Annotated in this window: 54 protein-coding genes; 19 read left to right on the forward strand and 35 right to left on the reverse strand. The window is 62.5% G+C overall.

Annotation, left to right across the window (positions count from 1 at the left end; all coding sequences use genetic code 11):
* Nucleotides 1–155: 155 nt before the first annotated feature.
* The 6 genes from AAC071_RS14870 to AAC071_RS14895 form a co-directional block, all read right to left on the reverse strand.
* Nucleotides 156–623, reverse strand: coding sequence for a MerR family transcriptional regulator (locus AAC071_RS14870; protein ID WP_339833990.1), 468 nt, complete (start codon nucleotides 621–623; stop codon nucleotides 156–158).
* 73 nt (nucleotides 624–696) lie between these two features.
* A complete protein-coding gene (locus tag AAC071_RS14875; protein WP_339833993.1) occupies nucleotides 697–1014 on the reverse strand; it encodes an integration host factor subunit alpha in 318 nt (105 codons plus the stop codon).
* A 125-nt stretch (nucleotides 1015–1139) separates the two neighbouring features.
* Nucleotides 1140–2117 (reverse strand): beta-ketoacyl-ACP synthase III, encoded by a 978-nt coding sequence (locus AAC071_RS14880; protein WP_339833996.1) that lies wholly within the window; start codon nucleotides 2115–2117, stop codon nucleotides 1140–1142.
* Nucleotides 2114–3199: a phosphate acyltransferase PlsX gene (gene plsX / locus AAC071_RS14885; protein WP_339833999.1), complete on the reverse strand. Its 1086-nt coding sequence runs from the start codon at nucleotides 3197–3199 to the stop codon at nucleotides 2114–2116. Before plsX ends, AAC071_RS14880 begins: the two co-directional genes overlap by 4 nt.
* A gap of 110 nt (nucleotides 3200–3309) precedes the next feature.
* The gene (locus AAC071_RS14890; protein WP_339834002.1) at nucleotides 3310–3876 is read right to left on the reverse strand and encodes a YceD family protein; all 567 of its coding nucleotides are present in this window, start codon (nucleotides 3874–3876) and stop codon (nucleotides 3310–3312) included.
* Between the two features lie 3 nt (nucleotides 3877–3879).
* Nucleotides 3880–4452, reverse strand: coding sequence for a ubiquinol-cytochrome C chaperone family protein (locus tag AAC071_RS14895; RefSeq protein ID WP_339834006.1), 573 nt, complete (start codon nucleotides 4450–4452; stop codon nucleotides 3880–3882).
* A 115-nt stretch (nucleotides 4453–4567) separates the two neighbouring features.
* Between AAC071_RS14895 and bamE the strand changes: the two genes are divergently transcribed.
* On the forward strand, nucleotides 4568–5077 hold the full coding sequence (gene bamE, locus AAC071_RS14900) for an outer membrane protein assembly factor BamE (RefSeq protein WP_339834009.1): 510 nt from the start codon (nucleotides 4568–4570) through the stop codon (nucleotides 5075–5077).
* A gap of 19 nt (nucleotides 5078–5096) precedes the next feature.
* Here the strand turns inward: bamE and AAC071_RS14905 are convergent, their stop codons facing one another.
* The 10 genes from AAC071_RS14905 to glyA all read right to left on the reverse strand — a co-directional run bounded on the left by AAC071_RS14905 (nucleotide 5097) and on the right by glyA (nucleotide 15941).
* Complete coding sequence (locus AAC071_RS14905) at nucleotides 5097–6770, reverse strand: cation:proton antiporter (RefSeq protein WP_339834012.1); 1674 nt, start codon at nucleotides 6768–6770, stop codon at nucleotides 5097–5099.
* A 119-nt stretch (nucleotides 6771–6889) separates the two neighbouring features.
* A complete protein-coding gene (locus tag AAC071_RS14910; RefSeq protein WP_339834015.1) occupies nucleotides 6890–9004 on the reverse strand; it encodes a sodium-translocating pyrophosphatase in 2115 nt (704 codons plus the stop codon).
* A gap of 165 nt (nucleotides 9005–9169) precedes the next feature.
* Nucleotides 9170–10225, reverse strand: a complete 1056-nt coding sequence (gene thiL / locus AAC071_RS14915; protein WP_339834017.1) for a thiamine-phosphate kinase — start codon at nucleotides 10223–10225, stop codon at nucleotides 9170–9172.
* Nucleotides 10149–10568, reverse strand: a complete 420-nt coding sequence (nusB, locus tag AAC071_RS14920) for a transcription antitermination factor NusB (RefSeq protein ID WP_339834019.1) — start codon at nucleotides 10566–10568, stop codon at nucleotides 10149–10151. Before nusB ends, thiL begins: the two co-directional genes overlap by 77 nt.
* Nucleotides 10569–10682: 114 nt before the next feature.
* Nucleotides 10683–11138: a 6,7-dimethyl-8-ribityllumazine synthase gene (ribH, locus tag AAC071_RS14925; protein ID WP_339834021.1), complete on the reverse strand. Its 456-nt coding sequence runs from the start codon at nucleotides 11136–11138 to the stop codon at nucleotides 10683–10685.
* Nucleotides 11138–12292: a 3,4-dihydroxy-2-butanone-4-phosphate synthase gene (gene ribB / locus AAC071_RS14930; RefSeq protein ID WP_339834023.1), complete on the reverse strand. Its 1155-nt coding sequence runs from the start codon at nucleotides 12290–12292 to the stop codon at nucleotides 11138–11140. Before ribB ends, ribH begins: the two co-directional genes overlap by 1 nt.
* Before the next feature lie 5 nt (nucleotides 12293–12297).
* Nucleotides 12298–12936 carry a riboflavin synthase gene (locus AAC071_RS14935; protein ID WP_339834025.1) on the reverse strand — a complete coding sequence of 213 codons (639 nt, stop codon included), beginning with the start codon at nucleotides 12934–12936 and terminating at the stop codon, nucleotides 12298–12300.
* Nucleotides 12937–12942: 6 nt separating this feature from the next.
* Entirely contained in the window at nucleotides 12943–14061 is a 1119-nt protein-coding gene (gene ribD, locus AAC071_RS14940) for a bifunctional diaminohydroxyphosphoribosylaminopyrimidine deaminase/5-amino-6-(5-phosphoribosylamino)uracil reductase RibD (RefSeq protein WP_339834028.1), read from the reverse strand.
* A 36-nt stretch (nucleotides 14062–14097) separates the two neighbouring features.
* The gene (gene nrdR / locus AAC071_RS14945; protein ID WP_339834031.1) at nucleotides 14098–14577 is read right to left on the reverse strand and encodes a transcriptional regulator NrdR; all 480 of its coding nucleotides are present in this window, start codon (nucleotides 14575–14577) and stop codon (nucleotides 14098–14100) included.
* 47 nt (nucleotides 14578–14624) lie between these two features.
* The gene (gene glyA / locus AAC071_RS14950) at nucleotides 14625–15941 is read right to left on the reverse strand and encodes a serine hydroxymethyltransferase (protein WP_339834034.1); all 1317 of its coding nucleotides are present in this window, start codon (nucleotides 15939–15941) and stop codon (nucleotides 14625–14627) included.
* A gap of 434 nt (nucleotides 15942–16375) precedes the next feature.
* On the opposite strand from glyA, the gene AAC071_RS14955 reads away from it, so the two are divergent.
* Complete coding sequence (locus tag AAC071_RS14955) at nucleotides 16376–16837, forward strand: MucR family transcriptional regulator (protein WP_339834037.1); 462 nt, start codon at nucleotides 16376–16378, stop codon at nucleotides 16835–16837.
* 6 nt (nucleotides 16838–16843) lie between these two features.
* Here AAC071_RS14955 and AAC071_RS14960 read toward each other — a convergent pair whose 3' ends face one another.
* The 4 genes from AAC071_RS14960 to AAC071_RS14975 form a co-directional block, all read right to left on the reverse strand.
* Entirely contained in the window at nucleotides 16844–17086 is a 243-nt protein-coding gene (locus AAC071_RS14960; protein WP_339834039.1) for a serine hydroxymethyltransferase, read from the reverse strand.
* A gap of 46 nt (nucleotides 17087–17132) precedes the next feature.
* Nucleotides 17133–18344 carry a 5-aminolevulinate synthase gene (gene hemA, locus AAC071_RS14965; RefSeq protein ID WP_339834125.1) on the reverse strand — a complete coding sequence of 404 codons (1212 nt, stop codon included), beginning with the start codon at nucleotides 18342–18344 and terminating at the stop codon, nucleotides 17133–17135.
* Nucleotides 18345–18489: 145 nt separating this feature from the next.
* Entirely contained in the window at nucleotides 18490–19266 is a 777-nt protein-coding gene (locus AAC071_RS14970; RefSeq protein WP_339834041.1) for a glycerophosphodiester phosphodiesterase, read from the reverse strand.
* A gap of 23 nt (nucleotides 19267–19289) precedes the next feature.
* Nucleotides 19290–20594: a L,D-transpeptidase family protein gene (locus tag AAC071_RS14975; RefSeq protein ID WP_339834042.1), complete on the reverse strand. Its 1305-nt coding sequence runs from the start codon at nucleotides 20592–20594 to the stop codon at nucleotides 19290–19292.
* Between the two features lie 157 nt (nucleotides 20595–20751).
* On the opposite strand from AAC071_RS14975, the gene AAC071_RS14980 reads away from it, so the two are divergent.
* A complete protein-coding gene (locus tag AAC071_RS14980) occupies nucleotides 20752–21561 on the forward strand; it encodes a DUF1295 domain-containing protein (RefSeq protein WP_339834044.1) in 810 nt (269 codons plus the stop codon).
* Nucleotides 21562–21582: 21 nt separating this feature from the next.
* On the opposite strand, the gene AAC071_RS14985 is transcribed toward AAC071_RS14980, so the two are convergent.
* The 4 genes from AAC071_RS14985 to AAC071_RS15000 all read right to left on the reverse strand — a co-directional run bounded on the left by AAC071_RS14985 (nucleotide 21583) and on the right by AAC071_RS15000 (nucleotide 25331).
* Complete coding sequence (locus AAC071_RS14985; protein WP_339834046.1) at nucleotides 21583–22095, reverse strand: MarR family winged helix-turn-helix transcriptional regulator; 513 nt, start codon at nucleotides 22093–22095, stop codon at nucleotides 21583–21585.
* Between the two features lie 140 nt (nucleotides 22096–22235).
* Nucleotides 22236–23126 carry a 3-hydroxyisobutyrate dehydrogenase gene (gene mmsB, locus AAC071_RS14990; RefSeq protein WP_339834048.1) on the reverse strand — a complete coding sequence of 297 codons (891 nt, stop codon included), beginning with the start codon at nucleotides 23124–23126 and terminating at the stop codon, nucleotides 22236–22238.
* 21 nt (nucleotides 23127–23147) lie between these two features.
* Complete coding sequence (locus AAC071_RS14995; protein ID WP_339834050.1) at nucleotides 23148–24188, reverse strand: enoyl-CoA hydratase/isomerase family protein; 1041 nt, start codon at nucleotides 24186–24188, stop codon at nucleotides 23148–23150.
* A gap of 3 nt (nucleotides 24189–24191) precedes the next feature.
* The gene (locus AAC071_RS15000) at nucleotides 24192–25331 is read right to left on the reverse strand and encodes an isobutyryl-CoA dehydrogenase (RefSeq protein WP_339834053.1); all 1140 of its coding nucleotides are present in this window, start codon (nucleotides 25329–25331) and stop codon (nucleotides 24192–24194) included.
* A gap of 136 nt (nucleotides 25332–25467) precedes the next feature.
* Between AAC071_RS15000 and hemB the strand changes: the two genes are divergently transcribed.
* Nucleotides 25468–26478 (forward strand): porphobilinogen synthase, encoded by a 1011-nt coding sequence (hemB, locus tag AAC071_RS15005; protein ID WP_339834055.1) that lies wholly within the window; start codon nucleotides 25468–25470, stop codon nucleotides 26476–26478.
* Here hemB and AAC071_RS15010 read toward each other — a convergent pair.
* From AAC071_RS15010 to AAC071_RS15040, 7 genes are all read right to left on the reverse strand, one after another.
* Nucleotides 26475–26930, reverse strand: coding sequence for a helix-turn-helix domain-containing protein (locus AAC071_RS15010; RefSeq protein ID WP_339834058.1), 456 nt, complete (start codon nucleotides 26928–26930; stop codon nucleotides 26475–26477). The two genes, hemB and AAC071_RS15010, sit on opposite strands and share 4 nt — an antisense overlap.
* A gap of 116 nt (nucleotides 26931–27046) precedes the next feature.
* Entirely contained in the window at nucleotides 27047–28195 is a 1149-nt protein-coding gene (locus AAC071_RS15015) for a type III PLP-dependent enzyme (protein WP_339834061.1), read from the reverse strand.
* On the reverse strand, nucleotides 28192–29061 hold the full coding sequence (locus AAC071_RS15020) for an NAD(P)-dependent oxidoreductase (RefSeq protein ID WP_339834063.1): 870 nt from the start codon (nucleotides 29059–29061) through the stop codon (nucleotides 28192–28194). Before AAC071_RS15020 ends, AAC071_RS15015 begins: the two co-directional genes overlap by 4 nt.
* Nucleotides 29062–29162: 101 nt before the next feature.
* Nucleotides 29163–29981, reverse strand: coding sequence for a hypothetical protein (locus AAC071_RS15025; RefSeq protein ID WP_339834066.1), 819 nt, complete (start codon nucleotides 29979–29981; stop codon nucleotides 29163–29165).
* Between the two features lie 26 nt (nucleotides 29982–30007).
* Entirely contained in the window at nucleotides 30008–30412 is a 405-nt protein-coding gene (locus tag AAC071_RS15030) for a biopolymer transporter ExbD (RefSeq protein WP_339834069.1), read from the reverse strand.
* Nucleotides 30409–30816 (reverse strand): biopolymer transporter ExbD, encoded by a 408-nt coding sequence (locus tag AAC071_RS15035; protein ID WP_339834072.1) that lies wholly within the window; start codon nucleotides 30814–30816, stop codon nucleotides 30409–30411. Before AAC071_RS15035 ends, AAC071_RS15030 begins: the two co-directional genes overlap by 4 nt.
* A 22-nt stretch (nucleotides 30817–30838) precedes the next feature.
* Complete coding sequence (locus tag AAC071_RS15040) at nucleotides 30839–31591, reverse strand: MotA/TolQ/ExbB proton channel family protein (protein ID WP_339834075.1); 753 nt, start codon at nucleotides 31589–31591, stop codon at nucleotides 30839–30841.
* A 260-nt stretch (nucleotides 31592–31851) separates the two neighbouring features.
* Between AAC071_RS15040 and AAC071_RS15045 the strand changes: the two genes are divergently transcribed.
* The gene (locus AAC071_RS15045) at nucleotides 31852–32352 is read left to right on the forward strand and encodes a MarR family transcriptional regulator (protein ID WP_339834078.1); all 501 of its coding nucleotides are present in this window, start codon (nucleotides 31852–31854) and stop codon (nucleotides 32350–32352) included.
* Between the two features lie 12 nt (nucleotides 32353–32364).
* Here the strand turns inward: AAC071_RS15045 and AAC071_RS15050 are convergent, their stop codons facing one another.
* Nucleotides 32365–32880 (reverse strand): flavin reductase family protein, encoded by a 516-nt coding sequence (locus AAC071_RS15050; protein WP_339834081.1) that lies wholly within the window; start codon nucleotides 32878–32880, stop codon nucleotides 32365–32367.
* 257 nt (nucleotides 32881–33137) lie between these two features.
* On the opposite strand from AAC071_RS15050, the gene motA reads away from it, so the two are divergent.
* The 9 genes from motA (at nucleotide 33138) to AAC071_RS15095 (ending at nucleotide 42031) form a co-directional block, all read left to right on the forward strand.
* Nucleotides 33138–34007, forward strand: a complete 870-nt coding sequence (gene motA / locus AAC071_RS15055; RefSeq protein ID WP_339834084.1) for a flagellar motor stator protein MotA — start codon at nucleotides 33138–33140, stop codon at nucleotides 34005–34007.
* A 20-nt stretch (nucleotides 34008–34027) separates the two neighbouring features.
* On the forward strand, nucleotides 34028–34924 hold the full coding sequence (locus AAC071_RS15060) for a flagellar motor protein MotB (RefSeq protein WP_339834087.1): 897 nt from the start codon (nucleotides 34028–34030) through the stop codon (nucleotides 34922–34924).
* Nucleotides 34925–35017: 93 nt separating this feature from the next.
* Nucleotides 35018–35497 carry an RDD family protein gene (locus AAC071_RS15065; protein WP_339834090.1) on the forward strand — a complete coding sequence of 160 codons (480 nt, stop codon included), beginning with the start codon at nucleotides 35018–35020 and terminating at the stop codon, nucleotides 35495–35497.
* Between the two features lie 40 nt (nucleotides 35498–35537).
* Nucleotides 35538–37406, forward strand: a complete 1869-nt coding sequence (locus tag AAC071_RS15070; RefSeq protein WP_339834093.1) for an SLC13 family permease — start codon at nucleotides 35538–35540, stop codon at nucleotides 37404–37406.
* A 37-nt stretch (nucleotides 37407–37443) separates the two neighbouring features.
* On the forward strand, nucleotides 37444–38211 hold the full coding sequence (locus AAC071_RS15075) for an arginyltransferase (protein ID WP_339834095.1): 768 nt from the start codon (nucleotides 37444–37446) through the stop codon (nucleotides 38209–38211).
* Nucleotides 38212–38309: 98 nt separating this feature from the next.
* Nucleotides 38310–39383 (forward strand): TRAP transporter substrate-binding protein, encoded by a 1074-nt coding sequence (locus tag AAC071_RS15080; protein WP_339834096.1) that lies wholly within the window; start codon nucleotides 38310–38312, stop codon nucleotides 39381–39383.
* A gap of 17 nt (nucleotides 39384–39400) precedes the next feature.
* Nucleotides 39401–39940 (forward strand): TRAP transporter small permease subunit, encoded by a 540-nt coding sequence (locus AAC071_RS15085; protein WP_339834098.1) that lies wholly within the window; start codon nucleotides 39401–39403, stop codon nucleotides 39938–39940.
* A 9-nt stretch (nucleotides 39941–39949) separates the two neighbouring features.
* Nucleotides 39950–41524 (forward strand): TRAP transporter large permease subunit, encoded by a 1575-nt coding sequence (locus AAC071_RS15090; protein ID WP_339834100.1) that lies wholly within the window; start codon nucleotides 39950–39952, stop codon nucleotides 41522–41524.
* Between the two features lie 6 nt (nucleotides 41525–41530).
* Nucleotides 41531–42031: a hypothetical protein gene (locus AAC071_RS15095; RefSeq protein WP_339834103.1), complete on the forward strand. Its 501-nt coding sequence runs from the start codon at nucleotides 41531–41533 to the stop codon at nucleotides 42029–42031.
* 66 nt (nucleotides 42032–42097) lie between these two features.
* Here AAC071_RS15095 and parC read toward each other — a convergent pair whose 3' ends face one another.
* From parC to AAC071_RS15110, 3 genes are all read right to left on the reverse strand, one after another.
* Nucleotides 42098–44350 (reverse strand): DNA topoisomerase IV subunit A, encoded by a 2253-nt coding sequence (gene parC / locus AAC071_RS15100; RefSeq protein WP_339834106.1) that lies wholly within the window; start codon nucleotides 44348–44350, stop codon nucleotides 42098–42100.
* Between the two features lie 286 nt (nucleotides 44351–44636).
* A complete protein-coding gene (gene recO, locus AAC071_RS15105) occupies nucleotides 44637–45365 on the reverse strand; it encodes a DNA repair protein RecO (RefSeq protein WP_339834109.1) in 729 nt (242 codons plus the stop codon).
* Between the two features lie 166 nt (nucleotides 45366–45531).
* Nucleotides 45532–45876 carry a TraR/DksA family transcriptional regulator gene (locus AAC071_RS15110; protein WP_339834112.1) on the reverse strand — a complete coding sequence of 115 codons (345 nt, stop codon included), beginning with the start codon at nucleotides 45874–45876 and terminating at the stop codon, nucleotides 45532–45534.
* Between the two features lie 366 nt (nucleotides 45877–46242).
* On the opposite strand from AAC071_RS15110, the gene AAC071_RS15115 reads away from it, so the two are divergent.
* The 5 genes from AAC071_RS15115 (at nucleotide 46243) to AAC071_RS15135 (ending at nucleotide 49045) form a co-directional block, all read left to right on the forward strand.
* A complete protein-coding gene (locus tag AAC071_RS15115; protein ID WP_339834114.1) occupies nucleotides 46243–46416 on the forward strand; it encodes a hypothetical protein in 174 nt (57 codons plus the stop codon).
* A gap of 70 nt (nucleotides 46417–46486) precedes the next feature.
* Entirely contained in the window at nucleotides 46487–46696 is a 210-nt protein-coding gene (locus AAC071_RS15120) for a hypothetical protein (protein ID WP_339834116.1), read from the forward strand.
* A gap of 19 nt (nucleotides 46697–46715) precedes the next feature.
* Nucleotides 46716–47438 carry a spermidine synthase gene (locus AAC071_RS15125; RefSeq protein ID WP_339834119.1) on the forward strand — a complete coding sequence of 241 codons (723 nt, stop codon included), beginning with the start codon at nucleotides 46716–46718 and terminating at the stop codon, nucleotides 47436–47438.
* A complete protein-coding gene (locus tag AAC071_RS15130; RefSeq protein WP_339834122.1) occupies nucleotides 47435–48085 on the forward strand; it encodes a class I SAM-dependent methyltransferase in 651 nt (216 codons plus the stop codon). The genes AAC071_RS15125 and AAC071_RS15130 overlap by 4 nt, the downstream gene beginning before the upstream one ends.
* Nucleotides 48086–48280: 195 nt before the next feature.
* On the forward strand, nucleotides 48281–49045 hold the full coding sequence (locus tag AAC071_RS15135; protein ID WP_339834123.1) for a hypothetical protein: 765 nt from the start codon (nucleotides 48281–48283) through the stop codon (nucleotides 49043–49045).
* The last annotated feature ends 46 nt before the right edge of the window (nucleotides 49046–49091 follow it).

Raw genomic sequence — 49091 nt, forward strand, 5'->3', positions numbered from 1 at the left:
CGACGACCCCTTGTCCCCCAGACAAGTGCGCTACCGGGCTGCGCTACGCTCCGACCGGACGAGGAGCGAACCCCTCAGGCGGCGCGGACTATAGACGCAGCACCCCATTGCGGCAACGGCTCAAATCGGGCTTTTTCCGTTATTTTTGAAGGCTCTCAGCCCTCCTCTTCCTCATCCGCCCAGAGCGTCTCGTCGATCTCGTCCTTCAACGAAATCAGGTCCTCCAGGATCGCCGCCAGCTGCTTGCGGCCGGCGCCCTTGATCGGACGCTCGATGCCGTCGCGCTCTTCCTGATCGCCGCGCTCGACCGCCTCGCGCGCAAGCTCGGCCACAGAGGCGTCGACCATCCCCTTGCCGGTCTCGGTGACGAACTTAACGCCTTGTTCGCGAAAGACTTTCTGGACGCCCTTGATGGTATAGCCGTCATTGTAGAGCAGCGTCCGGACGCCGCGCAGCAGGTCGACATCCTCGGGCCGGTAATAGCGCCGCCCGCCGCCGCGCTTCAGCGGCCGGATCTGGTTGAACTTGCTCTCCCAGAAACGCAGCACATGCTGCGGCACATCGAGCTCGGCTGCGACCTCGCTGATGGTACGAAAGGCATCGGCTGACTTTTGTATCGTCAAATCAGGTCCCTGCTGACCTTCCCGAACACGATGGATGAACACGGGCCGGCTCAATGACGCACCGCCCCGTCGCCTAGTCGGCGGCCGCCGACTTGCCGCTCAGCGCTCCGTTGATGCGCTCCTTGAGCACATGGCTCGGCCGGAACACCAGAACCCGCCGCGGCTTGATCGGCACTTCCTCGCCGGTTTTCGGATTGCGGCCCATGCGGCCGCCCTTCTTCCGTACCGAGAACGATCCGAAAGACGACAGCTTGACGGTTTCGCCCTGCGCCAGACTGTCGGCGATCTGCGACAACACCAGTTCCACCAGCTCCGCCGACTCGTTCCGCGACAAGCCGACTTCCTGATAGACCGCCTCGCTCAATTGCGCACGCGTGACAGTTTCCCCCATGGCCTCCACCTCTGCAGTTTCTCCCGAAGCCTATTGCCCCGCCGGAAACCCGTCAATATCAATGGGATGGGCGATTTTTCTCAAGTTCGGGATTCAAGAGTCATTCTGCCTTCCGGCAGCCGTCCCTAGAACCGGAGCAGAACCGAGCCCCATGTGAATCCGCCGCCCATCGCTTCCAGCAGAACGAGGTCGCCCCGCTTGATTCGGCCATCCCTGACCGCCGTATCGAGCGCCAGCGGCACCGATGCCGCCGATGTATTGCCCTGGTCGGCCACCGTCAGCACCACCTTCTCGGGCGGCAAACCGATGCGTTTCGCGGTCCCGTCGAGGATGCGTTTGTTGGCCTGATGCGGCACGAACCAGTCGATCTGGTCGGCCGTCAGCCCGGTTGCCGCCAGCGATTCGTTGATCGCCTCGGCAATATTGACCACGGCATGACGAAACACCTCACGGCCTTCCATGCGGACATGACCGGTCGACTGCGTCGACGAGGGCCCGCCGTCGACATAGAGCTTTTCCTTGTAGCGACCGTCCGAATGAAGATGGGCGGTCAGCACGCCGCGATCGGCATTCGTGCCGGCACCCTCCATGCCGGTGACGACGACCGCGCCCGCCCCGTCGCCGAACAGCACGCAAGTCGTGCGATCGGTCCAGTCAAGCAGCCGCGAAAACGTCTCGGCCCCGATCACCAGCGCTGTCTTCGACTGGCCGGTGCGGATGAACGTGTCGGCAATAGTCAGCGCATAGACGAAGCCCGAACAGACGGCCTGAATGTCGAACGCCGCGCCGTGGTGCAGGCCAAGATCGGCCTGGACCGAGACCGCCGTCGCTGGAAACGTATTGTCGGGTGTTGTTGTTGCCAGAATGATCGTGTCGATTTCCTGCACATCGATTCCGGCATCGGCGATAGCCGCCCGCGCCGCCGCCAGCGCAAGGTGCGAGGTCAGCTCGCCATCGGCCGCAATATGCCGCCGATGAATGCCTGTTCGCTCCACGATCCATTCATCGGTCGTGTCGACGACCCTTGCGAGATCGTCGTTGGTCATCACACGGTCCGGCAGAAAGCTGCCTGTGCCCTTGATTACTGTCCTGATTGTACTCACGAAAGAACTGCCTCGGATTCCGGTGTGTTTGTTTTTGGGCTCTGACCGTTGGCGTCGGCGTCAAATCCGTTGAGAAGGCAGAGATCGGCCGTGATCCTGCTGACCAGATCGGCCGAGGCGACATCGACGGCCACATCGATGGCCGCGGCAAAGCCCGTCGCATCGGTTCCACCATGGCTTTTGACAACCAGCCCGTTGAGACCGAGAAAAACCGCTCCGTTCGACGCCCGCGGATCGAGCTTGGCGGCCAACGCACGAAAGGCCCCTTTTGCGAACAGATAACCGATACGGGCCATGAGCGAACGGCTGATGGCCGCCCGCAGATATTCCATGACCAGCCGGGCTGTACCTTCGGCCGTCTTCAACGCGATGTTGCCCGTATAGCCGTCCGTCACGACCACATCGACGGTTCCCTTCGAAATATCGTCCCCTTCGACAAAGCCGTGAAAATGCATCGGAAGCTGTGCGTCACGCAGCATCTGCGCGGCGTCCTTCACCTGCTCAGTGCCCTTGACCTCTTCCTCACCGATATTGAGCAGGCCGACCAGCGGTCGCTCCAGATTGAAGACGACACGCGCAAAGGCCTCGCCCATCACGGCGAACTGGACGAGCTGCGACGCATCCGGTCCGATGGTCGCGCCGAGATCGAGCACGACGCTCTCGCCCCGCGCGGTCGGCCAGAGCGCGGCCAGCGCCGGCCGCTCGACATTCGGCATCGTCTTGAGGATGACCTTCGACATCGCCATCAGCGCGCCCGTATTGCCCGCCGAGACGACGACCTGCGCCTTGCCCTCCTTCACCGCATCGATGGCGAGCCACATACTGCTCGTCTTGCGGCCCCGCCGAAGTGCCTGGCTCGGCTTGTCCGTCATCGACACGGCGATATCTGTATGCACGATCTCGCTGACGGAGGCGACGCGCGGATGCTTCTCAAGCAGCGGACGAATCCGGGCCTCGTCGCCATAGATCAGGAAACGCACATCGGGATGCCGGATCGAGGCAACTTCTGCACCACCGATTACCGTCGCAGGCCCGTGGTCCCCCCCCATGCCGTCCAGCGCTATGGTTATTCCTCGCGTCACCTGGAGGTCCTCTTCAAGAATCCCTGCGCGCCATCGGCCGGCACGCGCCCGGAAGATACAAGGTTGTCGATGTGAAACAATAGCTGGAAATGACCCGAAATCCCGGCGAATCAGTCATTTTTCTTGAGTTTCTCAAGCACGGCAAAAGGATTGGGGCGTTCTTCCGCAGCGGCGGCGGAAGCCTCAGGAGAAGGATTATACGCTGCGTCCGGTCGCCGGGGATAAGGTTCGATGGCTAGCGCCAGCGCCTCCGCAACGGCCTCGCCAATATCGATTGCACCGTTCTCCATGGGCTCCGGTGCATCGTCGCCCTCGGCCTCAACCAGTATCTCCCGGCCATCGGCGATCCCGTCCGGCTCGACCAGATGCGCCGGCATCCAGCGCCGGGTAAAATTTTCATCGATCCGCTGCGGCACGGGATCGAGCGTCACGACACAGGACTGCGTGAGCTGCGCCTCGAACCGGCAGTCGAGTATTAGCCCATGCTTGCGAAACGGTCTGATCCGCGCCGTTCCACGAAGGACTTGCAGTTCGAGAATGCCGAAGCGCCGCGCCAGTGCCGCACGTGTCTTTGCATCGGCTTCGAATGCGATCTGCGCACCAGTGGGTGGCACATCCTTGGCGGCAATCCTGAGTCTGAACTCGGGTTCAGGGACAGATGGTGTTTGCAGCGTCATGGATCAGATTCCAGCCGCAAGGCCGGCCGCCGCGCCCGCCTCTTCGGGCGGGGGCATGAAGTCCACACGACCAGCCGTGATCTCCTCGAAAGGTTGCGCTGCGAGCGTCAGATCGCACCGCCTTGCATAAGAGGCAAGGCCGACCGCTTGCGCCGTTGTCTCGGTTTCTCCGAACACATTGCGGGCCAGCGCCTCGGCAAGCAGCGCCTCGCCATCGGCACGCAACCCTTCCTCATAGGCACCAATGCGGCCATAGAAAGACGATGCCATCGCCTTGATCTTCTTGCCGACCGAAAGGTCGCCTACGCCCATCTCCCGCAATGTCTGGTCCATATCGTCGAAGAGAATGTCGAATAGCCGTTGACCCAGCGCCCGCCCCTCCGCACCGCCGGCCCGCAGGCGCCGCAAGACCAGAAAGGCATGAAGGCAGACCATCTCGAATCGACCCTCGACCGTGTCGGGGACCCCACCATGGAGATAGAATCCAGGCAGCCGCGACTGGGCCACAACCGCCCGGTACAGCGAAAAGGCCTCATCTTCGCCGCGGTTCCGAGCGAAAATTCGTTTCCATATCATGGCTTGGCTCCGGCGGCTGGGCATACGGCTTGCCCTCGGCCGCATATGTCGATTGAATTTACCGGGCGACAAGGGTAGGTCAACGTCAGAACTTTCGGTCCCAGGAGCCTCATCAATGACACCGCCGCGTCTGAGCCAAACCGTCCGGACGATCATGATCGCCGCCTGCCTGACTACATCTGCGGCGGTGCTGGCGGCATGTTCACCCGTCGTGGAGGAACGAGGTTACATTTTCGATCCGAACGACCTGACGAAGATTCAGCCTGGCATCACCAGCAAGGAGCAGGTCCGCTCGATCATGGGGTCACCCTCGACGACGTCAACCGTCGACGGCGAGGCTTGGTACTACATATCCAGCAAGTTCGAAACGACCACTTTTTACCGTCCGAAGGAAGTCGATCGGGCCGTTGCGGCATTCTATTTTGAAAAGACCGATGTGGTCCAGGAGGTTGCTTACTACGGCCTCGAAGATGGGCAGATCGTCAATTTCGTCGATCGCACCACGCCAACACGCGGCAAGGAACTAACGGTGCTTGGACAGATCTTCGGCAATCTCGGACGCTACAACGCCCCGGGCGCCGCCATACCGGGCGTCGGCACAGGAAATCCGGGCGGCCGCCGGTAAAGCAAACGGCGGCCGGGCGCTACCCGACATCCGCTTCGGGCGTTCCGAACAATTTCTCGATGGCCCTTTCGGCGGCATCCGAGAAGGGCCGCAGCGTCGTGTCGACACCCTTTGATCGCAGCATCGCGCCGTCAGCATCGCTGCTGGCAATCGCAGCAATGTGCCCGCCGAAGCCCCGCCCCCTGACCGCTTCGACAAGCGCCAAACGCGGATCCTCATGCGTGACCCCGATTTCATGGGGCGGCACTGCGATAATGATGTAGCGCGCCGTTCCCAGCGGCAATGATTCATGCATGTCCGGATCAAACAGGTCGCCATACATCACGCTTGCGCCGCTGTGCCCCCAATCGCGGATCACATCCGGGTCGAAATCGACACCCAGCACACCCAGGCCGCGCTCGCGAAACCCCGAATAGAGTGAACGTCCATACCGACCCAGCCCGAAAAGAATGACGTCGTAGCGTGCCGCGGACGTTCCATCGGAAATCTGCTGCTCGCGATGCGCGATCCGGCGCTCGAAGATGCCGAGATAGGGCTCGATAAAACTATAGAGCGGTTGGGAATAGAGGATCATGTAGGTCGAGAGGCCAATGGTGATCACGCCGACCAGCGTCACAAGTCCCACGGCATCTTCGCTGACATGACCAAGCCCGAGCCCGAGCGCAATGAAGATCAGTGAGAATTCGCTGATCTGGGCGACCGTCAGGCCGGCCAGAAACCCGGTACGTTTGCGGTATCCCATCAGCCCCATGATCGCCATCACGATCAGCGGATTTCCGATCAGCACGAAAAGCGAAAGCAGAATCGCCGGTCCCACAGCATCGCCGACGACACGCAGGTCGAGATGGGAGCCGAGCGAAATGAAAAAGAACACCAGCAGGAAGTCACGCAGACTCGTCAGCCGCGATCCGATGGCTTCCCGGAAAGGCGTCGAGGCCAGCGCTACCCCCGCGATCAGACCGCCAAGCTCCTTGCTGAAGCCAAGATACTCGCCAAGGGCCGCAAAGGCCGCCGCCAGCCCCAGCGCGAAGACGATCAGCAATTCAGGCGCCTTGGCCATGCGGCTGAGGATGGGGTGCGCGACGCGGCTGACGACAAGCCAGAGCAAAATCAGCGGCACGGCGCCGGCCGCAAGCGCCAGTGCAGCGTCGACAAGTCCGGTCTCCTCAGCGGCGCTCGCAGTCAGCGCCGACATGACCGCCATCGCGAGCACGACCGCAAGGTCTTGTACGATCAGGAAACCGAGCGCAATCCGGCCGTGAAGGGCGTCGAGTTCGCGTTTGTCCGACAGCAGCTTGACGATGATGATGGTGCTGGAAAATGTGAGGGCGACAGCCACATAAAGGCTTGCAATCGGCGACATGCCGAGGCCGATGCAGATCAGAAACCCGACGACCGACGTGAAGAGAATTTGTCCAACGCCGGTGTTCAGTGCGACCACGCCGAGCGTCCGCACCAGGTTGAGATCGAGCTTCAGGCCAACGAGGAACAGGAGCAGCGTCACGCCGAGCTCAGAAAGCAGCTTCAGATAGTCGGTCGACTGGACGATGTCAAAACCGGCGGGGCCTGCCAGCATGCCGACAATGATGAAGCTGACGATCATCGGCTGGCGCAACCAGATGCCCAACAGGCCGATCAACGAAGCCAGCATCAAGAGGGCCGCTATTTCATAAAAAACGGTCGCTTCCGGCACCGGCCCCTCCCTGTCGCATCGCCTGCAGTTTCAGTCTATTCGGCCCGTCGGTCAAACGTGCGAAAAGGCCCCGCGGGATTTCTCCCTCAGGGCCTTTCCTTGTCGGCCTTGAAGCCGGTTTAGTGAGCCAGCACCGCCAGCAGCAGAAGCGCCACGATGTTGGTGATCTTGATCATCGGATTGACGGCCGGGCCGGCGGTGTCCTTGTAAGGGTCACCCACCGTGTCGCCGGTCACGGCAGCCTTGTGGGCTTCGGAGCCCTTGCCGCCATAGTTGCCGTCCTCGATGTACTTCTTTGCATTGTCCCAAGCACCGCCACCGGAGGTCATCGAGATGGCAACGAAGAGACCGGTCACGATGACACCGAGCAGCATCGCACCGACCGCCGAGAAGGCGGCCGACTTGTCGGCAATGCCGAGGATGATGAAATACAGCACAACCGGCGACAGAACCGGCAGCATCGACGGGATGATCATTTCCTTGATCGCGGCCTTGGTCAGCATGTCGACCGCACGCGCGTAGTCAGGCTTGGACGTGCCGGCCATGATGCCCGGATCGGCCTTGAACTGACGACGCACTTCCTCGACGACCGAGCCCGCGGCGCGACCAACGGCGGTCATGCCCATCGAACCGAACAGGTAAGGCAGCAGGCCGCCGATGAAGAGACCGATCACAACATACGGGTTGGAGAGCGAGAAGTCGGGGCTGACACCAGCGAAGTACCCGTAGGTCTCCGAGTTGGCCGCGAAGAACTTCAGGTCTTCCGTATAGGCTGCGAAGAGCACCAGCGCGCCGAGGCCCGCCGAACCGATCGCATAGCCCTTGGTGACCGCCTTCGTCGTGTTGCCGACGGCATCGAGTGCGTCGGTCGTCTTGCGAACGTCGGCCGGAAGGTCCGCCATCTCGGCGATGCCGCCCGCGTTGTCCGTCACCGGGCCGAAGGCGTCGAGCGCAACCACCATACCGGCCAGCGCCAGCATGGTCGTCACCGCGATGGCGATGCCGAAGAGACCAGCAAGACCGTAGGTGACAAGAATGCCGACAACGATGACCAGCGCCGGCAACGCCGTCGCTTCCATCGAGATCGCCAGGCCCTGGATCACATTGGTACCATGCCCGGTGGCCGAAGCCGCCGCCACCGACCGCACCGGACGAAAATTGACGCCCGTATAGTATTCGGTGATCCAGATGATGAGGCCGGTCACGATCAGACCGGCGATACCGCAGATATAAAGGCTGAAGCCGGTAAATGGCTTTCCGTTGACGACAAACTCGGAGTCGAGACCGATGACGGCATCGGTCACGAAATAGAGCGCGATCAGCGACAGCACTGCTGAAGCGATGAAGCCCTTGTAGAGCGCGCCCATGATGTTGTTGCTCTTGCCGAGCCGCACGAAGAACGTGCCGATGATCGAGGTCACGATGCAGGCACCGCCAATGGCCAGCGGATAGAGCATCATGTTGTCGAGCCCGGCGCCGACAAAGAAGATCGAGGCCAGAACCATCGTGGCGACAACCGTCACCGCATAGGTTTCGAAAAGGTCGGCCGCCATGCCGGCGCAATCGCCGACATTGTCGCCGACATTGTCGGCGATCGTCGCGGGATTGCGGGGATCGTCTTCCGGAATACCGGCTTCGACCTTGCCGACAAGATCGCCGCCCACGTCAGCACCCTTGGTGAAGATACCGCCGCCGAGACGTGCGAAGATCGAAATCAGCGAAGCACCGAAACCGAGCGCGACAAGAGCGTCGATGACTTCGCGCGACCCGGCATCAAGGCCGAGATGGACCGTCAGCACTGCGTAATAGACCGCGACCGACAGCAGCGCGAGACCCGCAACGAGCATGCCCGTTACCGCACCGGACTTGAACGCCACATTGAGGCCGGCCGAGAGACTGACGCTGGAGGCTTGCGTGGTGCGCACATTGGCGCGCACCGAAACCAGCATGCCGATATAGCCCGCCGCGCCCGACAGCGTCGCACCGACCAGGAAGCCGATCGCGACTTTCAGGGTCAGCAAGTACCAGACGATAAGGAAGATGACCGCGCCGACGATGGCGATGGTCGTGTACTGACGCGCGAGATAGGCGCTGGCGCCTTCCTGGATCGCCGCTGCGATCTCCTGCATGCGCGCATTGCCTGCATCCATCGCCAGCACCGAGCGGATAGCCCAGATGCCGTAGACGAGCGCCAGCAGCCCGCAGCCGATAATAGCCCACAAAGCAGTGCTCATTGTTTTGTCCTTAGGTTTCCTTGACGGATTGTACCGGCGGGAACTTCCACTCGGCCTCCGGCGCTGCCGCGCCGGAAGTCCTCCCCCAGCCGAATGCAGAAATCGCGCGGAAAGATGCCAAATACGGCTTGGGAAAGCAACCGCCCGTCCGGACGGTCGGTTGGCCTAAAAATGACGATATCCCAAATGCTTGAGTGCCAGGGGGCGGCCGTCGGAATCGACCGCAAATACCCCCTCTGCGGCAGGCAGGATGGTCCCGATTCGGGCAATCGGGGTCTGCGTTTCCGCAGCGACACGGGCGATATCGGGCCCCCGTCCCGGAGGGGCCGCGAACAGAATCTCGTAATCGTCGCCGCCACCGGCAATCGCCCCGATCAACCCGGCGTCCCTGGCAAGAGCGGCGCGCGCCGCGTCGGACAGCGGCAGCCGCGCCATCTCGATTCGGGCACCGACACCGGAAACCGCGCACAGATGGCCCAGATCGGCCATCAGGCCATCAGATACATCGAGCGCTGCATGTGCGATTTCCCGCAGCCCCTGCCCCGCGGCCAGCCGCGGCCTGGGCAACCGGTAGCGGTCACGTAGCCAATCCCGGTGCGCGGCACCGAGATCGCCAAGACTACCTTGCAGAACCTTGAGGCCGAGCGCAGCATCGCCAATCGTTCCGGTTACGTAGATACCGTCCCCGACACCGGCGCCCCGCCGATGCATCATTTGGCCTTCGGGCACCTCTCCGATGGCCGTCAGCGTGAATGTCGGCGGACCCGGCGTCCGCACCGTGTCGCCGCCCCAGAGCGAGATACCGTAGGTCTCCTGGTCGCCGGCCAACCCTGCCGCAAACGACCGCATCCAGCCGATATCGGTGTCCGATTGCCAGGCGGTGACCAGCAGATAGCCTTTCGGCACAGCTCCCTTGGCCGCCAGATCCGATAGATTGACCCGCAACAGTTTGCGCGCCACCGCTTCGGCCGGATCGTCGGGCAGAAAATGAACGCCCTCGACCATCGCATCCACAGTAAGGATGGATTGATGCCCCGGACGGACAGCATAAAGCGCGGCATCGTCCGTGAGCCCCAGCGCTTCCGGCGCCGACGCGGCAAGCGGTGCGAACAACTCCGCGATCAGCGTAAATTCGTCGCGTGCCTCAGCCCTGTCCGGCGGCGCCATGATCCGCTCCTGCGTCGCGTCGGATTTCGCGGCCGAGCCGGTCGAGAACGGCATTGACGACGCCTGGTTCATCCCCTTCGAAGAAGGCATGCGCCACATCGACATATTCGTTAATGACGACCTTGACAGGCACATCCTTGCAACGACGAAGCTCGTAGACGCCGGAGCGAAGAATGGCCCGCAACGTCGCGTCAAGCCGCGCAAGCGACCATCCTTTCGCCAGCGCACCGTTCACTTGCACATCGAGTTCGCGCTGTTCGCGGACCACGCCGCGAACGATATCGTCGAAATGATCCGTATCGGCTTCGACGATCTCTTCATTTTCCATCGGCCTTTCAAGAAGATGTTGCGTGAATTCGTCAATCGCATCTTCAAGCGGCGTCCCGGCGATATCCATCTGATAAAGCGCCTGAACGGCACCCAGACGTGCAGCGCTGCGCGCTTTGGCGTCGACATGTCGACCTGATGCTGGTTCTGCGGGCTCAGAGTTCATTTTGTTCTGAGCCGCGGCTCAGGCTCCCATGCTGCGCTTGAGTTCAATCATGTCGAGACAGGCATTGGCTGCACCGCCGCCCTTGTTCTTCTGATCCATCTTGGCCCGGGCCCATGCCTGGGCCTCGTTCTCGACGGTCTGGATTCCGTTCCCGAGCGCAAGCGAACGTTCGACCGCGATATCCATGAGCGCGCGCGCGGATTCATTCGAAACGATATCGTAATGCGTCGTTTCACCGCGAATGACACAACCAAGCGTCACGAATCCATCAATGGCTTTTGTAAAGGCACCATGCGCCATTGCGTCGATCGCATATTTGATCGCCGCGGGAATCTCCAGCACGCCGGGCACCGATATGCGCTGCCATGTAGCGCCTCGCGCCTCGATCGCAGCAATGGCGCCGCGTGCAAGTTCGTCGGCAAGATCTTCGTAGAAGCGTGCCTCCACGATCAGGATATGTGCGTTGGTGGTCATCACGAGGTTGTCTCCCTGACGGGCCGGGCTTTTGCTCCCTCGGCAACGCCCCTGTTGATCGGTCGCTGTTCGACGATCCGCAATCCATACCCGTCGATCCCCACAATGCTGCGATCGGTGTCGGACAGCAGCACCATGTCATGAACGCCTAGATCGAGGAGAATCTGCGCACCAACGCCATACTCGCGTAGCCGGCGCGGCATTCCATGCTCCCCCCCCTCGCCCTTGCGCAGCAACATGTCGGAAACAACGGTGGCTGTCGTGTCCCGGATCAGCACGATGATTCCCCGACCTTCTTCGTTGATGATCCGCATCGACTGGTCCAGAAGATCCGACCGCGGCCCGGTCGCTCCCAGAATGTCGTCGAAAACGTTGATGGCATGCATACGCACCAGCACCGGTTCGGGTGTCGAGATATCGCCCTTCACCAGTGCGATGTGTTCGGCATACTCGACAGTATTGAGATAGACCATCAGCTTGAATTCGCCGCCGGCCTTGGTCTCGACCTCGGTTTCGATTGCGCGATGAATGAAATTGTCGTAACGGCGCCGATAGGCGATGAGGTCGGCGATAGTCGCGATCTTGAGCCCGTGAAGCTGCGCAAACTGAACGAGGTCCGGCAGCCGCGCCATCGTGCCGTCATCGTTCATGATCTCGCAGATGACGCCGGCCGGATAGAGACCGGCAAGCCGCGCGATATCGACAGCCGACTCGGTGTGCCCCGCACGCACCAGAACACCGCCATCCCGCGCCACCAGCGGAAATACATGGCCGGGCGAAACGATGTCCGTTGCGCCTTTGGTCGGGTCGATGGCAACGGAAACGGTATGGGCGCGGTCGTGCGCCGAGATGCCGGTCGAAATGCCCTCACGCGCTTCGATGGAAACGGTAAAGGCCGTCTGGTGCCGCGACTGGTTGGTGGATGACATGAGCTGCAGATTGAGTTGCTTCGCCCGGTCATTGGTCAGAGTCAGACAGATCAGTCCGCGGCCATATTTGGCCATGAAATTGACCGCCTCGGGTGTGCACATCTGCGCTGGAATGACGAGATCGCCCTCGTTCTCACGGTCTTCTGCATCGACAAGAATGAACATCTTGCCGTTGCGCGCGTCTTCGATGACGTCTTCGATCGGAGACAGATATTCCTTGTACACGATGCTCAATCCTTCTGAACCAGGCGAGCCACATAGCGGGCCAGCATGTCGATTTCAAGATTAACGGGATCGCCGGCTTTCACCATCCCCCAGGTCGTGACGGCCTGTGTATGCGGAATGATGTTGACCCCGAAACGGGTCCGGCGCTCATTGGCGCCGTCCGCCCCTGCGGCAGGCATGTCTTCGACCTCGTTGACCGTCAGCGATGTACCGTCGAGCGTAACGGACCCTTTTGGCGCGATGAACCGGCCGAGCGCCTCGGACGCCTCGAAGACGAACCGCTGCGAGGCGCCATCCGGCCTGATATCGACAATGCGCGCAACACCATCCACATGACCACTGACAATATGGCCGCCCAGTTCGTCGCCAGCCTTGAGCGCCCGCTCGAGATTGATCCGCGATCCCGACGTCCAGTTGCCGAGCGTCGTGCAATCGAGCGATTCCGCCGACACATCGACAGCAAACCAGTCGCCCTCCTTGTCGCACCCCTTCTCGACGACCGTCAGGCAGCACCCCGAACACGCAATGGAGGCTCCGAGGTCAATGCTGCCGGCGTCATAGGCCGTGCCAATGACAAAACGCACGTCACCGCGCTTTTGCAGCGAACGCACCCGGCCGACATCCGTAACGATACCTGTAAACATGAACGCTCAACTCCGAAGAACGTAGCTGGAGAGCGAATCCTCGCCGAGCGAAATCACCTCGCGCAACGCGAAGATCGGCGCCATGTCGACATGCTTGACCCCGAGCCCGGCAATCGCCGGATAGCCATCGCCGCCAATTACCTTGGGCGACTGAAACCATTCGATCCGGTCGACCAGACGCGCCCGCATCAGGGAGGCAGAAAGACGCGCCCCGCCCTCGACCAGAAGCCGCGTCACGCCGCGCGATGCAACTTCTTCAAGTGCCAGGCGCATGTTCATCAGACCATCCTCGCCAGGTGCTACGTCGATCAGTGTCACACCGCAATCTTCGAAGGCCTTGCGTCGTGCGTCGTCGCCCCCCGGAAGTGTCAGCAGCCAGACCGGCGCATTCCGCGCATCACGCACCAGTTTCGCGGTCAGCGGCAATCTCAGGCGGCCGTCGGCGACAATACGGATCGGCGAACGCTTGCCAAGCCCCGGCAGACGGCATGTAAGCTGCGGATCGTCCACCACCGCCGTGGCGCTGCCGACCATGATCGCATCATGTGTCGCCCGCAACAGATGCCCGCGATTGCGGGCACGTTCTCCGGTGATCCACTGGCTCTGGCCATCATGTGTGGCACTACGTCCATCGAGCGAGCTGGCGATCTTCAATGTTACCAGCGGCCGTGCCTCCGACATGGTCAGAAAGAACCCCGCATTGAGATGACGCGCTTCGTCACCGCAGACATTCTCGCTGACTTCCACGCCGGCAGCTTCCAGCATCGCAAACCCGCGCCCCGCAACCTTCGGATTGGGGTCGCTCACCGCACCGACCACACGTGAGATTCCGGCATCGATCAGCGCCTGGGCACAGGGTCCGGTCTGGCCGTGATGTGCGCAAGGCTCGAGGCTGATATACGCCGTCGCCCCGCGCGCCTGGGCGCCCGCACGCGCCAGTGCCTCGGTCTCGGCATGTGGCCGGCCGCCAGTCTGCGTCCACCCACGCCCCACGATCCGGGACCCATGGTCGCCGTCGCGAACGATCACGCAACCGACCGCCGGATTGGGAGAAACCTGTCCCAATCCGCGCTCGGCCAGCGTCAGCGCCATCTTCATGAACTGAATGTCGTACGGCCGGCTCATTTTCTTTCCTGCAAGCGGAACGCCGGCGACATCAGCCTACCGGTCGTCGTCGATCTCGTTGCGTATCGGCCCACCGAGTTCGCCCAGAAATTCCTCGAAATCCTTCGCCTCTCGGAAATTCTTGTAGACTGATGCAAAGCGGACATAGGCGACTTCGTCGAGAGACATCAATCCCTCCATCACCAACCGTCCGATCATGGCCGACGGAATCTCGCTTTCGCCCATACTTTCGAGGCGCCGAACGATACCGCTCACCATACGCTCTATGCGCTCCTGCTCAACCGGGCGTTTCCGCATGGCGATTTGCACGGAACGCATGAGTTTATCCCGATCGAAAGGTACACGACGGTTATTGGTCTTGATGATCGTCAGCTCACGGAGCTGGACCCTCTCGAAGGTGGTAAACCGCCCGCCGCACGCCGTACAGAACCGCCGCCGCCGGATCGCCGTATTGTCTTCGGTCGGACGCGAGTCCTTGACCTGTGTGTCTTCGTTTCCGCAATATGGACAACGCATACGCCGCCAGCCCCCTGACTGAAAATTTTTTCGCCCGCACAGTCCCCTTACTTCGGGCCGCCATAGATCGGAAAGCGTCGGCAAAGCTCGACGACGCGCCCCTGGACATCCGCCTCGACATCGGCGTTTCCGTCTTCGCCGTTCTTCACCAGCCCGTCCAGCACCTCGATGATGAGACGGCCGATCATCGCAAATTCCGCCGTACCGAAACCACGTGTCGTCCCCGCTGGCGTCCCGAGCCGGACGCCGGACGTCACCATCGGCTTCTCGGGATCGAACGGAATGCCATTCTTGTTGCAGGTGATGTGAGCCCGTTCAAGGGCTGCCTCGGCGACTTTGCCGGTCAGCTTCTTCGGACGCAGGTCGACCAGCATAAGATGAGTATCGGTTCCACCGGAAACGATCGCGGCACCGCCATCCACAAGTGTCGATGCAAGCATGCGCGCATTCTCGACCACGGAACGGGCATAGGTCTTGAATTCCGGGCGCAGCGCCTCGCCGAACGCCACCGCCTTGCCGGCGATGACGTGCATGAGCGGCCCGCCCTGTATGCCGGGGAAAATGGCCGAATTGACTTTCTTGCCGATATCTTCGTTGTTCGACAGGATCATGCCGCCGCGCGGCCCGCGCAGCGTCTTGTGCGTCGTGGTCGTGACAATGTCAGCGAACGGCAATGGGCTTGGATGGGCGCCGCCGGCAACCAGACCCGCAAAATGCGCCATGTCGACCATGAAGAACGCGCCGACGGAATCCGCAATCTCGCGAAAAGCCTTGAAGTCGATCACGCGCGGATAGGCCGATCCGCCGGCAATGATCATCTTCGGGCGATGCTCTTTGGCAAGCGCTGCCACTTCATCCATATCGATCAGATGGTCTTGCTGGCGAACGCCATATTGAACGGCCTTGAACCATTTGCCCGATTGATTGGGTGCCGCGCCATGCGTCAGATGACCGCCAGCCGCAAGGCTCATGCCCATGATGGTATCGCCCGGCTTCAGCAAGGCCATCATCACACCCTGATTGGCCTGCGAACCTGAATTTGGCTGTACATTCGCATAGGTGCAGCCAAACAATTTCTTGGCGCGATCGATCGCAAGCTCTTCAGCGATATCGACGAACTCGCAACCACCGTAATAGCGCTTGCCGGGATATCCTTCGGCATATTTGTTCGTCATGATCGACCCCTGCGCCTCGAGTACGGCGCGGGAAACAATGTTCTCCGATGCGATCAATTCGATCTGCGTTTGCTGACGCTCCAGTTCCAGCTCGATCGCCTTGAGAACATCGGGATCGCTGGCCGCCAGCCCATCGGTGAAGAAACCGGAAAAGCCGCCGGGTGCGGCGGCTGCATTGCTCAATGACATAAAACTACCTTCTAGTCCGGATGAATTCCCGGCCACGGGAATACCTGCGCTCCGCAGGACGCCCGGGTTCGATGCTGGGCGTGATACCATATATTGTCGGACGGAGCCAATTCACCACAAATTTGCCGGCTTTCTGCGGCGGCCCGGCGCCAGGCCGCAACCAAGCCATAATGCGGACAGCCCGGCAATCCGACCCTCGCCGATGTATCGGCGGCTAAAAACGGGAAGTTTACTTGGTGATCCAAGTCATTCTCTGGTCGAACCGTCGCCTTCCTAGAAATTCACCTTGGTCCGCTGGAGTTTAAACCAGCTTCATCACAGAAGAGGCGCTTGATCTCCTTGATTGCCGTATCCCTATCGCGCTAGAAGATGCCTGTTACTGTCGTCGCATGTACAGACAGCAATTGATCCCTGCAGCGAGGCAATACACTCGAATGAACGAGACCAAATCTTCTCCGCAATCCGACACGACGGAAATGCTGAGCCTGGCGACGGAAATCGTTGCAGCTTATGTAAGCAACAATGCTGTGACCGCGACGGATCTCCCGGGGCTTATCCATACTGTCTACACAACGTTGCTTGAAATCGAGCAGGGCGGCGGACAGCGGGAAACCGAACTGACCCCGGCTGTGCCGATCAAGAAATCGGTAACCGCGGATTACATCATCTGTCTCGAAGACGGGAAGAAGCTGAAAATGCTGAAGCGCTATCTGCGCTCGCAATACGGCCTTTCGCCCGAGGAATACAAGGCGCGCTGGGGGTTGCCGCACGACTATCCGATGGTCGCGCCCAACTATGCAGCACAGCGCTCCAAGCTTGCCAAGCAAATCGGTCTCGGCCGCGTCGGCGCCGGCACAACGCCGCGCACCCGCAAGAAAAAACGCACGGCACGCTAACCGTCTCTAGACGACAATTCCTCCACCGTCCGGATCCTCGCGGTCGCGCGGTTTCTTTGTGCCGCTCCCATGGTCGGCCTGCCGGCCAAGCATGTATCGCAGCTTCTGCAATGCGACACGTTCAAGTTCCGTACGGGCGGCCGACGATGGAGCTACGACGGACACTTCCAGACCGCTGGAAACATCCACGGCCGTCACCTTGACGCTGGCGCCGATAGGCGTGAATTCAAAAATGATCTCGCGGCGCACCCCGCCGGCTCCACCATTGGAGTCTGTATCGTCGTCCTGGGGACGATCAGGCGGCACGCCGAATCTTGCGGCGCGTCCAGACCTGGTCGAGCGCCCTAACAAGATCACGCATCATGTCGTCGCTATGCACCGGACATGGCGTAAATCGCAGCCGCTCGGTGCCCCGAGGCACCGTCGGATAATTGATTGGCTGAACATAAATATTGTAGTCCTGCAACAGATCATCGCTGACCTGTTTACATACGACCGGATCGCCGACCATCACCGGCACGATATGGCTCTCGCACCACATGACCGGTAATCCGGCGTCCGCCAGCATCCGGCGCAACGTCATAGCGCGTTCCTGATGCCTTTCACGTTCGACATTGCTTGTCTTGAGGTGACGAACGGCCGCCAGCACACCCGCAACAAGAACCGGCGCAAGCGACGTCGAGAAGATGAACCCGGGAGCATAGGAACGAACCACATCGACCAGATCGGCCGACGCGGCAATGTAGCCGCCCATGACGCCAAAGCCCTTGGCGAGCGTTCCTTCGATGATATCGACCTTGTCGAGAACGCCATCGCGCTCGGCAATCCCACCCCCGCGGGGCCCATAAAGGCCGACAGCATGAACTTCGTCGAGATAGGTCAGCGCGCCGTATTTGTGAGCCAGATCGCAGATTGCGCCGATCGGCGCAATATCGCCATCCATGGAGTATACGGACTCAAATGCAACAATCTTGGGCTGCGCCGGATCGATTTCTTTCAGCAGCATCTCAAGATGTTCGAGATCGTTGTGCCGCCACAATCGCTTCGGCCCGCCACCGCGACGGATCCCCTCGATCATCGAGGCGTGGTTCATCTCGTCGGAAATGATGATGCAGTCGCCCAGAATACGCGCCAGCGTCGAGAGCGTTGCGTCGTTGGCCGCGTAACCCGACGTAAACAGCAATGCCGATTCCTTGTGGTGGAGATCGGCAATCTCACGCTCGAGTTCGACATGATAATGTGTAGTACCGGAGATGTTGCGCGTGCCACCAGAGCCCGCACCGACCTCGTCGATCGCCTTGTGCATGGCCGCGAGAACAGCCGGGTGCTGCCCCATGCCGAGATAGTCGTTGGAGCACCAGACAACAATGTCCTTGGTACCTTCGGCCGTATGGAACGTCGCCCGCGGAAACGACCCGCGATGGCGCACGATATCGGCGAAGACACGGTAACGGCCCTCGTCCTTTACGGCGCGGAGCGCCTCAGCGAGCCTTTTCTTGTAATCCATGGCGTAGAAGCTCATCGACCGTATCCTCACCCGGGCCGTCCCCGCTGGAGAACCGGCAACCCATGTTTAGCACACCTTAGGACCCTGTCGCAGCCCGGCCAGACGCGAATTGTCGCAGAAAATACATGATGTTGACAGCTGCGGTCTACGCGCTCCAGAGCCCAAGCTCCATGAGAACCGCTTTCAGAATGGCAGGTTCGTCGGTCATCAGCCCGTCGACACCAAGATCGATCAGCCGCCGCATTTCGGACGGATCGTCGATCGTCCAGACATGCACCTGCAGGTCAAGCTCATGGGCCCGATCGACCAGCGCCCGGTCGACCAGCCTGATTCCGTGCTGCCGCACCGGCAACTGCGCGCAACCCTCGCCGAACCCGCCCCAGAGAGAGCCGAGCGGACCGCTCCAACTGGAGAATCGCAACCGCGCGGTCGACATGGGCCCCATGCCGGTGCAAAGGCCCGGGCCCAACGCTTCCCGGATCGCTGCCGTCCGCCGGCCCGAGAAGGAGTTGACGCAGACTCGGTCGACCGCCTTCGCCTCCCTCAGAAGCCGGATCAGAGGTTCGGCTGCATTGTCGCGTTTCGGGTCGATATTGATTCGAATATCTGGCCAGGCCGTCAGCAGTTCCGCCATCAACGGAATCGGTTCTCGGCCGTCGACCCGTGCCGACTTCACATCGGCATAGTCCATCTCGGCGATCACGCCGGTCCGGTCGGTCACACGGTCCAGTTGATCGTCGTGAAAGGCGAGCAACACGCCGTCCCGCGTCGCATGAACATCCGTTTCGATATAGCGATAGCCGAGATCGACAGCGCCCTGAAAGGCCGGCATCGTGTTTTCAGGCCAGGCGCCCGCACCGCCTCGATGGGCGAAGGCCAGAAGCCCATTATGCTGAAGATAGGGGAATTTCGCTGGCCGCATCGTTCCCGCCTGCGTCTTTGTTACTAGTTGTCCAACGCGCTCGTATTGACGCTGCCGTCGCGCGCATAGACATCGTCGCGGAAATTGACCGAGCCGTCATCTGCAACCCATGCCGTCAGATAGACGAGATAGATAGGTACCTGCTGCGTCAGATAGGCATTGCGATACTGACGGGATTCGATCATCCGGTCGACGCGTGCGGCATCCCATTCGCGATCGTCGCCCTGCATCAGCCAGGTAACAAGCCCGCGCACATTCCGGACGCGCACACAACCTGAACTGAAGTTTCTCTCCTGGCGCCCAAATAACGTCTTGGTCGGCGTATCGTGCAGGAAAATAGCCTGATTGTTCGGAAAGTTGATCTTGACCGTGCCGAGAGAATTGTACGGTCCTGGATCCTGCCGCAAATAGTAGGCCTCGTTGATGCGCGGGCTTGACCAGTCGACCTGATGCGGATCGAGCTCGCGGATATTTGCATCCCATCCCTGCAGGACGCGAATACCTTGCCGTTTCAGGAAATCGGGATTGGCTCGAATCTTCGGCAGCATGTCGGCCATCGCGATCGACTTGGGCACATACCAGTATGGATTGAAGGTGATCGAGGCGACCTGACTGGTGATCTCCGGCGTCTGGCGGCTTTGCGTACCAACGATCACCCGCTCGCGGAATTCGACGACACCATTGTTGACGGCCTCCACTTCCTGACCGGCGATATTGACGAACACATAGCGCTGTTCGAGTTTTGGAATGATCTCGGAAAGCCGTTGGAGATTGAGTTCGAGCTGGCGGATGCGCGTGTGAACCGGCACATTCATGGCCGCCACCGTGCGGCGGCCGACAATGCCGTCCGGTTCGAGCCCGTTGCGCATCTGGTAGCGCTTCACGCCCTCATGGACAGATTGATCGTAGAGGTAGGGGTCTCCATCGGAGACCGACATGTCGCCCTCGGCAACCAGCCGTTTGCGGACCGCCGCAACACGCACATCGCGAACACCGAGTTCGAGTCTTTCGCCAGCCGGCACGCGCTCCCAGCCACCCCACCCGGCAATCTCACGATACATGGCGATGGCCTGGGTCAGTGGCAAAAGCCGGTCTTCGCCGAGCACAGGTGCGGCCGACCGCGTCACGGGATCGGCCATCGGGGCAACCTGGCTGTTGGCCTGCCACGGATCGACCCAATGGGTCTCGGCCGCGCCGTAGCCCGTCGTGGTTTCGGCCAGCACTGCGTCGCTTCCTGCCGCCATCGCCAGCACCCCGGCCAGCAGACAGCCCGGCAGCCGGCGACCATACCGAAATCGAACAGATATCTCGACCAGAGCGCGAACCAAGACGCTTTGCCCTCCTTGGGGCTGGAAAGCTCATGTCCCAGCCTTACCATTCTGGGACAGTGATCAGAACTGATGTCCGGCTTTTCGGACTCTTTGCAGATTATGTAGCAGCAAACCTCAAGATTTGTGGCCGATCGGCCCGGAATCGGCCAGTCTCATGACGATGAGTGACGAAATTGCAACTTTCATGCTCAACATCGGGGTCATTCTGGCCTTGATGGTGGCCGTCTGGGCGATCAGCCTTGCCCTGCGCGATGCCGGCATCGTTGATGTGTTCTGGGGTCTCGGCTTTGCGGTCATTGCACTCGTCACCTGGGCGACAAATCCCGGCTACGGCGCACGCGCCGCGCTCATCGCCGGCCTGACGATGCTCTGGGGCTTGCGCCTCGGGCTCTATCTGTTCATCCGCTGGTACGGCGAAGCACATGAAGATCGCCGCTACGCAGCCATGCGCGCCAGACGCGGCCCCGGATTCTGGTGGCAGAGCCTTTACATCGTTTTTGGCCTCCAGGCCGCTGTCATGTTGATTGTCTCGTTGCCGGTGCAATTCGGCATCATGGCACAGGCGCCTGCCCATCTGACGCTGCTCGACCTTGTCGGCGCGCTGATCGTGCTGACAGGCCTCGCCTTCGAAAGTATCGGCGACGCCCAGCTGATGGTCTTCAAGGCGGACCCCGCCAATAAGGGCAAGGTAATGGACCGGGGTTTGTGGGCGTGGACGCGCCATCCCAACTATTTTGGTGACGCGCTGGTCTGGTGGGGCCTGTTCATCATCGCCTTCGCCGCACCGGCGCTCTGGTGGACGGCGCTTGGCCCGGCGCTGATGACCTGGTTCTTGATCAGCGTCTCTGGCAAGGCCCTGCTGGAACGTGGCCTCCGCAAGACCCGCCCTGGCTATGACGATTACGTGGCGCGCACGAGCGGCTTCATCCCGCTGCCGCCGAAACGGAAGCGGCAACCGGAATAAGGCCGGCACAGACAGGAAAATTCAGAGACGATAGCGGATCTGATCTGTCCAGAAGCGTTCGAGCTTGAACAGCGTCGCGTTGACCTGCCGCAGCTCCTCGGGCGTGATGTCGCCGACATCGACGATCATCGCACAATGCTTCTTGTAGACATCGTCGATAGCCGCGCAGATGGCCCTGCCCTTGTCGGTCAGCTTGACGCGAACCGATCGCCGGTCCGAGCGCGAACGCTGATGATGAATATAGCCGGCTTCGACAAGCTTCTTGAGATTGTAGGAAACATTGGAGCCGAGATAGTGACCCCGCGTCCTGAGTTCGCCGGCGGTCATCTCGGCATCGCCGATATTGAACAGCAGCAGCGCCTGCACGCTGTTGATCTCGGAGACGTGAATGCGGTCGAGTTCGTCCTTGATCACATCGAGAAGCCGGCGGTGCAGGCGCTCGACATAGGTGAGCGCCTCGAGATAGGCGGCTTTCCGACCTGAATCTTCCTGATTCACAGTGGCGTCGGTCGTCTTGATGTTGGTCATACCCATGGGTTTGGCCCTTGAACTCGCGCGAAACAGCATCAGAGCAACACCTTCTGGCGCGCCCTGACCCACCATATTCGCCACGATCCTAACGGGGGCTTAAACCGGCCGGGACGCGTGCGCGCCCGGAAGAAATATGATTAAGGTTATATTTCACCGCGGATCAGCTTGATCACGCCTGAAAAATCGAGGTTTTCCTCACCCGCTGCTTCCATTAGCGCATAGAGCTGCGCGGCCTGCGCGCCGAGCGGCGTCGGCGTCCGCGCCGTCCTCGATGCATCCTGCGCCAGTCTCAGATCCTTCAGCATCATTGCAGCCGTGAACCCCGGCGCATAACCGCGATTGGCCGGCGATGTCGGCACCGGTCCGGGGACCGGGCAATAGGACGTCATCGACCAGCACTGGCCCGAAGCCGTCGACGAAATGTCGAACAGGGTTTGCGCATCAAGCCCGAGCTTCTCGCCCAGCACAAAGGCTTCCGACACGCCGATCATCGAAATACCGAGGATCATGTTGTTGCAGACCTTGGCCACCTGCCCGTTACCGGCTGCACCGGCGTGAAAGATATTCTTGCCCATCTTCTCGAGAAGCGGCCTGGCCCGGGCGAAAGCATCTGGCGTCCCGCCCACCATGAAGGTCAGCGTCCCCGCCTCGGCACCCCCGACGCCGCCCGATACAGGCGCGTCGACCATGTCCATGCCGGCCGCTTCGGCCGCTGCAATCGTCTCACGCGCCGACGGCACATCGATGGTCGAGGAATCGATGAAAAGCGTGCCCTTGTCGGCGGCCGCAATCAGCCCGCCCTCGCCGAGATAGACCGAGCGAACATGGTCTCCAGCGGGGAGCATCGTCACGACGAATTCGACGCCCCGCGCCGCATCGCGCGCAGTCGCCGCCCGCATCGCGCCGGCCTCGACCAGCCCGGCCACCGCTTTCTCGCTGAGGTCGAACGCCTTGAGCTGATGTCCGGCCTTGACGAGGTTCCGTGCCATCGGACCGCCCATATTCCCGAGCCCGATAAAACCGATCGTCGCCATCGCGTCCTCCTTCAATGCCTCTCAAGGCAGCGTCAATTCGTCGGCGCCCAGCGGCGCGAAATAATGATCGACTTCGCTCGGCTTCATGTCGGCGAGATGCGCCGGGCGCCAATTCGGACTCTGATCCTTGTCGATCACCACCGCGCGCACGCCCTCATAGAAGTCATGGCCTGCAACGAAGCGCGAAATCAGCCGGAACTCGAGCTTCATGCAATCCTCGAAATCGAGATCCGCACCCGCACGGATCTGCCGGAAAGCAATCAGTGTGCTCGTCGGCGATTTGCTCTCGATCGTGTCGGCGGTCTTCATTGCCCAGGCGCTGCCTTCGGCCCGCAGCGAGGCAAGAATTTCCGCGACGGAGTCTCTCGAAAAATGTGCGCCGATTTCATCCTGCATCGGCGCCAGCGGCGGCGCCCCCTCTTCCTCGGCAACCTCCCGGAGCGCGACCCGCGGATCGGTTCCGCCGGCAAGGCGGTCTTTCAGCACATCAAGCCGCACCGACGGCACATAGGCATCCGCAATGCCGGCATAGATCGCATCGGCCGCCTTCAATCGCGTACCGGTCAGTCCGAGATACATCCCGGTCGCGCCCGGACAGCGCGGCAGAAAATACGTGCCGCCGACATCGGGAAAGAGGCCGATGCCGGTTTCGGGCATGGCAAACGTCAGGTTCTCGGTCGCGACGCGATGCGAACCATGAACCGAAACACCGACACCACCGCCCATGTTGATCCCGTCCATCAGGGCGATATAGGGCTTCTTGTAGCGCTTGATATAGCAGTTGAGCCTGTATTCCTCGCGCCAGAAATCGAGGGCGGCCGGATCGCCCGCCTGCCCCCAGTCATACAGCGCCCGGATGTCGCCCCCGGCGCAGAACGCCTTCTCGCCGGCAGATTCGATAACGACACAATGAATTTTGGGATCGTCGGCCCAGGCAATCAATTGCGGGTGAATGGCCCGCACCATGCCGAGTGTCAGCGCGTTGAGCGCTCTGGGCCTGTTCAGCGTGATGATACCGGCAACGCCGCGCCGTTCGAACAGGACTTCGGATTCCTCGCCCATGCCTCAGTCCTTCAAGAGCTCGCGCGCAATGATGACGCGCATGATCTCGTTGGTCCCCTCGAGAATCTGATGCACGCGCACGTCGCGCAGATGCCTCTCAAGCGGAAAATCCTTCAGATAGCCATAGCCGCCGTGAATCTGCAGCGCTTCATTGACGACATTGAAGCCGACATCGGTTGCAAAGCGCTTGGCCATCGCTGCATGCATCGTTGCGTCCGGCGTTTTGGCATCCACTTTGGTCGCCGCCTGCATGATCATCAGTCGTGCGGCCTCGAGTTCGGTCGCCATGTCGGCAAGTTTGAACTGCAATGCCTGGAACTGCGACAGCTTCTTGCCGAACTGTTCGCGCTCGCCGAGATAGGCCTTCGCGCGCGAAAGCGCGGCCCGCGCCGTCCCAAGCGAGCAGGCGCCGATATTGAGGCGTCCGCCATCAAGCCCCATCATGGCGATCTTGAAGCCTTCCCCTTCGCCGCCGATCCGGTTGGCGATCGGCACGCGTACATCCTCGAATATGACCTGCGCCGTCGGCTGACTGTTCCAGCCCATTTTCCGTTCGGTTGCACCGAACGACAGACCCGGCATCCCCTTCTCGACGACAAGACAGGAAACGCCCTTCGGCCCCGCGTCGCCGGTACGCACCATGCAGACATAGATATCGGACGTGCCGGCCCCGGAAATGAATGCCTTGGACCCGTTCAGGACATAATGCTCGCCATCACGCACCGCCTTCGTCTTCAGCGACGCGGCATCCGAACCCGATGACGGCTCGGTGAGGCAATAGCTGGCAATCAGTTCCATCGGTGTCAGTCGCGGCAGCCAGTGCTGCCGTTGTGCGTCTGTGCCGAACGTATCGATCATCCACGACGCCATGTTGTGGATCGAAAGGAAAGCGGCCGTAGACGTACAGCCTTCAGAGAGGGCCTCGAAAATCAGCGCGGCATCGAGCCGCGTCAGGGCCGAACCGCCGACATCCTCGCGCACATAGATCCCGGCGAACCCCAAGGCCGCTGCCTTGCGCAAGGTCGCGACAGGAAAGAACGCATCGCGGTCCCATTCGGCGGCAAAGGGGGCGAGTTCGTCGGCCGCGAACTGCCGGGCCACGTCCTGAAATGCCTGCTGCTCTTCAGTCAGCTCGAACCGCATATTTGCTCCTCCCGAACGGCCTCGAAAGGCGTCGAAGCGGTGATAGTCATACCCTCCAACCCTGTCAACGAAGCAACGGCTTGCCGCAGCGTAACACCAGATTGCGCAACGCGTCCCTTGGCGTTATGAGTGACGCATGACCGACCCGAAGAGCCCTGTACCCGTCTTTCCTGCCATTCGCATGCGGCGCAACCGCAAGACCGACTGGTCGCGACGCCTCATCGCCGAAAATGCGCTTTCGGTGAACGATCTTCTTTGGCCCATCTTTCTGACCGACGGCGAGCGCGTGAAGGAACCGGTCGCAACGATGCCGGGAGTCGCCCGGCTGTCGGTTGACGAGGCGGTGCGAGCGGCAACCGAAGCGGCTACGCTGGGCATTCCAGTCGTCGCGCTCTTTCCCTATACCGCACAGGACAAGCGCGACGCTTCCGGTTCGCGCGCGATCGATCCGGACAATCTCGTTTGTCGCGCAACGCGGGCCATCAAGGCCGAGGTACCGAATATCGGCATTCTCTGCGACGTCGCACTCGATCCCTATACCAGCCATGGGCACGACGGGCTGATGAAGGACGACATCATCCTCAACGATGAAACGCTGGAAATGCTGGTGCAGCAGGCGCTCGTCCAGGTCGAGGCCGGCTGCGACATCATTGCGCCGTCCGACATGATGGATGGCCGCGTCGGCGCCATTCGCTCGGCGCTTGAAGCGGCCGGACGCACCGACACGCAGATCATGTCCTATGCAGCAAAATACGCGTCGGCCTTCTATGGGCCTTTCCGCGATGCCATCGGTTCCTCGGGCGCATTGAAAGGCGACAAGCGCACCTACCAGATGGACCCCGCCAACGGCGATGAGGCACTTCGTGAAGTGGCGCTCGATATCGCCGAAGGCGCCGACATGGTGATGGTGAAGCCGGGATTGCCTTATCTCGACATCGTCTCCCGCGTGAAGGCCGAGTTCGGAATGCCGACCTTTGCCTATCAGGTATCGGGAGAATATTCGATGATCGCCGGCGCAATCGAGCGCGGCTGGTTCGATCGCGATCGCATCATTCTTGAAAGTCTGTTGGCCTTCAAACGCGCTGGTGCCGATGGCGTCTTGACCTATTTCGCGCTTGACGTGGCAAGGTCTCTGGCAACCCGCTAGCCGAGACCGGCCAGCCGCAGCGATGCGGTGCCGTGCAAGGACGCAAGTCCCCCTGCTTCCTCGATCAGGTCGGCCACTTCCTCGACCAGCTTGCGCCGCTTGGCCGCCGCCTTGCGGTCGTTCAGCGGCCCGAACATCAACTCATACCGTCCCGGAAAATCTTCGGCGAAAGCAAGATAGGCGTCGCGCAGGGTCTTCGGGCTGGCCGCCGTCTCCAGATCGCCGATCAACATCTCGTAGCCTTCAAGCGCAACGGCCCCCAATAGATCGTCGAGATTGACAAAGTGGCGATAGGGCGCGGCCTCCGATACGCCGGCGCGGCGTGCAGCTTCGCGCAATGTCAGGGCCTGGCGTCCGCGGATGTCGATCAGGGTGATCGCCGCATCCATTAATCCGCGTTTCAGATCGCCGTGATGATAGGTCGTCTTCTGTCCGCGAAGTCGCGCCCGCATGCCTCCGCCCCGTCGCCATGTTCTTCGTTTGTCTCAATATTTGACATGTTATCGTCGTTAACATCAAAGTCAACCCTAATTCGGGAACGATCCGTGAACGGATGATTGAAAAATGGTTAAAATTCGAAATCCTCTCGCATGCCGTCGATACGGACGATCGTATCGGTGACGAAACCATTGAAACCCGTCTGCATCCCGATCGAATAGGCCCCCATCAGACCGAACTCGATCCAGTCGCCCTCACCGATTTCATCCGGAAGATCGAAGGGTTGCTTCAGGACATCGAGACTGTCGCAGGTCGGTCCGAACAACCGGAATGGCCGCATGGTCCCTCCGACCGGACCGGACTTCGAGATCGCCCGGACCGGCGGATCGAGATCGCCGTCGCGGATTTCCGAAAGACAGCCATAGATGCCGTCATTGATATAGAGGCTGTCCCCCTTCCGAAGATGAACCTGTGTCAGCACCGAACATCCGTCGGCCACCAGCGACCGTCCTGGTTCGGCGAAAAGCGGGACATCGAATCCGAGTCTTTCATTCGCTTGACGAATGACGTCGAAATAGACTGCAAGGGGCGGCGTACCCGCCTCGTAGATCGCCGGGAACCCGCCGCCGACATCGAGATATTCAAGCCTGACGCCGGCACGCGAGGCAACCGAAGCCGACATCTCCATCGCAATCCGATAGGCATCCGGATCGAGACATTGGCTGCCGACATGAAAGGCCAGTGCCGTCCGGCAGCCGCGCCGCGCCGCTTCCTTGAGCAGCGCAACCGCATCGTCGGGCGCGGCGCCGAACTTCGATGACAGGTCGTAGACGGCGCTTCCTTTCGGTGTCGCGATCCGGACTTCGATCGTGATGTCGGTGCCTGCGATCTCCGTTACCTTGTCGAGCTCGCTGGCCGCATCGACAACATAGTCCTTGAGACCATAGACATCGGCCGCCGCTTCGAGTGCCCCTCGGCCCTTGACCGGATGATTGAAATAGCAGTTCGCCTCGGGCAACTGCTCGGTCACCTTTGCGATCTCGAAGATGGACGCTGTATCGAAATGCCGTATCCCACCCTCCCACAGGGCCTTCAGCACATAGGGATGCGGATTGCATTTGACCGCATAGAGGACCGTGCCCGGAAACTGCTCGACAAAGGTCCGGGCACGCGCGCGCAATATGTCAGGAAAAACACAGAACACCGGATACGACGGATCGAGCCGGGCGATAACGTCCGCGACGGACGAAAACCGCAATTCGCGTGCGCTGCTGCTCATGTCCGCTCCAGGCGCGCGATCAGACTCGACGTGTCCCAGCGATTGCCGCCCATCGCCTGCACCTCCGAATAGAACTGATCGACTGTCGCCGTCACCGGCAGATGGGCGCCGTTCCGGCGCGCTTCGTCGAGACAGATTGCGAGATCCTTGCGCATCCAATCGACCGCAAACCCGTGATCGAACTTGCCATCGATCATGGTCTTGTAGCGGTTCTCCATCTGCCAGCTCTGCGCCGCCCCTTTGGAAATCACTTCGATGACGGCCGCCGGATCGAGCCCGGCCTTCCCTGCGAAGTGGATACCTTCGGACAAGGCTTCGACGAGCCCCGCAATGCAGATCTGGTTGACCATCTTGGTCAACTGCCCGGCACCTGCCGGTCCCATCAGCCGCGCCATGCGCGCATAGGCGGCGATCACGGGCGAGACTTCGGCAAAGACCGCCTCCTCCCCGCCTGCCATGATGGTCAGCGCGCCATTTTCGGCGCCGGCCTGTCCGCCCGAGACCGGCGCATCGACAAATCCGATGCCCCGCCCGGCGGCAACAGCATGAAGCTCACGCGCGATCGTCGCCGACGCGGTCGTGTGATCGACGAAAGCGCTTCCCCGCACCATCCCCTCGAAAGCACCGTCAGCTCCGCACGTGACCTGCCGCAAATCGTCATCATTGCCGACACAGGCGAAAACGATTTTGGCTCCGCTGGCGGCTTCCTTCGGCGTCGTCGCGCTCGTGCCGCCATGTTCCGTGACCCAGCGTGTCGCTTTCGCGGCCGTCCGGTTGTAGACGGTGACATCGTGTCCGGCCTTCCGGAGATGTCCGGCCATCGGGTATCCCATGACCCCCAGCCCGAGAAATGCGACTTTGCCCATGGAATTGACCCTCTTCGGATTTGCGATAGGGTCTGTCTAGCAGGTTGAAGCCACGTCGCGCAAAGACCGTCGGAAAGTCCCGGCGACGAGGATTGAAGGCACTACCGTATTTCGCCTTCGGCGGCGATACGGCCGCTTCGGCAAAGCTGCGAGGATTTGCCGGTGCACGTGGCAAAGTAGAGTCGGACGATATTGCCCTCAAGCGTCATGTCATAGCAGTCGCTGGTACCGTATTGAATCTCGGGCGAACTGTGGCACCAGCGGTTTCCTTCGATCCACCATCTCCCCTTCCCGCTGCGGCTGCGCGTCCCGGATCCCTGGGAGTGATACATCCGGTGGAAATACTGGGTCAGCGTCAGATCGGTCGTCCCGTCTGCGTTGAGCTTGATCACGGTGTTGAAAAGGCGATTGGTGCCTTGCTGGTCGAGACGACCCATCTCGAGATGAAACGTCTTGCCGACAACCTGGGAGCGGATCTGCCCAGCTGACAGTGAATCTCCCTGGCGATTGAGCACGGTTTCGGACGCATCGCCACCCGCACCAAGTGCCTGTCCGGCATCGACCCCGCCGCCGGCCTGCGCCGCGTCGACGACATCTTCAGCCTCCTCGACTTCTTCTTCGGGCGGCGGCGTCTCCTCGGACCGCCGGGGTGGCGCCTCGGGTTTGGGCTTCGGCACGGCCACCGGCTCGGGCTTCGGGATTTCAGGCTCGGCAACAGGTTCCGGAGGTGCCGCGTATCGGTCGTTGGCGGCGCCGGCCGAAAGCTGGAAGGTCACGGAATCGCCGCCGCCGGGTCCCGGACCACCGAATATGCCGCCAATGGTCAGAAGCATTGCCAGGAAAAGAAGCACGTGCAGGACGATCGACACGATGATGAACGTCCGGAGTTCGAAGCGGCGCCCTTCCATGGCAGCCACCATGCCATTTTGCGCCACCGCCGCCACCGCTACGGGCCCCTCTCTGTCACGATCGTCACTTGCTGAACGCCCACCTTGCGCAGCGTTTCCATCAACAACAGCAGGGCTTCGGCCGGAGCTTCCGCATCGGCTTTGATGGCAACGCGCTCCAGCCCCTTGTCAGCGAGATACGCCTTGAGCGGCTCTTCGGCGATCTTCGCATCAATAGGGCGCTCGCCGATCCAGACGAAGCCATCCGCCTCGACCAGCAGCATGGCCGGCATCTCGCGCTCCGTGTCGTCAAGAGCTCCGACCGGCAACTTTACCGCCACATTGTCCGCAGGCGTCATGGTTCCCGCCAGCAGAAAGAAGATCAGCAGCAGAAACACGACATTGATCAGCGGGATCAGTGTCTCGAACTGGCGGCGCGGCGGGTCCTGGTCGAACTCGATCATGGGGCGATCTTCTCCACCCGCGCCGTGCCGACATCGCGCGCGCCGGCCCGACGTGCCGCCTCGATGGCGGCGACGAAAGCCTGCGTTCGCGAACCGCTTTCGGCAAGGATCGTCACGGTCATGTCCTTGCGTCCGCCGATTCCGGCCTTGACGGCCTCCACAAGCCCCGCCCGCGCCACCGTGGTACCGTCGACCCGCAAGGTCCCGTCGCCCATCAGCCAGATTTCGACGACGCGCGCGTCCGTCGGCAACTCCTCCGCATTCGGTGCAGGTGTCACCACGGACAGCGACTGCGTCTTGAGGAACGACGTCGTCAGCATGAAAAAGATCAGCAGCAGAAACACCACATCGATCAAAGGTGTCAGGCTGGCCATGTTTCGTCGGCGTACCGGTTCGTCGAACATGAGCGTGGGCTCCCCGTTCGCCTTACTTCGCGGCTCTTGCTGCGCTCGGACGCGCATGCAGCGCTGCAATCACTCGGGCCGAAGCATCGCGCATCGACAACCGGACCTGATCGATCTTGCCTTCGAGCAGATTGAGCGCGGTGATGGCAGGCAGCGCGACGATGAGACCAACCGCGGTTGTCAGCAGCGCCACCCAGATGCCGCCGGACAGCAGTGCCGGATCGACCTGTGTGCCAGCTTCCTCAAGCCGCTGAAACGCCTGGATCATGCCGATCACGGTGCCGAGCAGCCCGAGCAGCGGCGAGATATTGCCGATCACCTCCAGCCAGCGCAGATAGCGCTGCAACGCACCGAGTTCCATGGCGCCGACACGGGCAATCTCGGCCGCCACATCCTCGTCGCGCAAATCGCCCCGCACCTTGGCGCGGACGCCAGCGGCCATCGCTCGGGCCAGCGGCGTCCTGTGCTTGCGCAGGATGTCCAAAGCGCCTGCCGCATCGCCGGCCTCGATCCGATCGACCGCCGGATCGACAAAGCTGCGTCGCGAAAGTCCAGCCGACCAGAACTGGAATATCTTGAGCAGGATGACCGCTGCGGAAATAACGGAAAGCACCAGCAGAATAGCGACGATCGGGCCGCCCTTGTCGAGTAGCGATGCCAGTGAATACCAGGCTTCCGCACCGCCGGATTCGGCAATGATTTCGGCAGCGCCTGTCAGCGCTTCTTCACTACCGTCGACCGTTGCCGCATCATTTGCGGGCAAATCCTCAGGCATTATTCAACTCCTCCCGACTGGACAGGCACGCAACCTGCTGCGGCCGTCCCGGTCACCTGCGAATTGGCGTGACCCCCGCGGCGCATTTTAGTAAACTGGATTTACGAAATCACCGCCGAGCCAAGCCGTCAAGCGATCAAGCGCGGCATGGCATCATTTTTTTGGCTCGGTGTAAATTCCGTGGCTTCGCCGCCGCACTGCCTTCAATATGCAGGTATCGGCCGGTGATACGGCATGGATGATCGAGGGGACAGCCAGTCATGTCGCGGGCAAGAATCGATATTGCGCCGGATCGGGAACCATCAGTCGATCCCTCGCTCTCGCCCCAGTACTTTCTCGACGTCATTCAGGATCTCGGGACGCTTCTGGCGGCGATTTACGATCGCCGCACCGGCCTGACGCGCAACCAGACGCGCATGGTCATAGAACTGCTGCGGAGTGACGGCCAGACCCAGACCGAACTGGCCAATGCACTGAGCATTCACAAGGTCTCCGTCGGCATCTATGTCGCCGAACTCGAAGCAATGGGCCTTGTTGAGCGTCGCACCCATCCGACAGACGGTCGTGCCAAGTGTATCTTCCTTACGCCGCTGCTCCACGCCAACAAGCATGTCGGCGAAAATCACTACGCCGCCATTCACGGCACGGCGATCGAAGGCGTCGCACGGAAGGACTATCTGACGATGCTGAACTGCCTGGAGCGCATGCGCGACAACCTGTCGAAGCTGGACGCTCGCGACCGCAAGGACCAGCCCGCGTAGCAAATGTCGCTGTCAGAGCGGCGGCAGCATCTGGTAGCCGCCGCGATGATAGAGCAGCGGCCGACCATCTTCCGCACAGTCGAAAGCCAGTACGCGTCCGATCATGATCACGTGATCGCCGGCATCGTGCCGCGCCTCGATCTCGCACTCGAAATGGGCCAGCGCCTCGAGCAGTGCCGGACATCCGTTTTCGCGTTCGATCACAGCGAGCCCGGCAAGGCTGTGATCGCCCTTGCGCGACAGTCGCGATGAGATTTCCCGATGGTCTTCGCGAAGCACATTGACTGTGAAATGGCTTGCCGCCTCGAAGGCCGCCAGCGTGTCCGACTTCTTGTCGAGGCACCACAGCACCAGCGGCGGGTCGAGCGAGACTGACGAAAAGGAGTTGACGGTGATTCCGATCGCTTCGCCGCCGGGAACGCGGGTCGTCACCACGGCCACACCGGTCGTGAACCAGCCCAGCGCGCTACGAAACCGGCGCGCATCATGGACCCCCGCCGCCGGTTTCGTCGTCCCGCCCTCAGTCATTGCGCGCTTTCTCCTCAGTCCGCCGGCGCATCCTTCGTCACCGAAACGTTACCTGCGGCCGGACCCAAGCCCGGTTTAAGCCATACCGATCGTCGCATGCAACCGTGAGGTCCCGCAAAACGCCCGAATTTCCGCGCAAATCCCTTTGGTTAAACCGGCTGTTAAGGCCCCGGCCGCAAGAATGAGCGCCAAGGCGGGGCTGGCCTGCATCCCGGCAGGTCTGCGGGGCGTTAACGTGCAAGAAAGTGCTTGGGCAAATGCGGCTGATTGTCGGCATCGTGGTGGTTCTGTTGAGTGTCTTCGGTGGCTACGCCGCAATGGGCGGGCACCTCGAAGTGCTCTGGCAGCCTTTTGAAGCCGTCATCATTCTGGGGGCGGCGCTCGGCGCTTACTTCATTGCAAATCCGCCTTCGGTGCTGAAAGCCACCGGCGGTGTTCTTGGTTCGCTGATGAAGGGCCCGCGCTACGACAAGGCGGCCTTTCTCGAACTTCTCGGCCTGCAATACACGCTCTTCAAGCTTGCCAAGAGCAAGGGCAACCTGGCCCTCGAAGCGCATGTCGAAAACCCCGCCGAGTCCTCGATCTTCGCCCAGTTTCCGACCTTCGCCGCCGACAAGCATTCGGTCGAATTCATGTGCGACTACCTGCGCATGATAACGCTCGGCACCGAGAATGCCCATGAGCTCGAATCGCTGATGGACGAGGAACTCGAAACTCATCATCAGGAACGCGAACGCATCGTCTCGGCCATGCAGGCTCTGGCCGACGGCACGCCGGCACTCGGCATCGTCGCCGCGGTGCTCGGCGTCATCAAGACAATGGGCTCGATCGACCAGCCGCCCGAGATACTGGGCGGCCTGATCGGCGGCGCCCTTGTCGGCACCTTCCTCGGCGTCTTCGTCGCCTACGGCTTCTTCGGCCCGATGGCGCAGTCGCTGCGCAACACCTACGAGGCCGAAGCGAAATACTATCTCTCGATGAAGGCCGGCTTGCTCGCTCATATGGCTGGCTACGCTCCCGCGGTCTCGATCGAATTCGCGCGCAAGGCGCTGATGTCGGAAGTACGTCCCACCTTCGTTGAGGTCGAGCAGTCGACCGCGGCGCTGGCCCCCGGCGGCGCCGGCTGACGCCGGCAGGAGTTCCGGCAATGACCGCGAAGAACGAACAGCCCATCATCCTGAAAAAGGTCAAGAAGGTCGTCCATGGCCATCATGGCGGCGCCTGGAAGATCGCCTATGCCGACTTCGTGACCGCGATGATGGCTTTCTTCCTGCTGATGTGGCTGATCAGCATGACGACGCCCGAACAGAAACAGGGCCTCGCCGACTATTTCGCCCCCGCCAATGTCAGCCGCTCGACCAGTGGCGCCGGCGGTATCATGGGCGGCACCGCTTTCGACGAGACCGGTGCCCGTATGCCCGGCACCAAGCCGCAAGTCGTGATGACTGTCTCGACACCGGCCCAGCCCAAGAGCCCGGACACCGCCGAGGAACGCGCCGCCGCCGCCCAGGTCGACCGTCTGCTGAAGGAGAAATCGGCACGCGACGAAAGGAATTTCCGCAGCGCCGCCGAAAGCATCCGCCAGGCCATGCGCGAGAACCCCGACCTCGCCCAGCTCTCGCGCAACGTCATCGTCGACGAGACGCCGGAAGGCCTGCGCATCCAGATCGTCGACCAGGACGGCCGCTCGATGTTCCCCGCCAACATCGCCGAGCCCTATGAACGCACCCGCACCCTGATCGAGGAAGTCGCAAAGATCCTGATCAAGCTACCCAACCGCGTCAGCATTTCCGGACATACCGACGCCAATCCGGTCAGCGCCGCTGCCGGCTACGGCAACTGGGAACTGACCGCCGACCGTGCCAACGCGACGCGCCGCATCGTCGAGAAAGCCGGCCTTTCGAGCGACCGCATCTACCAGGTCGTCGGCAAGGCCGATTCCGACCCGCTCTTCCCCGAAGACCCCTACATGGCCGCCAACCGCCGCCTCTCGATCGTGCTGCTGCGCGAGGCCTCGGTCACCCCGCCCGGCTTCAGCCCCTGACATCTTGGTGGCCGGGCCTTGCCTTGGCCCCGTTCTGGTCTTAAGTCTCACCTCTCGGATCGTCGGCCGGGCCAAGCGGCGCCAAGGGGAAGAATGAGCGAAAACAATCAGATAGCGCGCGTCCCTTTCCCTGCCGCCGAAGAAGCGCGCTGGCCGGCCGGTGCTTTTGACGGCATCATCGCGGCCCGCTGCATGGCCTTTCTGGCCGATCTTCTGGTGATCCTGGTCCTGTTGGCCGCCGCCAATATCCTTTTCGGCATACTCGGCATCCTGACCTTCGGCCTGCTCTGGCCGGGCGCTGCGCTGACGCCGCTGATCGCGCTGGCCTATTTCACGCTGAGCCTGGGCAGCCGTCATTCGGCGACGCCGGGCATGCGCTGGCAGGGCATCGAACTGCGCACCTGGGACGGCCGCCGTCCCGGCTATCTGCAGGGCGCGCTGCAGACCCTGCTCTTCTATGTCACGGTGACCGTCGGCACGGTCCTGGTCCTGCTGGTACCGCTCTTCAATACACGCCGCCGCTGCCTGCATGATTATCTCTGCGGCACCGTCTTCGTTCGTCGTTCCGTCTAGCCGTCGTCACGCAGCATGAACCCGCGAGTCTGATGCGCGCATGGAAACGCTGACCCCCTTTGTCTGGCAGATGTGGGCCGTCTATGCGCTGGTGCTGACGGCGGTCGTGCTGTTCAGCATGGAGCGCCTGACGCTGGAAATCTCGGCGCTGGCGATTCTCACCATCCTGCTGGTTTTCTTCTATCTCTTCCCGGTGATCGGCGCCGACGGCCGCAACCTGCTCGGCACCACAACGCTGCTGGCTGGCTTTGCCAACCCGGCGCTGATCGCGGTGCTGGCCCTGCTTGTGATCGGCCAGGGCATGTTCCAGACCGGCGCGCTCGACGGCGCGACGCGCCTCGTCGCCGATTTCGGCTCGCGCCACCCGGCCCGCACCATCATGCTGACCTTCCTGCTGATCGCGGTCAGCAGCGCCTTCCTCAACAACACGCCGATCGTGGTGATGTTCATCCCGGTGCTGGTGACGCTGGCCCACCGCTTCGGCCAGCGCGCGCCGAAAGTGATGATGACGCTGAGCTTCGTCTCGATCCTCGGCGGCATGACGACGCTGATCGGCTCCTCGACCAATCTGCTGGCGGCCGGCGTCGTGCTGACGACGAAGCTGCCGCCCATCGGCATTTTCGACTTCGTTGTGCCGGGCCTGTTCCTGGCCGCCATCGGCTTTCTCTATGCGACGCTGGCGGTGCCGCGCCTGGTACCCGACCGCGCCGGGCCGGCACTCGATCTTGGTGGCGCCGGTCAGGGCGGCGGCAAGCAGTATATCGCCCAGCTCGAGATCACGGCCACCCATCCGCTGCTCGGCGTCGGCGCGGTCGCCGGCCTGTTCCCGCCGCTGCGCGACATGACGGTGCGCATGATCCAGCGCGGCGAACACCCGATCCTGCCGCCCTTCGAGGACATCGCCCTCGAGGCCGGCGACGTCGTCATCGTCGCCGCCACGCGCCAGACGCTGACCGAAGCGCTGAAATCGGGCTCGAAGATCTTCGAGGGCATGCTCGAGGAGCGCTTTGCCGAAGGCAACGACAATGGCGACGCGCCGGCCCGCCCCGGCGGCGAGCTGACCCTGGCCGAAGCGGTCGTCGCGCCGGGCTCGCGCATGATCGGCCAGACCATCGAACAGATCGCCTTCCGCCACCAGACCGGCTGCATCGTGCTGGGCGTGCAGCGCCGCAGCCGCATGATCCGCACCGTTCTCAACGACATCCGTCTCGAGGCGGGCGACGTGCTGCTGGTGCTGGGAAAGAGCGCCCGCATCCAGGACCTGCGCCACAACCGCGACGTGCTGCTGCTCGAATGGTCGGCGACCGAACTGCCCGACCCGAAGCTCGGCTACCGCGCCCTGGCGATCTTCGGCGTCATGGTCGCCACCGTGCTGGCCGGCCTGCTGCCGATCGAGATCGCGGCGGTGGCCGGCGCCGGCGCCATCATCGCCTCGGGCGTCCTCAATGTCCGCCAGGCCGCCCGCGCCATCGACCGCCGTATCTTCCTGATGGTTGGCGCCATGCTCGGCGTCGCCGCCGCGCTCGACGCCACCGGCGGCGCCCAGGCCATTGCCGAGGCCTCGGTCGTGCTCTTTTCGGGCTACGGCGTGCCGGTGATTCTCTCGGCCTTCTTCCTCGCCACCGCCATCACCACCAATGTGCTGACCAACAACGCGACCGCCGTGCTCTTCACGCCGATCGCCATCAGCACCGCCAACCAGCTCGGCGTCGATCCGATGGTCTTCGTCTATGCGGTGATCTTCGCCGCCAACTGCTCCTTCGCGACGCCGATGGGCTACCAGACCAACCTGCTGGTCATGGGCCCCGGCCACTACGAATTCCGCGATTTCGTCCGTGCCGGCGCCCCCCTCGTCATCCTGCTCTGGTTGGCCTATTCTTTCTTTGCGCCCTGGTATTACGGCTTGTGACCGCCCGGGCGCCGGTGCAACAGGCGCGGACAGGCCCGTGACAGATCAATCCCGCATCCGCTTTCCGCAGTTCTACATCACGACGCCGCAGCCGTGTCCCTATCTGGCCGGCCGCTACGAGAAGAAGGTCTTCACCCATCTCCTCGGCGACGATCCGGTCGCGCTCAACAACATGCTGACCCAGGCCGGCTTCCGCCGCAGCCAGAACATCGCCTACCGCCCGGCCTGCGACAATTGCACGGCCTGCGTCTCGGTCCGTGTCATCGTCGACCGCTTCGCGCCCGGCCGCACCTTCCGCCGCCTGATCGCCCGCAATGCCGATCTCGCGGTGCGCCTCGGCGCGCCGCGCGCCACCGACGAGCAATTCGCCCTGCTGCGCCGCTATCTCGACAGCCGCCACGCCGATGGCGGCATGGCCGACATGGCGCCGGCCGACTATCTGGCGATGGTCGAGGACACCACCGTCGCTACCCGCGTCGTCGAGTATCGCCGCCCGCCCGACGGCGATGCGGACGGTCCGGGCCCGCTGATCGCCGCCGCCCTGACCGACACGCTCGATGACGGTCTGTCGATGGTCTACAGCTTCTACGCGCCCGGCGAGACCGCGCGCAGCCTCGGCACCTGGATGGTCCTCGACCACATCGAGCGCGCCCGCATGCTGGGCCTGCCCTACGTCTATCTGGGCTACTGGGTCGAGGGCAGCCGCAAGATGGCCTACAAGACCCGCTTCCGGCCGCTTGAGGCGCTGGGCCTGCAGGGCTGGGCCGAAATGGCGCCGCCGCAAAGCCTCAACTCCCGCGCCTAACTCCTTGTTCCGGAAGCCGTTGCGCCCTGCGCCTGCCCGCCTATACTGGCCCCGCTTCGGCGCTGCGGCGCCAGGGGGAAGTCATTCGGGAGTCATCGATGAAGCGCCGTTCGTTTCTGGCGGGAGCCGGCACAGCCGCCCTCGCCGCCGCGTCCATGCCCGCACCGGCCATTGCGTCCGGCGCACGTCAGCTGAAAATGGTCACCACCTGGCCGAAGAACTATCCGGGCCTGGGCACCTCGGCCGAACGTCTGGCGACGCGCATTTCCGAGATGACCGAGGGCCAGCTCGACATCAAGGTCTTCGCCGCCAACGAGCTGGTGCCGGCGCTTGAATCCTTCGACGCCGTTTCCAGCGGCGCCGCTGACATCTATCACGGCGCCGAGTATTACTGGCAGGGCAAGTCGACGGCCTACAACTTCTTCACCGCCGTGCCCTATGGCATGACCGCGGCCGAGATCAACGGCTGGATCTATCATGGCGGCGGGCAGGAACTCTGGGACAATCTCGCCAGCGGCTTCAACATCAAGCCCTTCATGGCCGCCAACACCGGCGTGCAGCTTTCGGGCTGGTACCGCAACGAGATCAATTCGCTCGATGACCTGAAGGGCCTGAAGATCCGCATGCCGGGTCTCGGCGGCGAGGTGATGCGCCGTCTTGGCGCCGCCGCCGTCACGCTCGCCGGTCCCGACATCTTCCCGGCCCTGCAGAACGGCACCATCGACGCCGCCGAATGGGTCGCGCCCTGGAACGACATGGCCTTCGGCTTCTACCGCATCGCCAAATTCTACTACTGGCCGGGCTTCCACGAGCCGGGCTCCAGCCTGGCCGCCGGCTTCAATCTGGCGGTCTGGGAAAGCCTGACGAAACAGCAGCAGGCCGTCGTGCGCGCCGCCTGCGCCGCCGAGAACGACTACACGCTGGCCGAATACACCCATCACAACGGCCGCGCGCTGAAGACCCTGGTCGAACAGCATGGCGTCCAGATGCGGAAATTCCCGGCCGACGTGCTGGCCGGCTTCAAGCAGGCCTCGCGCGAGGTGCTGGAGGACGCGGCCAAAGCCGATGCCGTCACCGCCGAGATCTATGCCAGCTTCCGCGAGGCGCTCGAGATCTCCGAGGAATGGACGCGCATCGGCGACGAAGGATTTATGGAGGCGCGCCGCAACTGAAGCGGCGCATCGGAACCATGACCGCACTTGCCCGCCTTGCCAGCCTGATCGACGCCGCCAACGAACGCGTCGGCCGCGCCGTGGCATGGCTGACGCTGCTGATGGTGCTGACGCAATTCGTCGTCGTGCTGATGCGCTATGTCTTCGGCATCGGTTCGGTCTGGGCGCAGGAATCGATCGTCTACATGCACGGCACGCTCTTCATGCTGGCGGCCGGCTACACGCTGCTGCACAACGGCCATGTCCGTGTCGATGTCTTCTATCGATCGGCCTCGCCGGAATACAAGGCGCGGGTCGATCTCGCCGGCACGCTCTTTCTGCTCTGGCCGGTCTGCTTCCTGATCTTCTATGTCGCCTTCCCCTATGTCGAAAGTTCCTGGAGCGTGCGCGAAGGCAGCCGCGAAACCAGCGGCATCCAGGGCGTCTATCTGCTGAAAAGCGTCATCCTGGTCTTCGTCGTCCTGCTGGCGCTGCAGGGCCTGTCGACCGTCATTCATGCGTTGCGCGTTCTCGCCGGGCTCGAAAAGCCGGTCGAGGAAGCCTCGCCCCTGCTCTAGGCGCCGCCGATGGAGCTTCGCGACTCGCTCGACATCCTGATGTTCGTCACGCTCTGCGCGGCGCTGCTGACCGGCTTTCCGGTCGCCTTCACGCTGGCCGGCATCGCGCTCGGCTTCGGCCTGATCGGCATGGCCTTCGGCGTCTTCGACTTCGGCTTCATGGCCGCCCTGCCGCAGCGCATCTACGGCAACATGACCAACGACGTGCTGATCGCCGTGCCGCTCTTCGTCTTCATGGGCACCATGCTCGAGCGCTCGCGTGTCGCCGAGGAACTGCTGGAAAACATGGGCCGCCTTTTCGGCCGTCTGCGCGGCGGTCTCGGCATTTCGGTCTCGGTGGTCGGCGCGCTGCTGGCGGCTTCGACCGGCATCGTCGGCGCCACCGTCGTCACCATGGGCCTGCTGGCGCTGCCCACCATGCTGCGCCGCGGCTACGACCCGGCGCTGGCCTCGGGCTCGATCGCGGCGGCCGGCACGCTCGGCCAGATCATTCCGCCCTCCATCGTGCTGGTGCTGCTGGGCGACCAGCTCGCCAACGCCTATCAGCGCGCCCAGCTCGACCAGGGCATCTTCGCGCCGGAAACGCTTTCGGTCGGCGATCTCTTTGCCGGTGCGCTGATCCCGGGCCTGATGCTGGTCGGCTTCTATATCCTCTACCAGGTGGTCCGCGCCGCCCTCGATCCCGAATCCTCGCCCGCCATGCCGGTCGACGACAGCATGACGACGGCCGAACTCTACCGCCGCACGCTGCGCGCCCTCGTCCCCCCGGTCGCGCTGATCGTCGCGGTCATGGGCTCGATCCTGGGCGGCATCGCCACCCCGACCGAAGCGGCCGCCGTCGGCGCCATCGGCTCGATCCTGCTGGCCGGCGACCGCCTGCAGGGCATGCGTCTGCCGGCGCGCCTTGCCGCCCTCTCGCTGATGGCGCTGCTGGTCCTGACCTGGGCGATGGACCTGCGCACGGCGCGCAGCGAAATCTCGGCCGTCGATCAGGCCGGCATCTGGCTGGCCTATGCGCTTTGTGCGGCCATCGCGCTGGGCCTCCTGGCCTGCATCATCCGCCTGATGAGCGGCCAGGTCCTGTCCGGCGTCATGCAGACGACCGCGCGCATCACCTCCATGGTCTTCGTGATCCTGATCGGCGCGGCGCTCTTCAGCCTGGTCTTCCGCGGCCTTGGCGGCGACGACACGGTGCGCGAATTCCTGGCCGCCATGCCGGGCGGGCCGATGGGCGCGGTGCTGATCGTGATGGTCGTGATGTTCCTGCTGGGCTTCTTCCTCGATTTCATCGAGATCGTCTTCGTGGTCGTGCCCATCGTCGCGCCGATCCTGCTGATGATGGGCGTCGACCCCATCTGGCTCGGCATCATGATGGCGATCAACCTGCAGACCTCCTTTCTGACCCCACCCTTCGGCTTCGCGCTCTTCTATCTGCGCGGCGTCGCGCCCGATATCGTCACCACCATGCAGATCTATCGCGGCGCGGTTCCCTTCGTGCTGATCCAGCTTTTCGCGCTGGGCGTCATCGCCATGTTCCCCGCGCTGGCGACATGGCTCCCGAAACTTCTCTTCAGCGGAATGTGATTGTCTATGTCCAAAGTCCCCCCGCCCCGGCAGCCCGATGTCGCCGACACGGCCGGTCGCAACATGATGCGCATCGGCCTGGTCGCCATGGCGGTGGTCGGCGTCGTCACCTTCTTCATCGCCACCGGCCGCGTCCAGCTCGAGGAACCGCTGGTCGTCACCGCAACCCCGGTCCAGGTCGAACCCTGGCGCGCGGATGCGCCGCTTAAACTCGATGTCGAAGTGAAGATCGCCAACAACAGCGATGAAGGCCTGCCCCTCAACGTCGACTCGCAATGCGAGATTTTCCGCTGGATCGTGCTCGACGCCGAAAACGAATTCGTGCAGTCGCAATCCGGCAACGAGCCCTGCGTCGACCTGCCGGTCTCGGGCTTTCTCGACCCGAAGCATTCGCTGACCGGCGCCTATGCGCTGGAACTCGACCCGGCGCGCGTCCGCCCCGGCGACTACCGCCTCTTTGCCCGCTACTGGGGCTACGAAATCCGCCAGCCCTTCACGATCGAATAGACCGCAGATCCGCATCCGTCATGGCGCCGCCTCCGGCACGCGATGGCGGAACGCGGGACGTTCCCCTCACGCCGCCCCGAAACCGCCGCCGAAGCGGTGCCCCACGGGAAAGCCCTTGGGCGGCAATCGCCCGGCCTGGGCGCGGGAACCGAGCCAGTCCTTCAGCCCCTCGAAGGTCCGCGCCCGGTCGGAACGGTCATGCGCGACCAGCCCCTGCTTGAGGGTGAAGGTCTTGACGTCGCCGAGCCCGCCATCGGCATAGCGCTGCAGCCGCACGCCCTTGCCGCGCGTCATCTCCGGCAGTTCGCCGAGCGGGAACAGCAGCAGCTTGCGGTTCTCGCCGATCACGGCCACATGGTCGCCCTGCACCACCGCACAGGCCACCGCCTCGTCGCTGCCGCCGACATTCAGCACCTGCTTGCCGGCGCGCCGCATCGCCACCACCTCGTCCTCCGGCACCACGAAGCCGTTGCCCTGATGCGAGGCGACGATCAGCTTGCGCCCCGGCTGGTGCACGAACAAGGCCACCACCTCGCGGCTCTCGTCGAGATCGATCATCAGCCGCACCGGTTCGCCGTGCCCGCGCCCGCCCGGCAACTTGGTCGCCTCCAGCGTGTAGAAGCGCCCGTCGGTCGCAAACAGCAGGATCTTGTCGGTCGTCTCCGCATGCAGCGTGAAGCGCGGCCCGTCGCCTTCCTTGTACTTGATCTCGGTATCGGGTCCGAGATGCCCCTTCATCGAGCGGATCCAGCCCTTCTTCGAGCAGACCACCGTGATCGGTTCCTTCTCGATCATCGCCTCGACCGGCACGAAATCGACCTGGGGCGCATCGGCGAATGTCGTCCGGCGCTTGCCCAGATCGGTCTTCGGACCGAAGGTCGTCCGCACCTCCCGGATCTCCTCGGCCACCCGTTCCCATTGTTTGGCATCCGACCGGACCAGCGCCTTCAGCGCCTTCTGCTCGTCCGAGAGCTTCTTGTGCTCGCCGCGGATCTCCATTTCCTCGAGCTTGCGCAAGGACCGCAGCCGCATGTTGAGAATGGCTTCGGCCTGGTTGTCGCTGAGCTTGAAGCGTTTCATCAGCTTCGGCTTCGGCTCGTCCTCCTCGCGGATGATGCGGATCACCTCGTCGAGATTGAGATAGGCGACCAGATAGCCTTCCAGCACTTCCAGCCGCCGCGCGATCTTGTCGAGGCGGAAATTCGAGCGCCGGACCAGCACTTCCTTCCGATGTTCGAGCCAGGCCCGGAGCGCCTCGCGCAAATTCATCACGCCCGGCACCTGGCCGGCCGACAGCACGTTGAGGTTGAGCGGAAAACGGTTTTCGAGTTCGGTCGTGCGGAACAGCGACTCCATCAGATGCGTTTCGTCGACCATGCGCGATTTCGGCACCAGCACGAGGCGGATTTCCTCGGCGCTTTCGTCGCGCACATCTTCGAGCAGCGGCAGCTTGCGCGCCTGCAGGAGTTCGGCCAGCTTCTCGACCAGCTTCGACTTCTGCACCTGATAGGGAATTTCGGTGACGACGATCTGATAGCCGCCGCGCGGCAGTTCCTCCTTCTCCCACCGCGCCCGCACGCGAAACCCGCCGCGCCCGGTTTCATAGGCTTCCTGGATGGCCGCGCGCGTCTCGACAATGATGCCGCCGGTCGGAAAGTCCGGGCCTTTGACGAACTCGGTGAGCTTGGCCGTCCGCGCATTGGGATACTTGATCAGATGCAGCGCCGCGTCGCAGAGCTCGGCCGCGTTATGCGGCGGAATGCTGGTCGCCATGCCGACCGCGATCCCCGACGCGCCATTGGCGAGCAGTTGCGGAAAGGCCCCCGGCAGCACGATCGGCTCCTTGTCCTCGCCGTCATAGGTTTCGCGGAAATCGACCGTGTCCTCGTCGAGCCCGGCCAGCAGCAGCCCGGCCACCGCCGTCAGCCGCGCCTCGGTGTAGCGCATGGCGGCCGCATTATCGCCGTCGACATTGCCGAAATTGCCCTGCCCGTCGACCAGCGGATAGCGCACCGAAAAATCCTGCGCCAGCCGCACCAGCGCGTCATAGACCGACTGGTCGCCATGCGGGTGATAGCGGCCGATGACATCGCCCACCACCCGCGCCGACTTCTTGAAGCCCGAGCCCGGATCGAGCTTCAGCTGCTGCATCGCGAACAGCACCCGGCGATGCACCGGCTTCAGCCCGTCGCGCACATCCGGCAACGCCCGATGCATGATCGTCGACAGCGCGTAAGCGAGATACCGCTCCTCCAGCGCCTCGCGCAGATTGACTTCATGCTCGGGCTCGATCGGCGGCGGCGTAACGGCTTTGGTCATGGTCTCGTTTCTCGATTACAAGTTCGTCATTGCGAGCGAAGCGACAGCGAATACGCTCTTCCCTCGCCAAACCCAAAGGTGTCATCCCGGGGCTTGTCCCCGGGACCCACTCGCATCGCCACTTGCCGCAGCCGCCAATGGGTCCCGGCAACAAGTGCCGGGATGACACTGATTTTTAGGCAGATGGGAGAGCGAAAAAGCTCCCTCTGCGTTCTCTGCGGCTCTGCGTGCCAATACCGTCGGCACCGTCACGCGCGCCGCCCCCATCATACCAGCGATTCGCATCTCACTCCGCCCGGGCGGCGATCTTGGCCATCAGCCTTATCCGCGCATCCGGCAGATGCCGCCCCTGCGGCGCATAGAGATGCCGTTCGAGGAAATGCCCGGTCATCCGCAACCCTTCGGCCACCTCGGCCGCGCTGGCCTCGCCGGCCTGTGAGGCCAGCAGGAACCCCGGCAGCCGGAACAGCCGCTCCTTGTAGGCTTCGCCGGCCGCCCGGCTGACCGCGCCGCCGCTTTTCGGCGAGACATAGATCAGATCGTCCCGCGCCCCCGTTGCCGCGCATTGCGTCAGATCGAGCCCGAAACCCAGCTCCGTGAGAAGCCCCAGCTCGAAGCGCACGAACACCGCCGGCCAGACATCGGCCTGTTGCATCGTCCCGAGCAGCACGTCATAGGCGTCGTAAAGCGCCGGATGCGCCTGTCGCTCCGGCACCGCCTCGGCCACCGCGCTGGCGGCGCTCAAGGCCAGCAGCGCCAGCGCATCGTCCATCAGCAACCCGGCCAGCGGCTTGACGAGTTCCACCTGGTAGGTGCCGAGATGCTCCGGCAGCCGCGCCCGCCAATGCGCGGCAAGCTTGTTGCCCGGTTGCAGCACGCTCTTCATCCGCCGCCCGGCGCCGCCCCGCACCAGCCCGAGATGCCTCCCCTGCGCGCGCGTCAGCAATTCGACGATGGCGCCATTCTCGCCATGCGCCCGCGCCGACAGCACAAACCCCTCGTCCCGCCATTCCATGAAGGTTGCTTTTCCGCCTCGATTCCCTGCCTCTTCTCACCTTACATCGTCATTGCGAGCCGAAGGCGAAGCAATCCAGAAGTCCCAGGCGTCGAATCTGCGGCTTCTGGATTGCTTCGTCACTTGCGCGCCTCGCAATGACGCTGAAGAGCAGAACCGGCAGGCCTCACCGCCCCTTCGAACAGCCGACGCACAAATGCGCCGCCGGATCGGCCTCGAGCCGCTTCTCGGCAATCGCCTCGCCGCAGGTCGCGCAATAGCCATATTCGCCGGCCGCCATTCGCCGGAATGCCGCCTCGATCTGCGCCAGCCTCTGATGCCGCCGCTTTTCGGTCGCCTGCGCCATCGCCTGTGCCTGCAAGGCGTCCATGCGCGACAGCCGCCCGACGCTCTGCTGGTCGAGCGCCACCGGCGCCCGGCCTTCCGCCGTCATCTCGGATTGCGCACGCAGATCCGCAAGCTCCGCTTCGAGCAGCGGCCTGAAACGCGCGGCAAGTTCCTTCTCGTTCATCCGGCCTTCTCTTTCGCCGCCTCGGCGGCACGGAAACCTGTCGTTCCCGCATGATTGCCTGCCTCAACCTGCCACAAATTTCGTGCTACACAAGAGCATCGAACTGGGCTAGGTTCCGCCTCTCGCGAGGCCCGGCCGCCACAGGCAATGCCCCGCCTGTCCCCACATTTCCGGGGGCGATTTCGAAGCTGAAAGTTCGGCGATCTGTGTGACTGGAGCGATGGCTGTGCGCCATCCGCCACGATCTCGACAGCCGGGCTGCGCCGCAACGAGCGGCGCCGTTGGCCTTCGGATCGTCCATGCGCACATGCGGCTCCCGCCGCGTGACCGCCCTTCCTTTGCCTTCGATCCGAAAATGGAGAGCAGATGGATACGCACGGAAAGAATTTCGCCGCGAGCGACAATGAAACGCCGGAGACTCCTGTTGTCGAGACGCGCAACCGCCACGCATCGCTGATCGGGGATTCGATCGTCAACGAACAGGGCTGCGGCCCCGAGCCGATCGGCCTGCGTCCCCCCATGCCGGAAGACAGGGCGTAAGCATAGCGCCGGATCGTCCGCCACCTGAAAAATTCCGAATGTCACCCCGTTGAAGGAGTATGAGACCAAGATGAGGCGCAAGAAACTGATCCTGAAAGACCGGCTCGGCCGGGAAAAACTGGACGAAATCTCCGAATTCCTGGCCCGTGAATTCCCGCAGCAGCACACCATCGTGCGTTTCGACGGTCGCGTATCGATCCTCGTCGGCGACGACAGCGGCATGATGGCCATTCGGGACCGCTACACCGATGTCATCGAGGAAGTGCGGGACATATACTGAGCGGGAAAGGGAATTTCGGATGAGCGAACTGTTCGCGGAACTCGACTACAGACCCACGCCCCTCGGCGCACTCGTCCTGCGCCGGCGGCGCGAGCTGTCGCTCGACGTCGACGTCTACGAGATCAAGCTCGGCGACGAATATCTGATGTCGAGCCTCTTCACGGCATCCGAGGAGGCGCTGGCCCGCCTGGCGCTGGCTGAATGCGAAGGCAGCGAACTCGACGTCGTGGTGGGCGGTCTTGGCCTCGGCTACACCGCCCGCGCCGTCCTCGAAAACCGGAATGTCGGCTCCCTGACGGTCGTCGAATATCTCGACGCCGTCATCGACTGGCACGAGCAGGGCCTCTTGCCGCTCGGCCCCACGCTGACCTGCGATCCGCGCTGCCGCTTCCTGCTGGGCGATTTCTTCGCGCTGGTTGCCGGCGGCAGCGGCTTCGACGCCGAGAGCCGCGAGCGCCGCTACGACGCGATATTGCTCGACATCGATCACACGCCCGATTTCTGGCTGGCGCCCGGCAACGCGGCCTTCTACGAGCCGGAAGGATTGCGCAAACTCGCGGGCCTGCTGCGCCCCGGCGGCGTCTTCGGCCTCTGGTCCAACGACCGCCCGGACGCCGCCTTTGTCGAAAGGCTGGCATCGGTCTTTGCCGAGGCCCGCGCCGAACCGGTCACCTTCAGGAACCCGCTCCAGCAGGATCGCGAATTCACCCAGAGCGTCTATCTGGCGCGCACCGCAAAATGACGGCGCCGCCCGAAACCTGCCCCGTCTGCCGCGCGCCCGCGCCGCAACCCTTCATGGATGTCGGCCCGCAGCACTATCTGATGTGCGCCCATTGCGACGCCCGCTTCCTCGACCCGGCGCAACTCCCGCCGCCGCAAGTCGAACGCGCGCACTACCTGACGCATGAAAACGATCCCGCCGATCCGCGCTACCGCAACTTCCTCTCGAAGCTCGCCACGCCGCTGCTCGCCCGCCTCGCGCCCACATCCTCCGGCCTCGACTACGGCTGCGGCCCTGGCCCCGCACTGGCCGCGATGCTCCGCGAAGCCGGCCACGAAACGGCGCTCTACGATCCCTTCTTCCACGCCGACGAAAGCGCTCTCGCCCGCAGCTACGATTTCATCGCCTGCACCGAAACCGCCGAACACTTCCACCGCCCGGTCGACGAGTTCGACCGCCTCGACGCGCTGCTGCGCCCCGGCGGCTGGCTCGGCGTGATGACCGCCTTCCGCCCCGAAGACGACGCCTTCGCCACTTGGCATTACCGCAAGGACCCGACCCACGTCGTCTTCTACAACGAAAAGACGCTCCGCACCGTCGCCCACGCCCACAACTGGACCTGCGAATTCCCGGCGCCCGACGTGGCGCTGATGCGCAAGGCCTTGTGAGGCGAGATACATTCGTCAAATGCCGACAAATACGCCTAGGAAAAGCAGTTATCACCGGATGAAGCAGATTCAAACAAAGTCATTTCGCTCCGCCTATCCAAACCGTAGGATTACTCAAAGAGTCGCAAAATAAGAAATTACCACAGCTGACCTGTTGCGTTGTGATCGAATCCTCAAGCATTGGAACCACGTGGCATGGCCGATCAAAAACTCAAATTCCGAGACGAGCTTGAGAACTTCGCTGAGCGCTCCTTTGGGACGAGCATGGCGAAGCTCAACGACAAACAACGGTCAGACGCGCTGGTTCTCTGCTACCTAATGACCATTCGGAACGCACTTCTCCCGGGTTCAATTCCCGATGAACTCGACGAACTTCAAAGTTACATATGCGACGGAAAATCAGACCGCATGGTCGATTTTCTATATCGAGACGACAATAATCACGTCACAATTATACAGGCGAAGCACCGCGCTCCATCTCGAGGTGAAACCGAGGCCGAATTTGAGGCATTTAAATCTTGCCTCAAACTATTGTGCCCCGACACACGTCCAAAAACCCAAATTAATCAAAAGCTACTTGATGTGATGTCCGACATTGATTGGGACACCGATTCCTTCACCCTTATATATTTGTCGCTTGCTCGACATTCCGAGCCGATCGCAAACAGCGCAGAAGCAGACCTTGCCGACATTCCAAATTCTTCACTCAAGGACATAAGTAGCAGATCGGAGCTCCTGTATCTCAGCGAAGACGAACTAAACAAGGAATGGCGCGATGTTATAGGACAGCGGGCCGGTTCGTCTCCGACGGTAGAAATACGATTGTCGCAACCGGGAAAAAACGAAGAAAGCGAACATCCGTATCTGTTGTTTGAAAATCCGAACGGAATTAGATCATACGTCGGCCTTCTGTCCGCACAACAAATACATCAGCTGTATAATCGCTACCGCGTGACCTGAGCCCCAAGTTTCATCCAGTTGGAAGTAGAGTCTGTTGAACATTTGA

Source organism: uncultured Parvibaculum sp. (genome assembly GCF_963975745.1).
GTDB lineage: Bacteria > Pseudomonadota > Alphaproteobacteria > Parvibaculales > Parvibaculaceae > Parvibaculum.

Excerpts from the sequence above, each read along its gene's own strand:
- nrdR (WP_339834031.1), bottom strand. The coding sequence starts at position 14,577 with ATGCGTTGTCCATATTGCGGAAACGAAGACACACAGGTCAAGGACTCG.
- AAC071_RS15095 (WP_339834103.1), top strand. The coding sequence starts at position 41,531 with ATGTCCAAAGTCCCCCCGCCCCGGCAGCCCGATGTCGCCGACACGGCC.
- AAC071_RS14910 (WP_339834015.1), bottom strand. The coding sequence starts at position 9,004 with ATGAGCACTGCTTTGTGGGCTATTATCGGCTGCGGGCTGCTGGCGCTC.
- AAC071_RS15050 (WP_339834081.1), bottom strand. The coding sequence starts at position 32,880 with ATGACTGAGGGCGGGACGACGAAACCGGCGGCGGGGGTCCATGATGCG.
- ribH (WP_339834021.1), bottom strand. The coding sequence starts at position 11,138 with ATGACCACCAACGCACATATCCTGATCGTGGAGGCACGCTTCTACGAA.
- AAC071_RS14935 (WP_339834025.1), bottom strand. The coding sequence starts at position 12,936 with ATGTTTACAGGTATCGTTACGGATGTCGGCCGGGTGCGTTCGCTGCAA.
- hemA (WP_339834125.1), bottom strand. The coding sequence starts at position 18,344 with ATGGATTACAAGAAAAGGCTCGCTGAGGCGCTCCGCGCCGTAAAGGAC.
- AAC071_RS15030 (WP_339834069.1), bottom strand. The coding sequence starts at position 30,412 with ATGATCGAGTTCGACCAGGACCCGCCGCGCCGCCAGTTCGAGACACTG.
- AAC071_RS15000 (WP_339834053.1), bottom strand. The coding sequence starts at position 25,331 with ATGCGGTTCGAGCTGACTGAAGAGCAGCAGGCATTTCAGGACGTGGCC.
- AAC071_RS14955 (WP_339834037.1), top strand. The coding sequence starts at position 16,376 with ATGAACGAGACCAAATCTTCTCCGCAATCCGACACGACGGAAATGCTG.
- AAC071_RS14995 (WP_339834050.1), bottom strand. The coding sequence starts at position 24,188 with ATGGGCGAGGAATCCGAAGTCCTGTTCGAACGGCGCGGCGTTGCCGGT.
- motA (WP_339834084.1), top strand. The coding sequence starts at position 33,138 with ATGCGGCTGATTGTCGGCATCGTGGTGGTTCTGTTGAGTGTCTTCGGT.
- AAC071_RS15020 (WP_339834063.1), bottom strand. The coding sequence starts at position 29,061 with ATGGGCAAAGTCGCATTTCTCGGGCTGGGGGTCATGGGATACCCGATG.
- ribD (WP_339834028.1), bottom strand. The coding sequence starts at position 14,061 with ATGAGCCGGCCGTACGACATTCAGTTCATGAAGATGGCGCTGACGCTG.
- AAC071_RS15135 (WP_339834123.1), top strand. The coding sequence starts at position 48,281 with ATGGCCGATCAAAAACTCAAATTCCGAGACGAGCTTGAGAACTTCGCT.
- parC (WP_339834106.1), bottom strand. The coding sequence starts at position 44,350 with ATGACCAAAGCCGTTACGCCGCCGCCGATCGAGCCCGAGCATGAAGTC.
- AAC071_RS14875 (WP_339833993.1), bottom strand. The coding sequence starts at position 1,014 with ATGGGGGAAACTGTCACGCGTGCGCAATTGAGCGAGGCGGTCTATCAG.
- AAC071_RS15125 (WP_339834119.1), top strand. The coding sequence starts at position 46,716 with ATGAGCGAACTGTTCGCGGAACTCGACTACAGACCCACGCCCCTCGGC.
- AAC071_RS15060 (WP_339834087.1), top strand. The coding sequence starts at position 34,028 with ATGACCGCGAAGAACGAACAGCCCATCATCCTGAAAAAGGTCAAGAAG.
- AAC071_RS15070 (WP_339834093.1), top strand. The coding sequence starts at position 35,538 with ATGGAAACGCTGACCCCCTTTGTCTGGCAGATGTGGGCCGTCTATGCG.
- AAC071_RS15120 (WP_339834116.1), top strand. The coding sequence starts at position 46,487 with ATGAGGCGCAAGAAACTGATCCTGAAAGACCGGCTCGGCCGGGAAAAA.
- AAC071_RS15085 (WP_339834098.1), top strand. The coding sequence starts at position 39,401 with ATGACCGCACTTGCCCGCCTTGCCAGCCTGATCGACGCCGCCAACGAA.
- AAC071_RS15065 (WP_339834090.1), top strand. The coding sequence starts at position 35,018 with ATGAGCGAAAACAATCAGATAGCGCGCGTCCCTTTCCCTGCCGCCGAA.
- AAC071_RS15080 (WP_339834096.1), top strand. The coding sequence starts at position 38,310 with ATGAAGCGCCGTTCGTTTCTGGCGGGAGCCGGCACAGCCGCCCTCGCC.
- AAC071_RS15035 (WP_339834072.1), bottom strand. The coding sequence starts at position 30,816 with ATGTTCGACGAACCGGTACGCCGACGAAACATGGCCAGCCTGACACCT.
- AAC071_RS15090 (WP_339834100.1), top strand. The coding sequence starts at position 39,950 with ATGGAGCTTCGCGACTCGCTCGACATCCTGATGTTCGTCACGCTCTGC.
- nusB (WP_339834019.1), bottom strand. The coding sequence starts at position 10,568 with ATGGATATCGCCGGGACGCCGCTTGAAGATGCGATTGACGAATTCACG.
- AAC071_RS14890 (WP_339834002.1), bottom strand. The coding sequence starts at position 3,876 with ATGACGCTGCAAACACCATCTGTCCCTGAACCCGAGTTCAGACTCAGG.
- AAC071_RS14980 (WP_339834044.1), top strand. The coding sequence starts at position 20,752 with ATGACGATGAGTGACGAAATTGCAACTTTCATGCTCAACATCGGGGTC.
- AAC071_RS15015 (WP_339834061.1), bottom strand. The coding sequence starts at position 28,195 with ATGAGCAGCAGCGCACGCGAATTGCGGTTTTCGTCCGTCGCGGACGTT.
- AAC071_RS15025 (WP_339834066.1), bottom strand. The coding sequence starts at position 29,981 with ATGGTGGCTGCCATGGAAGGGCGCCGCTTCGAACTCCGGACGTTCATC.
- recO (WP_339834109.1), bottom strand. The coding sequence starts at position 45,365 with ATGGAATGGCGGGACGAGGGGTTTGTGCTGTCGGCGCGGGCGCATGGC.
- thiL (WP_339834017.1), bottom strand. The coding sequence starts at position 10,225 with ATGCCGTTCTCGACCGGCTCGGCCGCGAAATCCGACGCGACGCAGGAG.
- AAC071_RS15040 (WP_339834075.1), bottom strand. The coding sequence starts at position 31,591 with ATGCCTGAGGATTTGCCCGCAAATGATGCGGCAACGGTCGACGGTAGT.
- bamE (WP_339834009.1), top strand. The coding sequence starts at position 4,568 with ATGACACCGCCGCGTCTGAGCCAAACCGTCCGGACGATCATGATCGCC.
- AAC071_RS15115 (WP_339834114.1), top strand. The coding sequence starts at position 46,243 with ATGGATACGCACGGAAAGAATTTCGCCGCGAGCGACAATGAAACGCCG.
- AAC071_RS14970 (WP_339834041.1), bottom strand. The coding sequence starts at position 19,266 with ATGCGGCCAGCGAAATTCCCCTATCTTCAGCATAATGGGCTTCTGGCC.
- AAC071_RS15110 (WP_339834112.1), bottom strand. The coding sequence starts at position 45,876 with ATGAACGAGAAGGAACTTGCCGCGCGTTTCAGGCCGCTGCTCGAAGCG.
- AAC071_RS15130 (WP_339834122.1), top strand. The coding sequence starts at position 47,435 with ATGACGGCGCCGCCCGAAACCTGCCCCGTCTGCCGCGCGCCCGCGCCG.
- glyA (WP_339834034.1), bottom strand. The coding sequence starts at position 15,941 with ATGTCATTGAGCAATGCAGCCGCCGCACCCGGCGGCTTTTCCGGTTTC.
- AAC071_RS14985 (WP_339834046.1), bottom strand. The coding sequence starts at position 22,095 with ATGGGTATGACCAACATCAAGACGACCGACGCCACTGTGAATCAGGAA.
- hemB (WP_339834055.1), top strand. The coding sequence starts at position 25,468 with ATGACCGACCCGAAGAGCCCTGTACCCGTCTTTCCTGCCATTCGCATG.
- AAC071_RS15045 (WP_339834078.1), top strand. The coding sequence starts at position 31,852 with ATGTCGCGGGCAAGAATCGATATTGCGCCGGATCGGGAACCATCAGTC.
- AAC071_RS15010 (WP_339834058.1), bottom strand. The coding sequence starts at position 26,930 with ATGCGGGCGCGACTTCGCGGACAGAAGACGACCTATCATCACGGCGAT.
- AAC071_RS14895 (WP_339834006.1), bottom strand. The coding sequence starts at position 4,452 with ATGATATGGAAACGAATTTTCGCTCGGAACCGCGGCGAAGATGAGGCC.
- mmsB (WP_339834048.1), bottom strand. The coding sequence starts at position 23,126 with ATGGCGACGATCGGTTTTATCGGGCTCGGGAATATGGGCGGTCCGATG.